The sequence below is a fragment of the Pantoea phytobeneficialis genome (assembly GCF_009728735.1).
GTDB lineage: Bacteria > Pseudomonadota > Gammaproteobacteria > Enterobacterales > Enterobacteriaceae > Pantoea > Pantoea phytobeneficialis.
This window is the reverse complement of record NZ_CP024636.1, coordinates 844,948-902,618: the sequence shown is the minus strand read 5'-3', so window position 1 is coordinate 902,618 and position 57,671 is coordinate 844,948. Positions and strand designations below refer to the sequence as shown.

Annotated in this window: 49 protein-coding genes (1 of these 49 running past the window's edge); 17 read left to right on the top strand and 32 right to left on the bottom strand. The window is 55.0% G+C overall.

What is annotated here, in order from left to right; translation table 11 throughout:
* The 21 genes from CTZ24_RS03970 to rpsB form a co-directional block, all read right to left on the bottom strand.
* Nucleotides 1-66: the 5' end (the start) of a c-type cytochrome gene (locus tag CTZ24_RS03970; protein WP_036626609.1), read on the bottom strand. The gene continues 243 nt to the left of window position 1, outside the view; the window shows 66 of its 309 coding nt (coding positions 1-66); the start codon lies at nt 64-66; its stop codon lies off the left edge, out of view.
* A gap of 14 nt (nt 67-80) precedes the next feature.
* Nucleotides 81-1,382: a tRNA lysidine(34) synthetase TilS gene (gene tilS / locus CTZ24_RS03965; protein WP_208724851.1), complete on the bottom strand. Its 1,302-nt coding sequence runs from the start codon at nt 1,380-1,382 to the stop codon at nt 81-83.
* Between the two features lie 53 nt (nt 1,383-1,435).
* Nucleotides 1,436-1,825: a VOC family protein gene (locus CTZ24_RS03960; protein WP_208724849.1), complete on the bottom strand. Its 390-nt coding sequence runs from the start codon at nt 1,823-1,825 to the stop codon at nt 1,436-1,438.
* Nucleotides 1,826-1,900: 75 nt separating this feature from the next.
* Complete coding sequence (locus CTZ24_RS03955) at nt 1,901-4,051, bottom strand: lysine decarboxylase LdcC (protein WP_208724847.1); 2,151 nt, start codon at nt 4,049-4,051, stop codon at nt 1,901-1,903.
* Nucleotides 4,052-4,186: 135 nt separating this feature from the next.
* Nucleotides 4,187-5,146, bottom strand: a complete 960-nt coding sequence (gene accA, locus CTZ24_RS03950; protein WP_021184656.1) for an acetyl-CoA carboxylase carboxyl transferase subunit alpha — start codon at nt 5,144-5,146, stop codon at nt 4,187-4,189.
* Nucleotides 5,147-5,158: 12 nt separating this feature from the next.
* On the bottom strand, nt 5,159-8,641 hold the full coding sequence (dnaE, locus tag CTZ24_RS03945; RefSeq protein ID WP_208724845.1) for a DNA polymerase III subunit alpha: 3,483 nt from the start codon (nt 8,639-8,641) through the stop codon (nt 5,159-5,161).
* Nucleotides 8,642-8,672: 31 nt separating this feature from the next.
* The gene (rnhB, locus tag CTZ24_RS03940) at nt 8,673-9,299 is read right to left on the bottom strand and encodes a ribonuclease HII (protein ID WP_021184658.1); all 627 of its coding nucleotides are present in this window, start codon (nt 9,297-9,299) and stop codon (nt 8,673-8,675) included.
* The gene (gene lpxB / locus CTZ24_RS03935; protein ID WP_208724842.1) at nt 9,292-10,440 is read right to left on the bottom strand and encodes a lipid-A-disaccharide synthase; all 1,149 of its coding nucleotides are present in this window, start codon (nt 10,438-10,440) and stop codon (nt 9,292-9,294) included. The genes rnhB and lpxB overlap by 8 nt, the downstream gene beginning before the upstream one ends.
* A 3-nt stretch (nt 10,441-10,443) precedes the next feature.
* Complete coding sequence (gene lpxA / locus CTZ24_RS03930) at nt 10,444-11,232, bottom strand: acyl-ACP--UDP-N-acetylglucosamine O-acyltransferase (protein ID WP_021184660.1); 789 nt, start codon at nt 11,230-11,232, stop codon at nt 10,444-10,446.
* Between the two features lie 3 nt (nt 11,233-11,235).
* Nucleotides 11,236-11,691 (bottom strand): 3-hydroxyacyl-ACP dehydratase FabZ, encoded by a 456-nt coding sequence (gene fabZ / locus CTZ24_RS03925; protein WP_013507953.1) that lies wholly within the window; start codon nt 11,689-11,691, stop codon nt 11,236-11,238.
* A 195-nt stretch (nt 11,692-11,886) separates the two neighbouring features.
* The gene (lpxD, locus tag CTZ24_RS03920) at nt 11,887-12,912 is read right to left on the bottom strand and encodes a UDP-3-O-(3-hydroxymyristoyl)glucosamine N-acyltransferase (protein ID WP_208724840.1); all 1,026 of its coding nucleotides are present in this window, start codon (nt 12,910-12,912) and stop codon (nt 11,887-11,889) included.
* Between the two features lie 3 nt (nt 12,913-12,915).
* Complete coding sequence (locus CTZ24_RS03915) at nt 12,916-13,416, bottom strand: OmpH family outer membrane protein (protein ID WP_013507951.1); 501 nt, start codon at nt 13,414-13,416, stop codon at nt 12,916-12,918.
* 105 nt (nt 13,417-13,521) lie between these two features.
* Nucleotides 13,522-15,933 carry an outer membrane protein assembly factor BamA gene (gene bamA / locus CTZ24_RS03910; RefSeq protein ID WP_036626612.1) on the bottom strand — a complete coding sequence of 804 codons (2,412 nt, stop codon included), beginning with the start codon at nt 15,931-15,933 and terminating at the stop codon, nt 13,522-13,524.
* A gap of 51 nt (nt 15,934-15,984) precedes the next feature.
* Nucleotides 15,985-17,334, bottom strand: a complete 1,350-nt coding sequence (rseP, locus tag CTZ24_RS03905; protein WP_021184663.1) for a sigma E protease regulator RseP — start codon at nt 17,332-17,334, stop codon at nt 15,985-15,987.
* Nucleotides 17,335-17,346: 12 nt separating this feature from the next.
* Nucleotides 17,347-18,204, bottom strand: coding sequence for a phosphatidate cytidylyltransferase (gene cdsA / locus CTZ24_RS03900; protein ID WP_021184664.1), 858 nt, complete (start codon nt 18,202-18,204; stop codon nt 17,347-17,349).
* A gap of 18 nt (nt 18,205-18,222) precedes the next feature.
* The gene (gene ispU, locus CTZ24_RS03895) at nt 18,223-18,975 is read right to left on the bottom strand and encodes a (2E,6E)-farnesyl-diphosphate-specific ditrans,polycis-undecaprenyl-diphosphate synthase (protein WP_021184665.1); all 753 of its coding nucleotides are present in this window, start codon (nt 18,973-18,975) and stop codon (nt 18,223-18,225) included.
* Nucleotides 18,976-19,141: 166 nt separating this feature from the next.
* Nucleotides 19,142-20,344 carry a 1-deoxy-D-xylulose-5-phosphate reductoisomerase gene (gene ispC / locus CTZ24_RS03890; RefSeq protein WP_021184666.1) on the bottom strand — a complete coding sequence of 401 codons (1,203 nt, stop codon included), beginning with the start codon at nt 20,342-20,344 and terminating at the stop codon, nt 19,142-19,144.
* Between the two features lie 258 nt (nt 20,345-20,602).
* Nucleotides 20,603-21,160 carry a ribosome recycling factor gene (frr, locus tag CTZ24_RS03885; protein WP_021184667.1) on the bottom strand — a complete coding sequence of 186 codons (558 nt, stop codon included), beginning with the start codon at nt 21,158-21,160 and terminating at the stop codon, nt 20,603-20,605.
* Between the two features lie 188 nt (nt 21,161-21,348).
* Nucleotides 21,349-22,074, bottom strand: coding sequence for a UMP kinase (pyrH, locus tag CTZ24_RS03880; RefSeq protein WP_013507944.1), 726 nt, complete (start codon nt 22,072-22,074; stop codon nt 21,349-21,351).
* 158 nt (nt 22,075-22,232) lie between these two features.
* A complete protein-coding gene (gene tsf / locus CTZ24_RS03875; protein WP_021184668.1) occupies nt 22,233-23,084 on the bottom strand; it encodes a translation elongation factor Ts in 852 nt (283 codons plus the stop codon).
* Between the two features lie 181 nt (nt 23,085-23,265).
* On the bottom strand, nt 23,266-23,991 hold the full coding sequence (gene rpsB, locus CTZ24_RS03870) for a 30S ribosomal protein S2 (protein ID WP_013507942.1): 726 nt from the start codon (nt 23,989-23,991) through the stop codon (nt 23,266-23,268).
* 317 nt (nt 23,992-24,308) lie between these two features.
* On the opposite strand from rpsB, the gene map reads away from it, so the two are divergent.
* The 4 genes from map (at nt 24,309) to CTZ24_RS03850 (ending at nt 29,402) form a co-directional block, all read left to right on the top strand.
* A complete protein-coding gene (map, locus tag CTZ24_RS03865) occupies nt 24,309-25,103 on the top strand; it encodes a type I methionyl aminopeptidase (RefSeq protein WP_021184669.1) in 795 nt (264 codons plus the stop codon).
* Between the two features lie 75 nt (nt 25,104-25,178).
* Entirely contained in the window at nt 25,179-27,833 is a 2,655-nt protein-coding gene (gene glnD / locus CTZ24_RS03860) for a bifunctional uridylyltransferase/uridylyl-removing protein GlnD (protein ID WP_036626670.1), read from the top strand.
* Nucleotides 27,834-27,909: 76 nt separating this feature from the next.
* The gene (gene dapD, locus CTZ24_RS03855) at nt 27,910-28,734 is read left to right on the top strand and encodes a 2,3,4,5-tetrahydropyridine-2,6-dicarboxylate N-succinyltransferase (RefSeq protein ID WP_013507939.1); all 825 of its coding nucleotides are present in this window, start codon (nt 27,910-27,912) and stop codon (nt 28,732-28,734) included.
* A gap of 275 nt (nt 28,735-29,009) precedes the next feature.
* On the top strand, nt 29,010-29,402 hold the full coding sequence (locus tag CTZ24_RS03850; protein ID WP_021184671.1) for a DUF3461 family protein: 393 nt from the start codon (nt 29,010-29,012) through the stop codon (nt 29,400-29,402).
* A 27-nt stretch (nt 29,403-29,429) separates the two neighbouring features.
* Here CTZ24_RS03850 and CTZ24_RS03845 read toward each other — a convergent pair whose 3' ends face one another.
* The 4 genes from CTZ24_RS03845 to dgt all read right to left on the bottom strand — a co-directional run bounded on the left by CTZ24_RS03845 (nt 29,430) and on the right by dgt (nt 35,162).
* On the bottom strand, nt 29,430-30,686 hold the full coding sequence (locus CTZ24_RS03845; RefSeq protein WP_208724838.1) for an alginate lyase family protein: 1,257 nt from the start codon (nt 30,684-30,686) through the stop codon (nt 29,430-29,432).
* Nucleotides 30,683-31,843, bottom strand: coding sequence for a CdaR family transcriptional regulator (locus CTZ24_RS03840; RefSeq protein WP_208724836.1), 1,161 nt, complete (start codon nt 31,841-31,843; stop codon nt 30,683-30,685). The genes CTZ24_RS03845 and CTZ24_RS03840 overlap by 4 nt, the downstream gene beginning before the upstream one ends.
* Nucleotides 31,844-32,091: 248 nt before the next feature.
* Nucleotides 32,092-33,531 (bottom strand): serine endoprotease DegP, encoded by a 1,440-nt coding sequence (degP, locus tag CTZ24_RS03835; protein ID WP_036626616.1) that lies wholly within the window; start codon nt 33,529-33,531, stop codon nt 32,092-32,094.
* Nucleotides 33,532-33,668: 137 nt separating this feature from the next.
* Complete coding sequence (gene dgt / locus CTZ24_RS03830; protein WP_021184674.1) at nt 33,669-35,162, bottom strand: dGTPase; 1,494 nt, start codon at nt 35,160-35,162, stop codon at nt 33,669-33,671.
* A gap of 99 nt (nt 35,163-35,261) precedes the next feature.
* Between dgt and mtnN the strand changes: the two genes are divergently transcribed.
* From mtnN to CTZ24_RS03815, 3 genes are all read left to right on the top strand, one after another.
* Entirely contained in the window at nt 35,262-35,960 is a 699-nt protein-coding gene (mtnN, locus tag CTZ24_RS03825; protein ID WP_208724835.1) for a 5'-methylthioadenosine/S-adenosylhomocysteine nucleosidase, read from the top strand.
* Nucleotides 35,953-36,765: a vitamin B12 ABC transporter substrate-binding protein BtuF gene (gene btuF, locus CTZ24_RS03820; protein ID WP_208724833.1), complete on the top strand. Its 813-nt coding sequence runs from the start codon at nt 35,953-35,955 to the stop codon at nt 36,763-36,765. The genes mtnN and btuF overlap by 8 nt, the downstream gene beginning before the upstream one ends.
* Nucleotides 36,766-36,871: 106 nt before the next feature.
* Nucleotides 36,872-37,111, top strand: coding sequence for a hypothetical protein (locus CTZ24_RS03815; RefSeq protein ID WP_208724832.1), 240 nt, complete (start codon nt 36,872-36,874; stop codon nt 37,109-37,111).
* A gap of 28 nt (nt 37,112-37,139) precedes the next feature.
* Here CTZ24_RS03815 and erpA read toward each other — a convergent pair whose 3' ends face one another.
* A complete protein-coding gene (gene erpA / locus CTZ24_RS03810) occupies nt 37,140-37,487 on the bottom strand; it encodes an iron-sulfur cluster insertion protein ErpA (protein WP_013507930.1) in 348 nt (115 codons plus the stop codon).
* Between the two features lie 221 nt (nt 37,488-37,708).
* Between erpA and hemL the strand changes: the two genes are divergently transcribed.
* The gene (gene hemL, locus CTZ24_RS03805) at nt 37,709-38,989 is read left to right on the top strand and encodes a glutamate-1-semialdehyde 2,1-aminomutase (protein WP_021184678.1); all 1,281 of its coding nucleotides are present in this window, start codon (nt 37,709-37,711) and stop codon (nt 38,987-38,989) included.
* Nucleotides 38,990-39,054: 65 nt separating this feature from the next.
* Here the strand turns inward: hemL and fhuB are convergent, their stop codons facing one another.
* The 6 genes from fhuB to hrpB all read right to left on the bottom strand — a co-directional run bounded on the left by fhuB (nt 39,055) and on the right by hrpB (nt 50,220).
* Nucleotides 39,055-41,031 carry a Fe(3+)-hydroxamate ABC transporter permease FhuB gene (gene fhuB, locus CTZ24_RS03800; RefSeq protein WP_208724830.1) on the bottom strand — a complete coding sequence of 659 codons (1,977 nt, stop codon included), beginning with the start codon at nt 41,029-41,031 and terminating at the stop codon, nt 39,055-39,057.
* Nucleotides 41,031-41,909 carry a Fe(3+)-hydroxamate ABC transporter substrate-binding protein FhuD gene (gene fhuD / locus CTZ24_RS03795; protein ID WP_208724828.1) on the bottom strand — a complete coding sequence of 293 codons (879 nt, stop codon included), beginning with the start codon at nt 41,907-41,909 and terminating at the stop codon, nt 41,031-41,033. Before fhuD ends, fhuB begins: the two co-directional genes overlap by 1 nt.
* 8 nt (nt 41,910-41,917) lie before the next feature.
* Nucleotides 41,918-42,712 (bottom strand): Fe3+-hydroxamate ABC transporter ATP-binding protein FhuC, encoded by a 795-nt coding sequence (gene fhuC / locus CTZ24_RS03790; RefSeq protein ID WP_208724826.1) that lies wholly within the window; start codon nt 42,710-42,712, stop codon nt 41,918-41,920.
* A gap of 42 nt (nt 42,713-42,754) precedes the next feature.
* Nucleotides 42,755-44,950: a ferrichrome porin FhuA gene (gene fhuA / locus CTZ24_RS03785; protein WP_208724825.1), complete on the bottom strand. Its 2,196-nt coding sequence runs from the start codon at nt 44,948-44,950 to the stop codon at nt 42,755-42,757.
* A 196-nt stretch (nt 44,951-45,146) separates the two neighbouring features.
* On the bottom strand, nt 45,147-47,648 hold the full coding sequence (mrcB, locus tag CTZ24_RS03780) for a bifunctional glycosyl transferase/transpeptidase (protein ID WP_208724823.1): 2,502 nt from the start codon (nt 47,646-47,648) through the stop codon (nt 45,147-45,149).
* Between the two features lie 94 nt (nt 47,649-47,742).
* The gene (hrpB, locus tag CTZ24_RS03775; RefSeq protein ID WP_208724822.1) at nt 47,743-50,220 is read right to left on the bottom strand and encodes an ATP-dependent helicase HrpB; all 2,478 of its coding nucleotides are present in this window, start codon (nt 50,218-50,220) and stop codon (nt 47,743-47,745) included.
* Between the two features lie 33 nt (nt 50,221-50,253).
* Between hrpB and thpR the strand changes: the two genes are divergently transcribed.
* From thpR to panD, 9 genes are all read left to right on the top strand, one after another.
* Nucleotides 50,254-50,793 carry an RNA 2',3'-cyclic phosphodiesterase gene (gene thpR / locus CTZ24_RS03770; RefSeq protein WP_208724816.1) on the top strand — a complete coding sequence of 180 codons (540 nt, stop codon included), beginning with the start codon at nt 50,254-50,256 and terminating at the stop codon, nt 50,791-50,793.
* The gene (sfsA, locus tag CTZ24_RS03765) at nt 50,794-51,498 is read left to right on the top strand and encodes a DNA/RNA nuclease SfsA (protein WP_021184686.1); all 705 of its coding nucleotides are present in this window, start codon (nt 50,794-50,796) and stop codon (nt 51,496-51,498) included. It abuts the gene before it with no gap.
* 260 nt (nt 51,499-51,758) lie between these two features.
* Nucleotides 51,759-52,214 (top strand): RNA polymerase-binding protein DksA, encoded by a 456-nt coding sequence (gene dksA / locus CTZ24_RS03760; RefSeq protein ID WP_013507920.1) that lies wholly within the window; start codon nt 51,759-51,761, stop codon nt 52,212-52,214.
* Between the two features lie 72 nt (nt 52,215-52,286).
* Nucleotides 52,287-53,216: a tRNA glutamyl-Q(34) synthetase GluQRS gene (gene gluQRS / locus CTZ24_RS03755; RefSeq protein ID WP_021184687.1), complete on the top strand. Its 930-nt coding sequence runs from the start codon at nt 52,287-52,289 to the stop codon at nt 53,214-53,216.
* 38 nt (nt 53,217-53,254) lie between these two features.
* The gene (gene pcnB / locus CTZ24_RS03750; RefSeq protein WP_209012101.1) at nt 53,255-54,664 is read left to right on the top strand and encodes a polynucleotide adenylyltransferase PcnB; all 1,410 of its coding nucleotides are present in this window, start codon (nt 53,255-53,257) and stop codon (nt 54,662-54,664) included.
* On the top strand, nt 54,661-55,155 hold the full coding sequence (gene folK / locus CTZ24_RS03745) for a 2-amino-4-hydroxy-6-hydroxymethyldihydropteridine diphosphokinase (protein ID WP_208724812.1): 495 nt from the start codon (nt 54,661-54,663) through the stop codon (nt 55,153-55,155). Before pcnB ends, folK begins: the two co-directional genes overlap by 4 nt.
* Before the next feature lie 87 nt (nt 55,156-55,242).
* Nucleotides 55,243-56,037 (top strand): 3-methyl-2-oxobutanoate hydroxymethyltransferase, encoded by a 795-nt coding sequence (gene panB / locus CTZ24_RS03740; RefSeq protein WP_021184690.1) that lies wholly within the window; start codon nt 55,243-55,245, stop codon nt 56,035-56,037.
* Between the two features lie 15 nt (nt 56,038-56,052).
* Nucleotides 56,053-56,907, top strand: coding sequence for a pantoate--beta-alanine ligase (gene panC, locus CTZ24_RS03735; RefSeq protein WP_208724810.1), 855 nt, complete (start codon nt 56,053-56,055; stop codon nt 56,905-56,907).
* 28 nt (nt 56,908-56,935) lie between these two features.
* Nucleotides 56,936-57,316 carry an aspartate 1-decarboxylase gene (panD, locus tag CTZ24_RS03730; RefSeq protein ID WP_013507914.1) on the top strand — a complete coding sequence of 127 codons (381 nt, stop codon included), beginning with the start codon at nt 56,936-56,938 and terminating at the stop codon, nt 57,314-57,316.
* Nucleotides 57,317-57,671: the final 355 nt, after the last annotated feature.

Here is a 57,671-nt window from a genome sequence, read left to right as displayed (position 1 = left end):
AATATCACCGTCGGCCAGCGCCGGCAGTGCCACGGCGAAAAGTGCCGCCGCGATCCAGTGTTTCATCATTGCTCTCCGTTTTATTGTTGTTGTAACCAGACCGCCGTCCAGCCTTGCTCATTGCTGGCCGCACCTTCACGGGTGATAAAAAATCCTGGCGCGCAAATTAACGTCTGGTTGTAGTAAATCAGTGGGATCCGTTCACGCTGCCAGGGCGGAACACCCAGCTCCTGCCACAGCTTTTTCACTTCACGTCCCCCCGCCCGCTCGATCAGGTGGAAATAGCCCTGGGCCTTAAAACGCACGCTCACCTGCTCATCATCGGTCGGGTAACGTAGCCGCGGGCTATCATGGCTTGCCTGTAACTCCCCGAGCGGTTCGGGCAAACGCAAGGGTTGCGAGAGGTCATGCCAGGTAAGTGAGTGCTGACTGAGGGAAGGTTGAGGCACTAGCCAGTACAGGTGCTGGCGATAACGGCGCAGTTCAAAAGCACCAAAATGCAGGCAGGGTTGGGCATCTTCCCGACTCTGCATCACTTCACGGGTGATGCGCAGCAATGCATCGCGTGAGGGCATGGTTCCGCCCTGCTGCGCAATCCAGCGCCGCAGCAGCGCATGACGACGCGCTTCCTGCATGCTCAACAACGGCGTGAAGTTAAGTCGCCCCAGCTCATCCGTGAGTTGTGCCAATTGTTCCGCCAGCAACGCGTCCAGCAGTTGTTCCTGTTCACCACATAACGCGGCGCTGCGTGCAGCCGCAGCGCTGAAATGCGGCCAGCGAGCATGCAATAACGGGAGTACCTGCTGGCGCAGAAAATTTCTGTCGTAGCGGCAATCCGCGTTGCTCTCGTCTTCGATCCAACGCAACTGATGCTCTGTCGCCCAACTTTCAAGTTGCTGACGACTGAAGGTCAACAATGGCCGCAGATGGGTGTTTTCCCCCACGATACGTTGTGATGGCATCGCGGCCAGGCCCGCCGGGCCACTGCCACGCTTTAGGGCCAGCAGCAGGGTTTCACACTGATCATCAAGATGCTGGGCGGTAAGTAAGTACTCACCGGGTTGCAGGTGTTGAAACAACGCCTGATAACGTGCATCGCGCGCTGCCGCTTCTATCCCCTGCTCATGCCCATCCACCTGCACTCGCAACACCTCACAGGGGACTTGCCACTGCTGGCAAAGGTGCTGGCAATGTGCTGCCCAACTATCAGCATTGGGGCTTAAACCATGATGGACATGCAATGCGCGCAGTTGAAACTGTGGATGTTGTCGTTGCCAGCAAACCAGTTGATGCAACAACACGGTGGAATCCAGCCCACCGCTGAACGCCAGCACGCAGCGGGCATCGGGTGTCAGCAGTGCAGCAAGATGGGACAAAGACATGGCGCAATCCGTAAGGGCGAACCGCCCGATTGCGGCTCGCGATGGGCGCTATTTTACGCCTGATATAGCTCCAGCGGCAAACCATCGGGGTCAGAGAAGAAGGTACAGGTTTTATCGGTCAACGCATCAATACGAATCGGTTCGCAAACCACCCCTTTCTCAGCCAGCGCCGCGACCGATTGTTCCACATCCTCAACACAAAATGCCAGATGACGTAAGCCACAGGCTTCCGGCTGACTGACGCGTGCTGGCGGTGACGGGAAGGAGAACAGTTCGATAGTGTAGACACCATTCAGCCCGAGATCCCCTTTCCACGAATCACGCTCTGCACGATAAAACTCCCCCAGCAATTCAAAGCCCAGCACATCACAATAGAATGCCTTACTGCGCGCATAATCGGTGGCGATAATGGCAATGTGGTGGATCTGTTTAATCTGTAACATAGTGGCTCCGGTTATCGGCTTAGCCGCTTACCTTACGTGGCAGGCGGCCTGCTGAAAAGAGGCTTTTGTCCGAACTTAATGGTCGTTCTCGCCTTTAAGCACCCGTACCAGATAACGCCCATCCTCGGTCAACGTCGCGCCGTGAATGTCCGTTTCGAAACCGGGGTAGTGCCGCCCGATAGTGCAGAGCATCAACAGAAAATCGAGCACCGCGCGACTCTGCTCAGTGATCATTTCTCCCGGCATCACCAAAGGGACACCTGGCGGATAGGGCAAAATCATATTGGCGGAGATGCGTCCCACCAGCTCGCGGATATCGACCGTTTCCACCAGGCCTTTTACCTGCTGTTGAAATGCCTGATGCGGGGTCATCTTCATCTCTGGCAACACGTCAAAAGCTTTGAGCATCAGGCGCGGCAGATCGTGTTGTAGGATCAACTGATGGATGCCCTGGGCCAGCGTCTGAATACGCATGTTGCGATAGAAATCAGGATCTTCGGCGTAGAGATCCGGCAACATGTTTTTTACCCGCAGATTGAGATCATAAGCGCGCTTAAATTCGGTCAGGCCACGCAGCACGCTCATCGCTTTGGTCTTATCGATACCAATACTGAACAGGAACAGCAGGTTATACGGACCGGTTTTTTCCACCACCACGCCACGCTGGTCGAGGAATTTTGCCACCAGCGCCGCCGGAATCCCCTCTTCCGCCATCACCCCCAGCTCGCTCATTCCTGGCGTCAGGATGGTTACCTTAATCGGATCAAGGTACATATGATCGCGGTCGGCCTGGGTAAAACCGTGCCAGTCTTCCTCACCCGGCTGGATCGGCCAGCATTCCGCTTCATCCACTTTTTCCGGCTGCCAGATATCAAAGAACCACCCCTCTGACTCTTCACGCAAACGCTGGATCTCACGCCGGAAATGCAACGCCCGTTCTACCGAACGATTGATCAGGCGCTTACCCGGATTGCCGCGCAACATCGCCGCCGCCGTCTCAATCGACGAGACAATGGCGTAATTTGGCGAGGTGGTGGTATGCATCATGTAGGCTTCGTTAAAGGTCTGCTCATCGTAATCACCTTTGATGTGAATAAGCGACGCCTGGGAAAATGCCGCCAGCAGTTTATGCGTTGATTGCGTTTCGTAGAACACTTTACCCGGCACCCGATCGCCACTCATGCCACTTTTTCCGTCATAGATCGGATGGAAATTGGTATAGGGCACCCACGCGGAATCGAAGTGGATCGACGGCACATCCAGCGTCTGTTTGATGTATTGCGTGTTGTACAGTAAGCCATCGTAGGTTGAGTTAGTGATCACCGCATGCACCGGCCAACTGGCGCGCGGCGTGCTTTCCACTTTCTGCTGGATGCTGTCGCGGGTGAACTCCCGCTTGGGAATACCGCCAAGAATGCCAAGCGCGTTGCGCGTTGGCTTCAGCCAGAGCGGGATAATGTCGCTCATCATCAACAGATGGGTCAGGGATTTATGGCAGTTGCGGTCAATCAAGACCGTGCTACCCGCTGGAGCCGCATACATGCCCACGATCTTATTCGAGGTCGAGGTGCCATTGGTCACCATATAGCTTTGCTCAGCACCAAAAGTCCGCGCGACGTACTCCTCAGCTTCCAGATGCGGGCCGGTGTGATCAAGCAGGGAACCCAGTTCCGTCACTGAAATGGAGATATCCGCTTTTAACGTATTCGCGCCAAAAAAGTCGTAGAACAAACTTCCCACCGGGCTTTTCTGAAACGCAGTTCCCCCCATATGCCCTGGAGTACAGAAGGTGTACTTGCCCTCATTGACATAGGTGAACAGCGCTTTGGTCAGTGGCGGTGTGATTTTGTCGATGTATTCGTCGGTGTACTGGCGGATATGCAACGCGATATCGTCAGCCATGCTGAGCGCGTATTCGAAGAAATGCAACGCCATGCGCATCTCGTTAATGCTGACATCCATTTGTGAATGGGTGTTGATAAACGCGTACAGCGGCAGATATTCATTGAGCTGATTGATTTCACTGCACAGCGCCAGACTGTAATCGTCCCAGTCAAAAACCACGCCACAGATGCGCGGGTTATGTTCAATCAGCTTCAGCAGGTCGCTGGCATTGGTGGGATAGACGGTCTGGAAACCTTGCAGCTTCAGTGCAGCATCCAGTTCACGAATGGGTTCATCTTTGTAGAAAACCCCGTGCGGTCCCATGATCGCAAGAATATTCAATGCTCACCTCCTGTGGTGTTGTGGCACTGAATAAGGATAGCGAAAAGCGGGGGCGGATTACCGTCAGAATGCTCTGCTGTTGCGCAGGCATAAAAAAAGCGGACCGAAGTCCGCTTTTTTTTGATCATCAGCTTATCAGGCGTAGCCGTAGCTCATCAGACGCTGATAACGACGGTTCAGCAGCTCTTCGGTGCTGAGAACATCGAGATCGGCCAGATCAGCCAGCAGCTGCTTTTTCAGTGCTTCGGCCATATCCACCGGCTGACGGTGCGCACCACCCAGCGGTTCCGGGATGATGGAGTCGATCAGTTTCAACTCTTTCAGACGATCAGCGGTGATGCCCATTGCTTCTGCCGCCAGCGGTGCTTTGTCAGCGCTTTTCCACAGAATGGAGGCACAGCCTTCCGGTGAGATCACCGAATAGGTGCTGTACTGCAACATGTTGACCTTATCGCCCACACCAATCGCCAGTGCACCACCTGAGCCGCCTTCGCCGATCACGGTACAAATTACCGGGATTTTCAGGCCAGACATCTCGCGCAGGTTACGGGCAATCGCTTCCGACTGACCACGTTCCTCTGCACCAACGCCCGGATATGCACCCGGGGTGTCGATGAAGGTGATCAACGGCATCTTAAAGCGTTCAGCCATCTCCATCAGGCGCAGCGCTTTACGGTAGCCCTCTGGTGCTGGCATACCGAAGTTGCGACGAATTTTCTCTTTGGTTTCACGGCCTTTCTGATGACCAATGATCATCACCGGACGGCCATCAAGACGGGCGATACCACCGACAATCGCTTTATCATCGGCATAGGCACGATCGCCAGCCAGCTCGTCAAAATCATCAAAGGCATTGCGGACATAGTCCAGCGTATAAGGACGCAGCGGGTGACGCGCCAGTTGCGCGACCTGCCATGCACCCAAATCGGAGAAGATTTTACGTGTCAGCTCTACGCTTTTTTCGCGCAGACGCTGCACTTCTTCGTCCAGATTAATATCGTGTTTCTCATCCTGACGGCCAATCGATTTCAGCGAGTCGATTTTCGCTTCCAGTTCTGCGATTGGCTGTTCAAAATCCAGGTAATTAAGACTCATAATGTTCCTGTTTTAGTCAAACTCCAGTTCCACCTGCTCCGACCCAACTAACGACCGCAAATCGTTGAGTAAACGATCGCTGGGCGAAATACGCCACGCTGCACCAAAGCGCAGCTTCGCCCGCGCATCTGCTCTCTGATAATAGAGATGCACCGGAATAGTCCCGGAGCGATGAGGCTCCAGAGACTGGCGGAGACGGTTTAAAAGCTGGTCATCAATTTGCCTGTCCGTCAGCGAGATAGCAAGACCACGCGCGTATTTTTCCCGCGCTTCGTCAATGTCCATCACTTCGCGGGCGGTCATTTTAAGGCCGCCACTGAAGTCATCAAAGCTGACCTGTCCGCTAACGATCAGGATTCGGTCCTTCTCCAGCAATTGCTGGTATTTATCCAATGCATCGGTAAATAACATCACCTCCAGACGCCCAGAGCGGTCATCCAGAGTACAGATACCAATTCGGTTGCCACGCTTGGTGACCATCGTACGGGCAGCAATCACCAGCCCCGCCGCGACGGTCACTTTACCACGATCGGTTGGATGCATGTCTTTGAGACGCATCCCGCCAACGTAACGTTCAATTTCTTTCAGATACTGATTGATCGGATGGCCGGTGAGATACAGGCCCAGCGTTTCACGTTCGCCATCCAGCTGAATCTGTTCCGGCCACGGTGTCACGCTGGCGTACGATTTCTCTACCTGCTCCGGTTCTTCTGCCAGCACGCCAAACATATCCGCCTGCCCGATGGCCTCGGCTTTCGCATGTTGATCGGCGGCTTTCAGCGCATCGCTGAGGGAGCTCATCAGCGCAGCACGATGCGGGCCGAGACGATCGAACGCACCGGACATGATCAGTTTTTCCATCACGCGACGGTTGATCTTTTTGGTGTCGGTACGGGCGCAGAGATCAAACAGTTCTTTGAAGTAACCATCCCGGTTACGCGCCTCGAGGATCGCTTCAATCGGGCCTTCACCCACGCCTTTGATCGCACCGATACCGTAAACGATCTCACCCTCATCGTTCACATGGAACGGATAAAGCCCGGAGTTGATATCTGGCGGCAACACCTTGAGGCCCATACGCCAGCACTCATCCACCAGCCCCACCACTTTCTCGGTGTTATCCATATCCGCGGTCATTACCGCCGCCATAAACTCTGCCGGATAGTGGGCTTTCAACCATAACGTTTGATAAGAAACCAGCGCATAGGCAGCGGAGTGCGATTTGTTGAAGCCATAACCGGCGAATTTCTCCACCAGGTCGAAGATCTTCATCGCCAGCTCGCCGTTGACGCCCATCTTCTCCGCTCCATCCTGGAACACAGAGCGCTGCTTCGCCATCTCTTCCGGTTTCTTTTTACCCATCGCACGACGCAGCATATCCGCGCCGCCCAGAGTATAACCCGACAGCACCTGAGCGATCTGCATCACCTGTTCCTGGTAAAGGATGATGCCGTAGGTTGGTTCCAGCACCGGTTGCAGCGACTCATGCTGCCACTCGATATCCGGGTAAGAGATCGCCTCGCGGCCATGCTTACGGTCGATAAAGTTATCTACCATGCCGGACTGCAACGGGCCCGGACGGAACAACGCCACCAATGCGATCATATCTTCGAAGCAGTCAGGCTTCAGACGTTTGATCAGATCCTTCATGCCGCGCGATTCAAGTTGGAACACGGCGGTGGTTTCCGCGCGTTGCAGCATGTCGAAACTCTTTTTATCGTCGAGCGGAATGGCTGCGATATCAATCGGTTCCAGGCCCTGCTTCTCACGGCGCGGGTTAATCATCTTCAGCGCCCAGTCGATAATGGTGAGCGTGCGCAAGCCGAGGAAGTCGAACTTCACCAGACCAGCATATTCCACGTCATTTTTATCGAATTGCGTGACCGGGTGGTTGCCGTTTTCATCGCAGTATAACGGTGCAAAATCGGTAATTTTGGTCGGCGCGATCACCACGCCACCGGCGTGTTTACCGGCGTTACGCGTGACACCTTCCAGCTTACGCGCCATGTCGATCAGCGCTTTAACCTCTTCATCTGCCTCGTAGATTTCCGGCAACTGCGGTTCGGCAGCAAAGGCTTTTTCCAGCGTCATGCCCGGATCGGGCGGCACCAGCTTGGATATACGATCAACAAAGCCGTAAGGATGTCCCAGCACACGGCCTACGTCGCGGATCACCGCTTTTGCTGCCATCGTACCAAAGGTAATGATCTGCGATACCGCATCGCGGCCATACATCTCAGCAACGTGGTCGATCACCTGGTCACGTTTTTCCATACAGAAGTCGACGTCGAAGTCAGGCATCGACACACGTTCCGGGTTCAGGAAACGTTCGAACAGCAGGTCAAACTCCAGCGGATCAAGATCGGTAATCTTCAGCGCATAAGCGACCAGCGAACCGGCACCGGAACCACGTCCCGGTCCTACCGGTACGCCGTTATCCTTCGACCACTGGATAAACTCCATCACGATCAGGAAGTAGCCGGGGAAGCCCATCTGGTTAATAACGTTAAGTTCAATCTCCAGACGTTCATCATATTCCGGGCGTTTCTCGGCACGCACTGCCGGATCGGGGAACAGGAATTCCAGACGTTCTTCCAAACCTTCCCTTGATTTCACCACGAGAAAATCTTCGGTGGTCATATCACCGGTCGGGAACTGCGGCAGGAAGTACTCACCCAGGCGCACGGTGACATTACAACGCTTAGCAATTTCTACGCTATTTTCCAGCGCTTCCGGGATGTCCGAGAACAACTCGCACATCTCCGCTTCGCTGCGCATATATTGCTGAGGGCTGTAGTTACGCGGACGTTTAGGATCGTCCAGCGTGTAACCATCATGAATTGCCACGCGAATTTCATGCGCGTCAAAATCATCTTCGTTGAGGAAGCACACTTCATTGGTTGCCACCACCGGCACGCCTTCGGCAATCGCCAGCTCAACCGCCGCGTGCAGGTAGCTCTCCTCATCCGGGCGGCCCGTGCGCGTCAATTCAAGATAGTAACGATCGGGGAAGTGCTGCTGATAAAACGCCAGGCACTGCGCCACCAGCGCATTGTTGCCGCGCAATAAGCTGCGCCCCACATCGCCACGACGGCCACCGGAAAGCAGAATCAAGCCTTCCTGATACTCAGCCAGCCAGTCACGATCAATGACCGGCCCGGCAATACCGTAACCCCGTTGGTAAGCGCGTGAAATCAGTAATGTCAGGTTCTGATAACCGGTGTTGTTCGCCGCCAGCACGGTGAGCTGTGTCAGCTCATCGCTCATCAGCTCGCTGGCAACGTTAAAATCGGCGCCAATAATCGGCTTCACCCCAGCACCGTGCGCGGTGCCATAGAATTTCACCAGCCCGCACAGGTTGGTGAAATCAGTAATGCCAATAGCAGGCATCCCTAATGAGGCAGCCTTTTTTACCAGCGGCCCGGTCTTCGCCAGGCCATCAACCATTGAGTAGTCGCTGTGAACGCGCAGATGTATATAACGGGGTTCAGCCATATCAGTTTCCGGTTAAAACAGCGTCAGGCTATTAAAGCGTAGTCGGCTGGCGTGCGGCCAGCACGTCGGCATCAATCAGAGCGTTACGCACCGGCGCAAAGCTGCGGCGATGATGAGGCGTAGCACCATACTGGGTCAATTTTTCCATATGCAGTGCCGTCGGATAACCCTTGTGCTGAGCGAAGCCATACTGCGGGAAGAGAAGATCCAGTTCGGCCATTTCACGATCGCGCGTCACCTTCGCCAGGATCGACGCGGCGCTGATCTCTGCAACCAGGCTATCCCCCTTAACTACCGCCTGTGATGGCATCGGCAAAGCCGGACAACGGTTGCCATCGATCAAAACAAAATCAGGCACCACAGGTAAACCTGCCACCGCACGCTGCATCGCCAGCATGGTCGCATGCAGAATGTTGATCTGATCGATCTCTTCCGGTTCCGCACGGCCCAGACTCCAGGCCAGTGCTTTTTCTTTGATCTCGTCATACAACGCCAGACGACGTTTTTCCGACAATTTTTTGGAATCGGCCAGACCGACAATCGGCTTTGCAGGGTCAAGGATCACCGCTGCCGTCACCACCGCGCCGACCAGCGGGCCACGCCCGACCTCATCAACACCGGCAATCAGCCGCGCATTGGGATAAATAAACTCAGCCATGAGCAATCTCCAGTACGGCATCCGCGGCCTGCTCATCAGCATTCCAGCGAATTTGTGCATGTAGTTCGTTAAACGTCGCAAGCAACGCATCACGCTCGGCACCCGCATGTAACAGCGGCTCCAGCGCAGCGGCTAAGGCTGCCGGCTGACATTCATCCTGCAACAACTCCTTCACCAACTCGCGCCCGGCAAGCAGATTCGGTAAGGAGACGTAAGGAGTTTTGACCAGCCGCTTCGCCAGCCAGAAGGTGAAAGGTTTCATGCGATAACCCACCACCATCGGACATTTCGCCAACATACACTCCAGTGCCGCGGTTCCCGATGCCAGAATCGCTGCATCGCTGGCAATCATCGCTTCACGTCCTTTACCATCCAGCAGGTGCATCGGTAATTCCGGTGCCACTTCTGCTTTGATGTGCTCGAACTGTTCACGACGCTTCGCATTCACCAGAGGCACCACGATTTCAAGACGAGGATAGCGCTGGCGCAGCAGTTGCGCGGCACGCAGAAAATCGGCGCTCAGCATTTCCACTTCGGCACCACGGCTACCCGGCAACAGGCCCAGGCAGATGGCATCATCAGCAATCCCTAAACCACGACGCGCTGCCAGTTTATCCGGCTGCATCGGCATCGCATCGGCCATAGTGTGGCCGATAAAACGGCACGGCACATTGAAACGATCATAGAACGCTTTTTCAAACGGCAGAAATGCCAATACGAGGTTAGTATTGCGGCCGATTTTGAATACGCGTTTTTGACGCCAGGCCCAGACTGAGGGACTGACATAATGAATGGTGCGAATTCCGGCGCGTTTCAGACGACCTTCGAGCGTGATATTGAAATCAGGCGCATCAATGCCGACAAACACATCCGGTTGCAGCGCAGTGAAGCGCTGCGTCAGGTCACGGCGGATTTTCAGCAGCCGCGGCAGACGTTCCAGCACTTCAACAATGCCCATCACCGCCAACTCTTCCATCTCATACCAGGCTTCACAGCCTTCAGCCTGCATACGCGGACCGGCAACGCCGACAAAGCGAGCATCAGGATGGCGCGCTTTTAACGCACGAATGAGACCGGCACCAAGAATATCGCCGGAGGTTTCTCCGGCGACCAGGGCAATCGTTAAGGGACGCACTGACATGGATTAACGAATCAATCCACGGGTTGAGCGGGCAAAGAAGTCATAGAAAGGCTGAACTTCGCTATGCTGTTTTGCCAGCGCTTCAATCTCAGGCTTCACTTCATCCAGCGTTTTACTGCTGCGATACAGCAACTTGTACGCATTGCGAATCGCATGCAGGGCTTCTTTGCTGAACCCACGACGCTTCAAACCTTCGATGTTGATACCAAAAGGTGTCGCATGGTTACCCTGCGCAATGACGTACGGTGGTACGTCCTGCGCGACACCGGAACAACCGCCGACCATCACATGAGCGCCAATGGTGCACCACTGGTGTACTGCCGTCATCCCACCGATGATAGCGAAATCATCAACCGTGACGTGGCCACCCAGCGTAGCGTTATTGGCGAAAATGCAGCGATTGCCAATCACGCAATCATGCGCAATATGCGCGTTCACCATCAGCAGGTTGTCACTGCCGATTTTGGTCAGGCTACCACCCTGTATCGTACCGCGATGAATCGTGACACTTTCGCGGATACGGTTGCGATCGCCAATTTCCACACGCGTCGGCTCACCCGCATACTTCAGGTCCTGATTCACTTCGCCAATCGAAGCAAACTGGTAGATCTGGTTATCCTTACCAATACGCGTATGGCCATTCACCACCACATGCGATTTAAGCACCGTACCTTCACCAATTTCCACGTTGGCACCAATAAAGCAAAATGGGCCGATGTGAACATTGGCGCCGATCACGGCACCTTCTTCAATAACGGAACTGGGATGGATGCTGGCGGTTGAATCAATCACTAATTATGCCTCCCGGCTACGGGCACACATCATGGTCGCTTCACAGACAATCTTACCGTCTACGGTTGCTACGCCTTTGAAGCGCGTCAGGCCACGACGGGTTTTCTCGAATGTCACTTCCATGATCATCTGATCGCCCGGTACCACCGGACGCTTGAAACGGGCTTCATCGATGCCGGCGAAGTAGTAAAGCTCGCCCGGCTCCAGTTTGCCGACACTTTTGAATGCCAGAATACCGGTGGCCTGCGCCATCGCTTCCAGGATCAGAACGCCTGGGAAAATCGGTTTACCAGGGAAGTGCCCCTGGAAAAACGGTTCGTTTACAGAAACGTTCTTCACCGCACGCAGATATTTATGCTCTTCAAATTCCAATACACGGTCAACCAGCAGGAATGGATAGCGGTGCGGCAGCAGTTCTAAAATCTCTTCAATTTTCAGAGTATGCGTTTCAGTAGTCAAAATACTCTTCCTGTCCTAAAAATTCTGATGGCAACAATAACACGGCCTGCAACGATCAAAATGATCATCCGCAGGCCGCAAATCAGTTCGGTGGCGTCTCGCTTCCCTGCGATACCTGCTGCACATGCTCAGACAAAGTCTGAGCGGGTAAAGAAGGTACGCTGCTTATTATGAAGCCGGTGTCGTGGGATGGCGTTACTCGTCTTTACCGACTTTACGCTCGATGGCTTTGAGGCGTTTGCTCATGTCATCGATATTCATCACCAACGCTGCCGTTTTACGCCAGGTTTTGTTGGGTTGCAGCGGAATACCCGAAGAGTATACCCCAGGCTCTGTGATTGGGCGCATAACCATGCCCATTCCCGTCACGGTGACTTTGTCACAGATTTCCATATGTCCGTTAATGACGCTGGCGCCGCCAATCATACAGTAACGGCCAATCTTCAGACTACCCGCCATGATCACACCACCGGCAACCGCGGTGTTATCACCGATCACAACATTGTGTGCAATCTGACATTGGTTATCTATGATAACACCATTGCCGATCAGAGTGTTATCCAACGCACCGCGATCGATGGTTGTACAGGCGCCAATTTCCACCCGATCACCAATCACCACCGTGCCCAACTGCGGGATTTTCACCCAATTGCCACGATCGTTAGCATACCCGAATCCATCCGCACCGATGACGGTGCCTGACTGAATCAGACAATCCTGACCAATCTGGATTTCGTGATAAATCGTCACGTTAGCCCACAGGCGTGAACCGCGACCAATACGCGTGTGCTTACCAACAAAACACCCGGCGCCGATGACGACGTCGTCGCCCAGCTCAACACCGGACTCGATCACCGCATTCGCCCCCACCGAGACATTGCTTCCCAGCTTGGCCGTTGGGTCGATCACGGCGCTGGGCGCGATATTCTGCGCGGGCTGAGGCGTGGTGTCCAGCAGTTGTGCCATGCGGGCATAGGTCAGGTAAGGATTTTTCACCACCAGCGCGGCCGTATTACACCACTCCAGATCCGCTTCCGTCAGCACCACGGCCGAAGCCTGCACCTGGGCGAGTTGCTCGCGGTAACGGCTGTTTGCAAGAAAAGTGATTTGGCCAGTTGTGGCGGATTGCATAGAAGCAATGCCGGAGATGGCGATATCGCCATCTCCGTGCAATTCTGCATCCAACTGCTGGGCTAAATCAGCCAGTCGAATAGATGACATCGATTATTTAACCTGTTTTACAACGTCAGCAGTGATGTCTTTAGCATCAGAAGAAGTGTACAGCACAGCCTGAGAGTCCAGGACCAGATCGTACCCTCCGCTTTTCGCTACAGACTGAACAGCAGTCTGGATTTTAGCCAGCAGCTTGTTACGTTCCTGCATCTGACGGGTCTGGTTGTCTTTCTCAAAAGCCTGAGCTTTTGATTCGAAAGCCGCACGTTCAGAAGCGATCTGCTTCTCTTTCTTGGTACGGTCGCTGGCTTTCATGGTTGAAGCATTGCGTTGCAGATCCTGAATCTCCTGCTGGATTTTCTGCTGCTGAGACTGGAGGTCAGAGGCACGGCCCTGGAACTCACTCTCAAGTTGCTTAGCAACGACAGCACGCTGCGGAGACTGCTGGAAAACCTGGCTCAGGTTAACAACGGCGATTTTGTCTGCCGCCTGGGCGCCAGCAGAAGCAGCTAATGCAACACCCAGAGCAGCGGCACAGAACAACTTTTTCACTATAAACTCCTTACCCTCAACATGTGTGTTTGCAGCGTGTAGCCAGGCTACACGCATGCAGACTCTCTTTATACCCTTTGGGTATACACTTCCCTGCTCAGAGCTTTACCAGGTTTTACCGATGTTAAACTGGAACTGCTCTGACTTGTCTCCCTCGACTTTCTTGATCGGTTGGGCATACGAGAAGACCAACGGTCCCAACGGTGACATCCACTGTAGTGCGATACCGCTGGATACGCGAATATTGTTTGGATCGCTGTAATCCGGGATCCCTGCCGCACGCGTTTCTGCGGTGTTCTGCCATTTGGTATCCCAGACAGTACCCGCATCGAAAAATACCGACGTACGTACTGAGTTAGCATACTTCTCGCTCAGGAACGGTGTTGGGGTGATCAGCTCAAGGCTTGCCACCGCCATCGCGTTACCACCGACCGCATCATCTGACTTACAGATGCCATTCGGATCGGACAGCGTACAGGTCGACGAGCCATCATTCAGATACGCCGCTTTCGGACCAATGGTGTTGGACTGGAAGCCACGAACCGTGCTGGAGCCACCCGCATAGAAGTTCTCATAGAACGGCATCTCTTTACCGCCGAGTCCGTCACCATAACCAACACGGCCACGACCTAACAGCACCCAGGTACGATCACGGTTGATCGGAACGTATTGTTGGGTATCCAGCGTCGCTTTGTAGAAGCTGTTATCTGAACCCGGGATGGTCACTTTACCGTTCAGGTTGGTACGGTTACCGGATGTCGGGAAGAAACCGCGGTCCAGGGTGTTGTACGTCCAACCATAGTTGAAGGTGAAGTCATTCGCGGAGAAATCACCATCATCATTCAGCTCCTGATGACGTCCTACCGAATCAAGATAACGCCACATCGCCACCTGCGGCTGCATATTGGAAAGGTCGTTATGAACATAACCTAAACCAACACGTAAGGTGTTGTTTTCATTGATCGGGAAGCCCAGCGTGCCATCAACACCATAACTTTTATTGGTGTAGTCAGACAGGTCAGCATCATCCGCTTTAAAGTCGTTATAGAAAATACGACCGCCCAGGCTGACACCGTCCACCGTGAAATACGGATCGGTCAGTGAGAATTCGGCATAGGTCTGATAATCGTTTTTGGTCCCACTGATACCCACGGTGTTACCCGTGCCGAGCCAGTTGTCCTGGGTCACGCCAACCTGGAAGCTCACGCCACTTTCTGTGCCGTAGCCCACACCGAAGTTGAATGTACCGGTGTTACGTTCCTTAACCTTGTAGACCACGTCAACCTGGTCAGGTGAGCCCGGCACGCGCTGCGTATCCACGTCTACCGTTTCGAAGTAACCGGTACGGTTCAGACGTTCTTTACCCTGCTCAACCAGATCGCTGCCCAACCATGCGCCTTCCATCTGACGCATTTCACGACGCAGTACCGAGTCCTTCGAGGTATCGTTACCTTCGAAACGGACTTTACGCACGTAGTAACGGTTCCCGGCATCAACGTTGATATGCAGTTTTACCGTCTTGTCGGCATCATTAATTTCCGGCTGAGTGACCACGCGCGGATAAGCATAACCGTAGCGACCCAACAGTTTTTTGATGTCGTCTTCCATCTGAGTGACTTTGGTGCCGTTATACAGCTCACCCGATGGGATCTTCGTCAGATGTTCAATTTCCGCCGAGTGACCCGCCATGCTGCCGTTAACAATCACACCCGCGATCTTGTACTGATCGCCTTCGGTAATGTTGACGGTGATGTAGATCCCTTTCTTGTCCGGCGTCAGGCTCACCTGCGTTGAATCAATATTAAAACGCGCATAACCGCGATCCAGATAGAAGCTGCGCAGGGTTTCGAGGTCCCCGGCAAGTTTCTGTTTCTGGTATTTACGATCGCCCACCACGTTCCACCACGGCACTTCGTCACGCAGCTGGAAACGGGAGATCAGTTCATCAGAACTAAAGGCTTTGTTGCCCACGATGTTGATCTGCTGAATCTGAGCAGAAACACCTTCCTGGAAAACAAATTTCAGGTCAACACGGTTACGTGGCAGCGGAGTAGCAATCGCTTTAACGCTGGCGGTGTATTTACCGACGCTGTAGTAGAAATCCTCCAGGCCCTTCTCAATTGAAGAAAGCGTGGTGCGGTCAAGTGCTTCACCGACACGGATACCAGAAGCCTCAAGATTCTGTTTCAGCTGATCTTCTTTCACCGCTTTGTTGCCGGAGAAAGTGATGCTGGCAATGGTCGGACGTTCTTTCACCTGGACAATCAGCGTAGTACCGTCGCGCAGAACCTGAACATCTTCGAAGTTACCAGTGGCGAACAGTGAGCGAATGGTATTTCTGATGTCATCATCATTCACTGTATCGCCGACTCGTACCGGCATACTCAGCAGAGCCGCGCCGACGGCGACTCGCTGTAGCCCTTCGAAATGAATATCCTTCACCACGAAATCGTCTGCACCGTAAACGGTGGCGCTGCTAAACAGCAGCGACGCTATGAGCAACTTTTTCATCGCCATCGTTGTTATGCGTTTTCCTAACACATCCCACGCCTGTCTGCATTCCAGCTATTACAGGCGTGAGAAATCATTGAAAAGTGCAAGCCCCATTAACAGCACCAGCAGAATTGAGCCAATGCGGTAACTGAAGTCCTGAACTCGCTCGGACACCGGTCCACCTTTGATCTTTTCGATCGCCAGAAAGAGCAGATGTCCACCATCTAAAACCGGCAGTGGGAACAGGTTAATGATGCCCAGGTTAACGCTGATCAGCGCCAGAAACATCAGGTAGTAAATCACCCCATATTCTGCTGATAACCCGGCACCTTGCGCGATCGAAATCGGCCCGCTCAGATTATTCAGCTTCACGTCCCCGGTTATCAATTTGCCCAGCATGGAAACCGTCAGCTTCATCAGTTGCCAGGTTTTAACACTGGCTTCGCCGATGGCGGCAAAAGGCCCATACTGCCTTACCGTTTTGTACTCGTCAGGCAACGGAATCACGCGGGGTATAACCCCTGCAAAGCCTTCCGCCTTGTTACCCGGTTTTGCTTCCGGTGTCAGCGTCAACGCCAGTGATTCGCCGTTTCGCTCCACCTCAAGTGCCATATTTTTGCCGGGGTTATCCCGCACCTGCACCACAAAAGCCTGCCATTGTGTTAACGGCTGACCATCGACTTTAACGATCCTGTCGCCTGCTTGCAAACCGGCTTCACTCGCCGGAGAGTTAGCCTGAACTTCGGCCAGGGTTGTTTCGATTTGTGGTCCGCGAGGGCGGATGCCCAACGCAACAACCGGGTCCTGCTTATCGGGTTCGAACTGCCAGTCATGCAAATCCAACTGCTTCTGCTGCGTGGCATCCTCACCAAATTGCGAGACGGTTAGCGTGGCACTCTGATCACCGATTTTGCCGATCAGCGCCATGCGCACAGCATCCCAATCAGGCGTTTCGATACCATCTACCGCTTTAAGTTCCATCCCGGAGGTAATTTGCGCTTCTGCTGCAACGGAACCGTTCAGAATTTCACCAACCACCGGGCGCACGCCAGGGACGCCGTGAATAAACACCGCCCAATACGCGATAATGGCAAAAATGAAGTTAGCTATTGGACCTGCGGCAATGATCGATGCCCGCTGCCAGACCGCTTTGTTGTTGAAGGCTTGATGACGCAGTTCAGCCGGAACGCTTTCAACGCGTTCATCAAGCATTTTGACGTAGCCGCCAAGAGGGATCAGGGCAATGACGTATTCAGTCCCCTGACGATCGCGGCGACTGAACAGCGCTTTGCCGAAACCAATCGAAAATCGTTCGACTTTCACACCGCAGCGACGCGCAACCCAAAAATGACCAAACTCGTGCACGGTAATCAGCACGCCGAGCGCCACAATAAAGGCTGCAAAACTCCAGAGTATGCTCAACATGGTCGCCAATCCTCAGAGGGTGCGGAACACCAGCAGCAACAGGCAGGCAAAAACCGGCACCGCTGCTGTCAGGCTATCAATGCGATCGAGGATACCACCGTGGCCCGGAATTAAGTTACCACTGTCTTTGATGCCGGCTTCACGTTTGAACATACTTTCCGTCAAATCACCCAGTACCGAAGCCAGTGCGGCAATGACGGCACAGATAACCAGCGTGGACGCGGCAATCGTCAGCGGTGCAAACAGGGCGAACAACCAGGCAATCAGCGCTGAAGAGAGCAACCCTCCCAAAAAGCCTTCCCAGGTTTTACCGGGAGACACTTTTGGCGCCAGTTTGTGTTTGCCAAACAACCGCCCAAACATGTAGGCACCGGAGTCGGCACCCCATACCAGAAACATCACGAACAGTAGCCACCAGGCACCCGCGAAATGGTCGGTATCATAATGATACTGGCGCAGCGCCATCATGCCCCAGAAGAAGGGGATAACAGTGAGTACGCCAAACAGGAGACGAAGCGGGCGAGAATGACGCCAGACCGCAGCGGATGCGGGATAGAAAAGCACTAAAACCAACGCCACAATCCACCAAGCCAGCGATGCCCACAAGGAGCTTTCCATCTGAAATTGATGCAAATCGCGTTGATAAGGTTGCAGGGTGAACAGCATCACGGCCAATAATAAACCGCAAAGCACAGCCAGCCAGATGCGTTGCTGGCGAGACGCCATGCCCGCCAGTTGCCCCCATTCCCAGGCGGCAAGCATGCAGATGATGATAGTTGTTATCGCAAAACCGGACAGTGGTAACCAGAACAGCGCAGCAATCACCAGCGGAATTAAAATCAACGCGGTAATTAAACGAGACTTCAGCAAAGGTTACCCCCAGGTTGCTCAGGCGCCGCCTGGTGCAGCGCCGCCATAGCGACGCTCCCGCAGAGAGAAAGCATTCAGTGCACCTTCAAAAACGTGTTCATCAAAATCAGGCCAGAGAACATCGGTAAACCAGAACTCAGCATAGGCAATCTGCCACAGCAGGAAGTTGCTAATCCGATGCTCTCCCCCGGTCCTTATCACTAAATCCACCGGCGCCAGCTCGTTCATACAAAGATACGGAGCCAGGCTCTCTTCGGTTATCTGGTCAGGACGTAACAGACCTTCCTGAACCTGTTCGGCCAGTTTTCTGGCACCCTGGATAATATCCCAACGGCCACCGTAGTTAGCAGCAATGTTGAGAGTCAGTCCATTATTTTGCTGAGTCAGTTCCTCGGCGCGACGAATGCGTTCCTGGATACGGGAATTGAAACGACTGATATCGCCAATAACACGCAAACGTACATTGTGTTTGTGCAGGCTTTTGACCTCACTGTCGAGCGCCCAGACAAACAGTTCCATTAAGGCCGTCACTTCCTGAACCGGTCGGCTCCAGTTTTCACTGCTGAACGCATAAAGCGTGAGCGCTTCCAACTTATGGCTGACCGCAAAGCTGACGGCCCGGCGTACTGATTTTACCCCGGCTTTGTGGCCTGAAATACGCAGTTTGCCCTGATTTTTTGCCCAGCGACCATTACCATCCATAATGATGGCTACGTGACGCGGCGTACAATCAGCCCGGTCATCGAATGTGTTGTGATTGTTGGACGACATAACGCGTAATAATTCCTTTAATCAGAAATGCTGTGGTTTCTGAATACATTGCGCCTGCGGCAAGTACCAACCTCAAGGTCAGCTGGCATCAAAATAACACCAGGCCGAAAAACGCGAGCGAGCGACTATACCATTTTCACCCTGAGCTAACAAATAGCGCGGACAATCAACCTGCTATACGCAAGCGTGGCAACATTTCATTGGCACACACCCGCGCTAACCGATCGATCTCCATCACTGCTTCAACGCTGTCGGGCTCACCGCAGCTCAGCGACGCCAACACTTCGCTGTTTAACGCAGCGATATCGGTAAAGCGGATCTGATGCTGCAGGAATGCGGCCACCGCCACTTCGTTCGCTGCATTTAGCGTTGTCGTAGCGGCCTGGCCAGTGGCACAGGCGTCAATTGCCAGCTTCAGGCAGGGATAGCGCGCGTAATCCGGCTCAGAAAAGGTCAGCGCTTTCATTCGGGTGAAATCGAGCGGCGTGACGCCGGCAGGAATACGTGCTGGCCATGCCATGCTGTGGGCAATCGGGGTTCGCATATCCGGCGATCCCAGTTGCGCCAGCACGCTACCATCGCAATAACGCACCATCGAATGGATTACCGACTGCGGATGCAGGATAACCTCCATCTGCGCATCAGTGGCGTTAAATAGCCAGCGGGCTTCAATGTATTCAAGACCTTTATTCATCATGGTGGCCGAATCAACGGAGATTTTACGCCCCATTGACCAGTTCGGATGCGCACAAGCCTGATCGGGTGACATACCGGCCAAATCGGTTAATGGCGTGTCACGAAAAGGACCACCTGATCCCGTGAGAATAATCGACTCGATGCCGTTATCCCGCAGATCAGCGTACCCCAACTGATGCTGTATGGAAGCCGGTAAACTCTGAAAAATGGCGTTGTGCTCGCTATCGACCGGCAGCAACTGGGCCTGATGGCGCTGAACCGCCTCCATAAACAGACGGCCGCATGTGACAAGCGATTCTTTATTGGCCAGCAGGACAGTTTTTCCGGCACGGATGGCCGCCAGCGTCGGAAGCAAACCTGATGCGCCGACAATCGCCGCCATCACCTGATCAACTTCATCAAGCGCAGCCAGTTCACAGGCCGCCTGAACGCCGGAGAGCACTTCGGTGTTGATGTTGAGTGCTCTCAGTCGCTCACGCAGCGCCTGTGCCGAGGCTTCATCCGCCATCGCCGCATAACGAGGCTGAAACTGCTGACATTGCTCGGCCATCATGGCCACATTCTGACCGGCTACCAAGGCTGTTACCTGATATTGCTCAGGATTTTCCCGTACTACCGCCAGTGTACTGGTGCCAATCGAGCCAGTGGAACCCAGCAGAGTTAATCGCTTCATGACGCTTTCCGTGTGTACTCAGAGGAAGGGGACAGATAATTTCCCACTTCTTCAGGACCAAAATAAAACGCCGCAAGACAGCGCATTCACGAAGAATACCTCTCTTGACGGCGTTTATACCCGTCATACTTCAAATTGCAGATGCGTTGGCTGCGCTCGTTCACCCCAGTCAATTACTGATGTAAGCTCCTGGGGATTCACTCCCTTGCCGCCAACCTGCAATCCGAATTATTTCGGATATATAAGATAATGATGGAATCAGAATTCCATCAGTTCCTTTTCTTTCTCGGCCAGTGCCGCATCAACGTTTTTGATACGCACATCGGTCATTTTCTGCACATCGTCCTGCGCGCGACGCTCGTCGTCTTCGCTGATTTCTTTGTCTTTCAGCAGCGCTTTGATCTTGTCGTTCGCGTCACGACGTACGTTACGGACGGACACACGGCCCTGCTCCGCTTCACCGCGAACAATTTTGATCAGGTCTTTACGACGCTCTTCGGTCAGCGGTGGCAGCGGAACACGAATGTCGCTACCGGCAGAGCTTGGGTTCAGACCCAAATCAGATGCCATGATCGCTTTCTCAACTGCCGGACCCATAGAACGATCGAAGACGTTGATTTTCAGCGTGCGCGAATCTTCTACTGTAACACTGGCCAGCTGACGCAGGGGCGTCGGCGTGCCGTAATATTCAACAACAATGCCGTCGAGCAGAGAGGGCGAAGCGCGACCAGTGCGCACTTTGCTGATAGTGTTTTTGAATGCTTCCACGCATTTGTCCATGCGCGTTTCAGCATCTTTTTTAATTTCGTTAATCACGTTGAAACCCTTGGATTCGGTTTGACCTGGCCATTTCCGGGCTAACCGGAAGCGGTATCGATAATCATCGATCATCCTGATACCCTAAATAATTCGAGTTCCCTATCAGGCACGGATTATTCAGGGCATAGCGCAGCGCCCAAGCGCCGCGCCAACAGAATATACCCTATTTTATCTTGCGTCGGGTATTAATGCGTAATCAGGGTGCCTTCTTTTTCACCCATCACGACACGACGCAGAGCGCCAGGTTTGTTCATATTGAAGACGCGGATCGGCAGTTGATGGTCGCGTGCCAGCGTAAAGGCCGCCAGATCCATCACTTTCAGCTCTTTATCCAACACTTCGGCATACGTCAGCTGTTCATAGAGCGTGGCATCCGGGTTCTTCACCGGATCGGCGGAGTAAACGCCATCCACTTTAGTGGCTTTCAGTACCACATCAGCTTCGATTTCAATACCACGCAGACAGGCGGCAGAGTCGGTTGTAAAGAACGGGTTGCCAGTGCCGGCAGAGAAGATAACTACGCGGTTATTACGCAGCAGGCTGATTGCTTCTGCCCAGCTGTAGTTATCACAAACGCCGTTCAGCGGGATCGCTGACATCAGGCGCGCATTGACATAAGCACGGTGCAACGCATCACGCATCGCCAGGCCGTTCATCACGGTAGCCAGCATCCCCATATGGTCACCGACCACACGGTTCATACCTGCCTGCGCCAGGCCTGCGCCACGGAACAGGTTACCGCCACCAATAACCACACCCACCTGGATACCCAGCTCAACCAGCTCTTTCACCTCTTGCGCCATGCGGTCAAGCACACTCGCGTCAATACCAAAACCTTCAGCACCTTGCAGTGCTTCGCCACTCAGTTTTAGCAGGATACGTTGATATACAGGTTTTGCGTTGGTCGCCATGGTCAATTCTTCCTGGAAGATATGATGAAAAGGAGAAGTTAAATCTGATCAATCATCCGCTTAGCGAGAGAGAAAAGCTATTGGGAAGTGACTGAAAATAGGCCCGCAGCAAAATGCAGGCAAAAAAGAACCGCCTTTTGGCGGTTCTTTCGGACCAGTTAAGACTGTTTGGACATCGCAGCAACTTCTGCTGCAAAGTCAGTCTCAACTTTCTCGATGCCTTCGCCCACTTCGAAGCGGATGAAGTTAATGACATCAGCGCCTTTCTCTTTCAGCGCCTGACCAACGGTTTTGCTCGGGTCAATAACGAAAGCCTGACCAGTCAGAGAAACTTCGCCGGTGAATTTCTTCATACGGCCTTCAACCATTTTCTCTGCGATTTCTTTCGGCTTACCAGACTGCATCGCGATGTCCAGCTGAACCTGGTACTCTTTCGCTACCACGTCTTCAGACACATCTTCCGGCTTCACGAATTCCGGCTTGCTTGCTGCAATGTGCATTGCAACCTGCTTGATCAGCTCTTCGTCAGCGCCTTTGGTAGAAACCAGAACGCCGATACGTGCGCCGTGCAGGTAGTTACCCAGCTCAGCACCTTCCAGAATAGCAACACGACGGATGTTGATGTTCTCACCGATTTTCGCAACCAGTGCCACACGCTCTTCTTCGAACTGTGCTTTCAGAACTTCAACGTCGGTCACTTTGCCAGCGGCAGCAGCGTCGATCACTTTGTCAGCAAATGCCTGGAAACCAGCATCTTTTGCGACGAAGTCGGTCTGGCAGTTAACTTCCAGGATCACACCGAAACCGTCAACGATCTTGGTTTTGATCACGCCGTCAGCAGCCACGTTACCCGCTTTTTTCGCTGCTTTGATTGCGCCAGACTTACGCATGTTTTCGATGGCCAGTTCGATATCGCCATTCGCTTCAGTCAGCGCTTTTTTGCAGTCCATCATGCCAGCGGCAGTACGCTCGCGCAGTTCTTTTACCAGTGCAGCGGTAATTTCAGCCATTCCAGAATCCTCGATTCGTTTCTCAGTGCTTGCACACTGCCAGAAACTTGTTGCGGAAAATTTACTCTGCCCCGCTCGCCTTAATGGAAGCGTGACAGACTTGGATATAATAAAGGGGCCGTGCGGCCCCCTTAACAGATTACATCTGATGTCTAAGGGCTCTGTGAAAGAGCAGACCTTATCAGGCGTTCTCTAAAGACGCGTCTTCAGCTTGCTCAGCCAGATCCTGAGAACGGCCTTCGCGCACGGTAGTGGCAACGGCAGTCAGGTACAGGCTTACAGCACGGATTGCATCGTCGTTACCCGGGATAACGAAATCAACGCCGTCCGGATCAGAGTTGGTATCAACGATAGCAAATACCGGAATACCCAGGTTGTTTGCTTCTTTGATTGCAATGTGCTCGTGGTCAGCATCAACAACGAACAGTGCGTCCGGCAGACCGCCCATATCTTTGATACCGCCCAGGCTGTTTTCCAGCTTGGCCAGTTCACGAGCGCGCATCAGCGCTTCTTTTTTGGTCAGTTTGTCGAAAGTACCGTCCTGAGACTGAGTTTCCAGATCTTTCAGGCGTTTGATGGACTGACGAACGGTTTTCCAGTTGGTCAGCATGCCACCCAACCAGCGGTGGTTTACGAAGAACTGGTCGCAGCTCAGTGCAGACTCTTTTACCGCTTCGGCAGCAGCGCGCTTAGTACCGACGAACAGGATCTTACCTTTACGGGAAGAAATTTTGTTCAGCTCAGCCAGGGCTTCGTTGAACATCGGTACAGTTTTCTCAAGGTTGATGATGTGAACTTTGTTACGCGCACCGAAGATGAACGGCTTCATTTTCGGGTTCCAGTAACGGGTCTGGTGACCGAAGTGAACACCAGCCTTGAGCATGTCGCGCATGGAAACAGTTGCCATGATTACCTCTAAAGTTTGATTGGGGTTGGGCCTCCATGTATCCCATACAACCGACCTCTTACGAGGCACCCCGGCGTACGTGTCGATACATGTGTGTTTTAGTACACATAATGAGATTTATGCGTTTCCTGTTCGCCCAGGGGGGCTGACAGAGAATCGTCGGCGCGCTTTATACCACAATGCGCAGGAATACGCCAATAGTCGTTAACAGAAATTGGCTTGAGACTTCCCGATTTGGCAGCCCAAATGCCTGCTGCTAACATGACTGCACAGAACTCAATTATTGTCGAAATTTTCGACAGCCGCGGATTAATTTAATGGCTATTTCAATAAAAACTCCTGAAGAAATCGAAAAAATGCGTGTTGCCGGTCGCCTGGCAGCTGAAGTGTTGGAAATGATTGCACCGCATGTGGTGCCCGGTATCTCCACCGGCGAACTGGATCGTCTTTGCCACGAACATATCACCAACAAACAGCAGGCAATCTCCGCGTGCCTCGGCTACCACGGATTCCCGAAATCGGTGTGTATCTCCATCAATGAAGTGGTCTGCCACGGTATCCCGAGCGACGATCGTCTGCTGAAAGATGGCGATGTCGTCAACATTGATGTCACGGTGATCAAAGATGACTATCACGGCGACACCTCAAAAATGTTCATCGTCGGCAAGCCGACCATTCAGGGCGAGCGCCTGTGTCGCGTCACCCAGGAAAGCCTGTATCTGGCCCTGCGTCTGGTGAAACCCGGCATCCGCCTGCGTGAACTGGGACGTGCGATTCAGAAGTATGTTGAAGCACAGGATTTCTCTGTGGTGCGCGAATATTGCGGCCACGGCATTGGTAAAGGTTTCCACGAAGAGCCGCAGGTGCTGCATTACGATGCTGATGACGGCGGCGTGGTGCTTCAGGCCGGCATGACCTTTACCGTCGAGCCGATGGTCAACGCCGGTGATTACCGCATCCGCACCATGAAGGATGGCTGGACCGTGAAAACCAAAGATCGCAGCTTGTCCGCGCAGTACGAGCATACTATTGTGGTGACGGAGAACGGCTGTGAGATTCTGACGCTACGTGAAGACGACACCATCCCTGCGGTGCTGGAAAACGTCGCGTAAATCTCTTCCCAACAGTACCAGGCCGACCTTAAGTCGGCTTTTTTATGTCAATGGCGCGAAGAAGAGACGATGTCGATGAGTGGTAGCGTGACCGAAGCAGTACACAAAGGCCTGACCGATTCCCCAGCCGACTGGCCTGATGAAGCCCTAACCCGCGAGAAACTCAAACTCTATCTCGAACAATTTCAGCAGCATATGGGGACGGCGTTTGATGCCGGTACCGATGTCGAATCCCTGATTGATGCGCGTACCCTGTTTATTGATCGGCTGCTGCGCCGCTTATGGCGCTTCTTTGGCTTTGATCAGATGAAAGAGATCGCCCTGCTGGCGGTGGGCGGGTATGGCCGTGGCGAGCTGCATCCGCTGTCGGACATTGATGTGCTGATCCTGAGCCGCCGCCCGCTGGACGAGCATGCCGCACAACGCACCAGTGAGTTGCTCACGCTGATGTGGGATCTCAAGCTCGAAGTCGGCCACAGCGTGCGTACACTCGAGGAGTGTCTGCTGGAGGGGCTGTCGGATTTGACCGTCGCCACCAACCTGATTGAATCGCGCATGCTGACCGGCGACGTCGCATTATTTCTTGAGCTGCAAAAAAACATCTTTAGCGATGGTTTCTGGCCTTCGTCACGCTTCTTCGCCGCCAAAATTGAAGAGCAGCAAGAGCGCCATAAACGCTACCACGGCACCAGCTATAACCTCGAGCCGGATATCAAAAGCAGCCCCGGCGGTCTGCGGGATATTCATACGCTGCAATGGGTGGCACGCCGCCACTTTGGTGCCACCACCCTTGATGAGATGGTTGGCTTCGGCTTTCTCACTGAAGCCGAGCGTAATGAACTTAATGAATGTCAGGAGTTTCTCTGGCGCATCCGCTTCGCGTTGCATCTGACGCTAACGCGTTACGATAACCGCCTGCTGTTTGATCGCCAGCTGAATGTGGCGCAGCGTCTCAACTATCTAGGCGAAGGTAACGAACCGGTTGAGCGCATGATGAAAGATTTTTACCGGGTCACGCGCCGCATTGGCGAGTTAAATCAGATGCTGCTGCAACTGTTTGATGAGGCGATCCTCGGCCTTTCCGCCACCGAAAAGCCGCGTAACATCGATGACGACTTCCAGCTGCGTGGCGAGTTGATCGACCTGCGTGATCCCACGTTATTTGAACGTGAGCCTCAGGCAATTATGCGTATGTTTTACGTGATGGTACGCAACGAAAACATCAAAGGCATTTACTCCACCACCTTACGTCAGTTACGTTTCGCCCGCCGCCATCTCAAACAACCATTGTGCCAGATCGCCGAGGCGCGTCAGACCTTCATGGCGATTCTGCGCCATCCCGGCGCGGTGAGCCGTGCGTTAGTGCCGATGCATCGTCACAGCGTGCTTTGGGCTTATACGCCGCTGTGGGGCAATATCGTCGGTCAGATGCAGTTTGACCTGTTCCATGCCTACACGGTGGATGAACATACCATCCGCGTGTTGCAGAAACTGGAGAGCTTTGCTGACGAAGCGACACGCCCGATGCACCCGCTGTGCGTAGAACTCTGGCCGCGTCTGCCGCAGCCGGAACTGCTGCTGATGGCGGCGCTGTTGCATGACATCGCCAAAGGGCGTGGCGGCGATCACTCGATTTTGGGTGCGCAGGATGCCCTCGATTTCGCTGAATTACATGGCCTGAACTCAAGGGAAACGCAGTTGGTTGCCTGGTTAGTGCGTCATCACCTGCTGATGTCGGTCACCGCCCAGCGCCGCGATATTCAGGATCCTACCGTCATTCAGCAATTCGCTGAAGTGATGCAAAATGAGAACCGCCTGCGCTACCTGGCGTGCTTAACGGTATCAGACATCTGCGCCACCAACGAAAGCTTGTGGAACAGCTGGAAGCAGAGCCTGCTGCGCGAACTGTTCTTCGCCACGGAAAAACAGCTGCGTCGCGGCATGGAAAACAGCCCGGACCTGCGCGAGCGTGTCCGTCATCATCGCTTGCAGGCGCTGGCGCTGCTGCGAATGGAGAACCTCGACGAAGAGCGACTGCAACATATCTGGAGCCGCTGCCGTTCCGACTATTTCCTGCGCCACACCCCCAATCAGCTGGCATGGCATGCGCGACATCTGATCAACCACGATTTGAGCAAACCGCTGGTGCTGGTCAGCCCGCAGGCAACACGCGGCGGGACTGAGATTTTTATCTGGAGTCCCGATCGTCCATATCTGTTTGCTGCTGTGGCGGGTGAACTCGATCGCCGCAATCTCAGCGTGCATGACGCGCAGATCTTTACCAGCCGTGACGGTATGGCAATGGATACCTTTATTGTGCTGGAGCCGGATGGCAGCCCGTTGGCATCCGATCGTCACCCGATGATCATTCAGGCGCTGGAGCAGGCGATCACCCAAACACAATGGGTGCCGCCGCGCGTGCGCCGTCAGTCATCGCGCCTGAAGCACTTCAGCGTGGAAACCGAAGTCAACTTCCTGCCGACGCATACCGATCGCCGCAGCTATCTGGAATTGATCGCCCTCGATCAGCCAGGTCTGCTGGCGCGCGTTGGCGAAGTTTTTGCAGATTTAGGTGTCTCGCTTCATGGCGCACGTATCAGTACAATTGGCGAACGGGTTGAGGATCTTTTCATCCTCGCGAACAGCGAGCGCCGCGCACTTGATGCCGAAATGCGCAATGTATTGCAACAACGGTTGACAGAGGCCCTTAATCCAAACGATAAAGTGTGACCGCAATCGATTTATCATCCTTTTTTTCTGTGCCAGCGTGACGCTGGCACCCGTATGACAGACTCAGGAAATCATCATGCAACAGTTACAGAGCGTTATTGAATCTGCCTTTGAGCGCCGCGCCGATATCACGCCAACCAGCGTGGACAGCGTCACTCGTGAAGCCATCAACCAGGTCATCGGTCTGCTGGACAGCGGTGAACTGCGCGTATCGGAAAAGATCAACGGTGAGTGGGTAACGCATCAGTGGCTGAAGAAAGCAGTTCTGCTGTCGTTCCGCATCAATGACAACCAAGTGATGGAAGGCGCAGAAACCCGTTTCTACGACAAAGTCCCGATGAAATTCGCCAACTGGGACGAAGCGCGCTTCAAGAAAGAAGGTTTCCGCGTTGTTCCTCCGGCAGCGGTGCGTCAGGGCGCATTTATCGCCCGTAATACCGTGCTGATGCCTTCTTACGTGAACATCGGTGCTTACGTTGACGAAGGTTCAATGGTTGATACCTGGGCAACCGTAGGTTCCTGCGCGCAGATCGGTAAAAACGTTCACCTGTCTGGCGGCGTCGGCATCGGCGGTGTTCTGGAGCCGCTCCAGGCTAACCCGACCATCATCGAAGACAACTGCTTTATCGGTGCGCGTTCAGAAATCGTTGAAGGCGTAATCGTGGAAGAAGGTTCCGTGATTTCAATGGGCGTCTACATCGGCCAGAGCACCAAAATCTATGACCGCGAAACTGGCGAAGTGCATTACGGTCGCGTTCCGGCTGGCTCAGTGGTGGTTTCAGGCAACTTGCCTTCTAAAGATGGCAGCTACAGCCTGTACTGCGCGGTCATCGTGAAGAAAGTTGATGCGAAAACCCGTGGCAAAGTCGGTATCAATGAACTGCTGCGCACCATCGACTAAGGCGAATTTGCCTTAAATTAACTAATCCGACGGGTCTGTAATCAGGCCCGTAATTTTTTCTTTACACTGCCTGGCAAACAACCTGTTTCTCACCGCGAATTAACAAGTGCGTTTATTTTTCAAACAGGTCATAATCCGCGCCAGTTAACTCAGGCCGCGCGATATTCATCCCGATTTTTGTCTACAGTTGATTAAGCTGGTTGCTGCGTTTTAGCCGCATCCCGAATGATGATAGTCCTGCGCGCTCTCCCCCACTTTTGATGGAATATAAAGCTATGTACGACAACCTGAAAAGCTTAGGTATCAGCACCCCTGAAGACATTGACCGTTACAGCCTGCGTCAGGAAGCCAATAACGACATCCTGAAAATCTATTTCCGCAAAGATAAAGGCGAGTTCTTCGCGAAAAGCGTGAAGTTCAAATACCCACGTCAGCGCAAAACCGTAGTGGCTGACCACAGCAGCCAAGGTTACAAAGAAGTTCAGGAAATCAGCCCTAACCTGCGTTATGTGATTGATGAGCTGGATCAGATTTGCCAGCGTGATCAGGTTGAAGTCGATCTGAAACGCAAAATCCTGGCCGATCTGCGTCATCTGGAAAACGTGGTGTCTAATAAGATCGCTGAGATTGAATCCGACCTCGATAAACTGACTCGCAACGGTCGTTAATTTCGCCTCGCGCTTTTCTCAGGCCAGCTATTGCTGGCCTTTTTTCTGCCCATAAGGCAACGAAATCAACCAGGTATCACGCTGCGCCTGCTCCACAGCCCCGCGCGCTGAACCGCTAAAGGCGGTCCAGTCAGTGCGGGCGATGGCGGATTCCCAGCGCGTTTGGTGCAGACTGTTATCCGCCAACGACAACAAAGGAATGATCCTCTGGCTGACACGATCACGGTTTTTCCACGGCCAGGGTTTAACCGGATCGCTATAAGGGGCAAGCGCCGCCAACGCGGCGAGTAACGATCCGCCCTGTGCGTTCTGATAATGCCAGAGATCACCGTTGCCACTTTTTTGTGCCAGCTGCGCGAGGGCGGTCAGCGCCTGCAAATTAAAATAGCTATAATGAAAAGATCGGGTGCGCGCCAGTTCATAGGGTTGGCTGCCATCGGCCCGGATCTGTTGATCAATTTTACCACGCGCCAGAGTCACCATCGCCCGCACCGCAGCATCATCCCCAAGATACCAGGCGATGCCCGCCAGCTGGGTACAGTACCAGCTACCGTGATTATTGGGCGCTGCCGCTTCCTGTTGTGCGAGCGGGCTATGCTGTAACCAATGCAGATAGTCGCGAAACCAGCGTTCTACCCCCTGCTGATCGGCCGCTTGCCAACCTGGAGAGGTTCTCAGTAACTGCAAGGCATCCACTACTCGGGTCGCAAAATAGCGCCCGTCGAGCACCCCGGTATGACGTCCATCCGCTATCCCAGGGACACCCTGCGCAAAGTTAAGGTTGGGATTCATTCGACTGGCAGGATCGATAAACCAGTGGCGCACCAGCGACTGTGCTTTATCGGCATAACGCTGCTCACCGGAGAAATACCAGGCAAGCGTCAGTGCCTGCACATCAGCGCTAAAGCGTGCCAACCGGACACCATCGCTCTGATCATTTTTGCTGGCTGGATTCACCACACCGTCGCGTCGCAGCCACGGCAGGCCAGCGGGTTGCGACGCGTCTGGCCACCAATAGGCGCTCAGACTGAGATAGTCATGCTTCGAACCACCTGGCGGTAACAGCCCTTTATCGATGACGCTGGGATCAGGATGCTTCAACGCCTGTTGCGCTTCCCGCTGTAATTGTTGCCACGCCGCCAGCGTTGGCGACGCAGCCCGGTGCTGCGCCAGTTGTTGCTTAACCTGCTGTAAATCACTCAGCGAGAGAAAAGCCAGCTCAGTCGCCTGGCTAAAACCGCTACATACCCATAGCGCGAACGCCAGTATCCCAGCCCGTTTCATCCGCCCTGCTCATCAAGTTGCAATGCCACGTACAATAACAGGCGATCGTCAAAGTTGCCGAGATTCAACCCGGTGAGTTCCGAGATACGATTCAGACGATATTCCAGCGTATTACGATGGATAAACAGCGCACGCGCCGTAGCGCTGGGTTGTACGTTATGGCTGAACCAGGCGATTAAGGTACGCCGCAGCAAACCATTGCTATCCATATTTTTCAGTTTCGCCAGCGGTCGGGCCAGCTCATTGGCCTGCCAGCCACCGCGTAAGCTATCGAGCAGTACCGGCAACACCAAATCCTGATAGAAATAGCTGCGTTGTTCCGGCATACGCTGTTTGCCGACCATCATGGTGGTACGGGCGGTACGATAGGAACGTGCGATGCTGCCGGGACCGGTAAAATAGTTCCCCAGCGCAATACGCATGCGCAGATGCCCGCTCTCTTTCATACGTTGTAATAACTGCTCAACCCGACGCCGATGATCGTCCTGATCATAGCGACCGTGCGCATTCAGTGCCGGTTTCAATACCACCATTTCGGTGAGCGAGACAATGGCAATCAGGTTATCGCGCTCGGGCGTGGTCAGCAGCGTTTGCAGTTGCTGCAATTCCGACATGGCGCTATCGACACCAAGTTGCCCGCTGTCCACCTCGACCACCGCAACCACACGCGGTTGATTAAGATCGATACCCAGCCGTTGCGCCCATTCGCTCAACGCCGGTGACAGGGTTTCGCTGCGTACCAGGTTGAGAACCAACTCCTCGCGCAGGCGGCTATCCTGGGCCAGCATATGCAGCAGCCGTGCCTGTTCCAGCATCATCTCTGCCGTCATGCAAACCAGTTCACCGTAATGCCGTAACGCTACGGGTTGCCCGGTCAGACCGATCACACCTACGATTTCACCATCAATACGCAGCGGCAAGTTAATCCCCGGGCGTACACCATGCAGATGCTTAGCCACCGCTTCATCGATGTCTACAACCCTACCCTGCGACAGTACCAGCAGCGCACCTTCGTGCAATTCGCCAATACGCTCGCGGTCGCCACTGCCAATGATGCGGCCACGGGCATCCATCACGTTGACATTGCTGTCAATAATTTTCATGGTGCGGGCAACAATGTCCTGAGCCAGTCGCGCATCAAGATGATAGGTGGCCATTAATCACTCCAGATAAAAGGAACTGCCGACAGAATACGCGCCCGCTTAACGGCTGGCATTGTGCAACTGCACATAGCCGGATAGAGATTGCGGGAATTGCGGGGGAGGTCACATCTGTGATACTTGTGGCGGCACGATTTATCGTGCGAATTTTGGCACCAGGTGCAAAACCGCGCGTTAAATCGCGTCGTTACGTTTTCTGCATAAAAAAGGCGGACCGAAGTCCGCCTTTGCTTAGCTACAAGAGATTACTGCATCAGCAGGTACAGGCTGTTGTCGCCGCGCTGGACATTCAACGCCAGTACCGAAGGTTTGGTGTCGAGGATCTTGCGCAGTTCGCCCAGATTCGCCACCGACTGCTGGTTCACACCGAGAATCACATCGCCTTTTTTCAGGCCGATGCGCGCCGCGGCACTGCCCGGTTTCACGCTATCAACTCGCACGCCTTTCTGGCCGTTGCTGTCGACATTACTCAGATCTGCACCTTCAATGCCGGTATAGATCGTAGCGGACTGTACTTTATCCTGAGTGCTCTGCTGCAACTCCACAGTGACGCTTACTGGTTTGCCGTCACGCAGCAGACCGAGTTGCAGCTTGGTGCCAACCGGCAGTGAACCGACTTCAGCACGCAGTGCTGAGAAGCTGGTCAGCGGTTTGCCATTCATCGACACCACCACATCACCAGCTTTAATGCCCGCTTTCGCGGCAGCGGAATTCGGCAGAACCTGGCTTACAAAGGCACCACGCTGCGCATCGACTTTCATCGCTTTCGCCAGCTCGGAGTTCAGCTCGGTACCCATGATCCCCAGCTCACCGCGTTTCACCTGGCCATACTCGACCATCTGCGCACTGAGGTTTTTCACCATATTACTCGGGATGGCAAAACCAATACCGATGTTACCGCCGTCCGGAGCCAGGATCGCGGTGTTGATACCAATCAGTTCACCGTTAAGGTTCACCAACGCACCACCCGAGTTACCACGGTTGATCGCAGCATCGGTCTGGATAAAGTTTTCATAGTTCTCAACGTTCAGGCCGCTGCGACCCAGTGCTGAAACGATACCCGAAGTAACGGTTTCGCCCAGACCATAGGGGTTACCGATCGCTACGGTGTAATCGCCCACGCGCAGGTTATCTGAATCGGCAATCTTAATCGCCGTCAGGTTTTTCGCATCTTTCAGCTGGATCAGCGCAATATCCGACTGCGGATCTTTACCAATGACTTTCGCATCATAACGGCGGCCATCACTCAACTGCACCTGGATTTTTGTCGCATTTTCAACCACATGGTTGTTAGTCACCACGTAGCCTTTATCAGCATTGATCACCACGCCTGAACCCAACGCGCGGAATTTCTCCTGCTGAGTGTTATCACCGCCGCCGCTGTTATCTCCGCCTCCCCCCTGGCACATCGGTGAGCTTTGGAACGGTGAACCGTCCTGGCAGAACGGTGAGTTATCACCAAAGAACTGCTGGAATTGCTGTGACATACGTGGGGTCTTCACCGTGGTGCTCCCTTCCACGCTGATACTCACCACGGAAGGCATCACTTTTTCCAGCATCGGTGCCAGGCTGGGCAGCTGTTGGCTGGAGGAAGAAGCTGTCTCCGCCGCGAAAACACTGACAGGGCTTAACGCCATGCCAAGACTAAGTGCCAGTGCACTTAACATTAATGTGCTTTTTTTCATTCATCTGTGTCTCATATAAGATTTACGTCCGGACCATTGCTGTGGTCGTGATGATGAGATTAAATTGTAAGCGCGAAGTTCCTGATAAAGTTTTGGGTAAAAGTAAAAAATTATTCTTCGTCTTTACAAAACTTCTCTTATTCTACCGCCATCAAACGGCGGTACTCATCCCAGGCATAAAGATCCGTCATTCCGCTGATATAGTCCTGAATCAGGCGTGAGCGATAATAGCGTTCCCACAGCAGGCGTTCATATTTATGCGCCACAATTAAGGTTCGCATTTTTTGCTGATAAGCTTTGCGATGTTTCCCGGATAGTTTATGAAACAGACGGGTCTCAATCGGATGTTTGGCTAAGAAATCATCATTCATCAGGGTGGTAAACTGCTCATAATCGAGCAACATTAATGACTGATAAATTTCCAGTAACCCTTTAATGACACGATAGCCTTGCAATTCCAGTTGTTCGACTTCGGGATGATTAAACACCTGCTGGCGCGCAACCGTTTTAAATAACATCAACAGACGCCCTTCCTCACCATCATCCTCCAGCAGAGCATGATTAAAATTCCCTGTAAAAATAGCCGGTAAGTTATCGATAAAGCGCCGTACGGCATGACTGACTAACACGTTTTGCACGTTAACACGTAGCGCCATAAAAAACTGGTCGCCTTTGGTTCGCCATTTCTTCTGGCAGGCTTCTTTCCACGCTTCACCAATGGTGCGGCTGAATGCATCACCAGGTTTTACCGGCCCCCAGGCTTTGAGCAAATAATCGTACAGCGTGTCGACATTAAAGATGTCTTTTTCTACCGCATCATCGAGATCGGCAATGCAATAAGAAATATCGTCAGCGGCTTCCATTATCCAGGTAAGCGGATAGCGATGATGTTCAGGAATATCGGTAGCCGCACGAAGATCGGCGACATATTCTCTTTCGGATAAATAAAAACCCGGCTTTTTCATTAATACGCTGAACTCAGCCGGTTTATCGCCTTGCCACCAGGCGGGGGCGGTATATTTTAAAATACAGGCCACCTGAGCATAACTGAGGTTCAGTTGTAGCAAGGTATGGACCATGCGAATCGCCTGCGCATTGCCTTCGAAGTGGCACAAATCCTGACGAATCATTGCATTTAACCGGTCAAAATCGGCCCGCTGCACCTCGTTTTCTACCCCAGCCACCAGCGGATCCACCAATTCAGCCGGTAAATTATCATCAAACCAGTCATTGATAGCGGCCTCACCAAAGTGACCAAAGGGCGGATTGCCAACATCATGCAGCAGACAGGCCATCTCAATCAGGCTTTCAAAGGCACCCTCCAGCTCATCAAGGCCATATTTCGCCAGCCCACCCCCCTGGGTTTTCAGGGTTTGCAGCACTTCTTTCGCGATATAACGTCCGGTTTGTTGCACTTCGAGAGAATGGGTCAGACGCGAACGCACCGCGGCATTCCGCTCCAGCGGAAAGACCTGGGTTTTTTGTTGCAGACGACGAATCGCGGCCGAATTAATGATACGCCCACGATCGCTTTCAAAATGGCGGGTAATAAAGTATTCCCCTTCGGGATCTTTACGGCTGGTATAGGGGCGGGTGAAGCTGATCTTCTTCCTGAAATTGATCGTCGCCATAATTACCCCTTATTTTTTCGTGAATTCTTCCTCTGACAGCCATGATAGACTATGCCTCACTTTTGCGGTTTACATCCACAACATTAGCGAGACTCTTTTATGAAAGCAGGCATTATTGGCGCGATGGAGCAGGAAGTTACCCTGCTGCGTGACAAAATTGAAAACCGTCAGACGCTGACGCTGGCCGGGTGCGAAATTTACACTGGCACGCTGAATGGCGTTGAGGTTGCCCTGCTGAAATCGGGCATTGGTAAAACCGCAGCAGCACTGGGTACAACGTTACTGCTGGAACTGTGCAAGCCGGATGTCGTCATCAACACCGGTTCTGCTGGCGGTCTGGCACCAACGCTGAAAGTCGGCGATATCGTAGTATCCGACGAAGTGCGTTACCACGATGCAGACGTTACCGCTTTCGGTTACGAACCGGGCCAGATGGCCGGTTGCCCGGCGGTGTTCATTGCCGATGATAAACTGATTGCCGCCGCTGAGCAGGTGATCAAGCAGCTGGATCTCAACGCAGTGCGTGGCCTGGTGGTGAGCGGTGATGCCTTTATTAATGGTGCCGAGCCGCTGGCACGCATTCGCCACACCTTCCCACAGGCGATTGCCGTCGAAATGGAAGCCACTGCGATTGGTCATGTATGCCATCAATTCAAGGTGCCCTTTGTGGTGGTGCGCGCCATCTCTGATGTCGCCGACCAGGAATCGCATCTCAGCTTCGATGAGTTCCTCAGCGTTGCAGCGAAGCAATCCTCTCTGATGGTGGAAAACCTGCTGGCACAACTGGCTCGTGGTTAAATCGACCTGGCTTGTCGGGCTGCTGCTATTTTGCAGCAGCCTGCTTGCCGCAACCCCACGCGTTATCACCTTAGCGCCACACCTGACCGAGCTGGCGTTCGCCGCCGGTATCACGCCAGTGGCGGTCAGCGCCTGGTCAGATTTTCCCGCCAGTGCCGCATCGCTGGAGCAAGTGGCAAACTGGCAAGGCATCAGGATCGAGCGGATTGTCCAGCTTAAACCGGATGTGGTGCTGGCGTGGCGCGGTGGCAATCCTCAGCGCCAGGTCGAACAACTGCAACGGCTGGGCATTAAGGTGGAGTGGATCGATCCGCAGACCCTTGATCAGATGATCGATGCATTGGCGGATCTGCGACGCTGGAGCCCGCATCCACAACAGGCAGAAGATGCGGCTCAGGCGTTACGCGCGCAGGAAATGCAGCTGCGCCAGCAATACCAGCAGCAACAGCCGGTCCGCATTTTTTTGCAGTTTGGACAACAACCGTTGTTTACCGCCTCACGCAATACACTGCAAAATGCAGTGATTGAACTGTGTGGCGGCCGCAATATCTTTGCCGATAGCACGGTGAGCTGGCCGCAGGTCAGCCGCGAACAGGTGCTGGCACGGCACCCACAGGCGATAGTGATCGGCGGCAAAACCGCACAGGCCGCCAGTATCGCGCAGTTCTGGCAACCGCAGTTGGCGGTTCCGGTGATTGCCATTAATGATGACTGGCTGAGTCGACCTGGACCACGCCTGTTGCTGGCAGCTCAGCAGCTCTGTGCGGCGCTTCATCCGGCGAAAAACAGCACCAAAATTGATTAAAGAATCCGCAAAAATTGTCGTTAATCAAGTAACAAGGCACGGCAGCCACGTATGCTCTGTGCCCTTTTTGCGCAAAGCGCAATTTTGACTACACCAGGAATTCAACATGACCAGAGCTTTGCTACTGGCAATAGGGCTTGTGATTGCTGCACCGATTGGTGCGGCCTCCACCACCGGCTCTATTGCCGTTTCGCTGACGATTTTCTCTCGCTGTGATATCTCACGTCCCAATACGCAATCCCTACCCGCGATTGATTGCGGTCGCCAGGTTAGCGCCCAACCACGGGTGATGCACAGCGCATTGGAGCACAACGAAGGGTCACAGTTAGTAACGGTAGAGTGGTAACCGGCCGCCAGAACGGCGGCCAGTGCAATCAGATACTGAAAGAAGAACCACAGCCGCAGGTGGTTTTGGCGTTCGGGTTGGTCACGATGAAACGTGAGCCTTCCAGCCCTTCGGTGTAATCAACCGACCCACCCACCAGATATTGCAGGCTCATCGGATCCACCACCAGCGCCACGCCCTGTTTTTCAATGGTCATGTCGCCGTCGTTCATTTGATCGTCAAAAGTAAAACCGTACTGGAAGCCGCTACAGCCACCACCGGTGATGTAAACACGCAATTTCAGCTCCGGATTTTCTTCATCCGCGATCAGATTCTTCACTTTTTTCGCTGCTGCATCGGTGAATTGCAAAGGCAGTGCTGCTACATCGTCACTCATCTTTTACTCCGGGTAAACGTCCAGGTCAGAAAACGACCTCAATCACGCTATTATCTGCCAGCCGCACAGTGCAATCAAGTGTTGCCCTTCGCACTGCGTGCCGCCTGTTATGCCCTAAAGTATAGCGATGATACGCCTTTAGCGCGCGGCTGCCTTTCACCTCATGCCTATCTTCCCGTAGAATGGCGCGAGTTTTTTTAAGACACAGCAGGAGCCGTAGAATGAGTAAGTCAGAAAACCTGTTTGCCGAAGCGCAACGCCTGATCCCTGGCGGTGTGAACTCCCCGGTACGCGCATTTACCGGTGTAGGCGGTGTGCCGCTGTTCATTGAACACGCTGATGGCGCTTATCTGTACGATGCCGACGGCAAAGCCTATATCGACTATGTCGGATCCTGGGGTCCGATGGTACTCGGCCATAACAACGCCACCATCCGCAACGCGGTGATTGAAGCCGCCTCTCGTGGCCTGAGCTTCGGTGCACCGACCGAGATGGAAGTCAAAATGGCGCAGCTGGTCTGCGAACTGGTGCCGAGCATGGACATGGTGCGCATGGTCAACTCCGGCACTGAAGCCACCATGAGCGCCATTCGTCTGGCGCGTGGTTTTACCCATCGCGACAAAATCATCAAATTTGAAGGCTGCTACCACGGCCACGCTGACTGCCTGCTGGTGAAAGCCGGTTCCGGTGCATTGACCCTCGGTCAGCCGAACTCGCCGGGTGTTCCGGCAGATTTCGCCAAACATACCCTGACCTGTAACTATAACGATCTGGCCTCGGTGCGCAGCGCGTTTGAACAGTATCCGACAGATATCGCCTGCATCATCGTCGAGCCGGTAGCGGGTAATATGAACTGCATCCCACCGCAACCGGACTTCCTGCCGGGCCTGCGCGCATTGTGTGATGAGTTTGGCGCGCTGCTGATTATCGATGAGGTGATGACCGGTTTCCGTGTGGCCCTGGGTGGCGCGCAAGCGTACTACGAGGTGACGCCGGATCTGACCTGCCTGGGTAAAATCATCGGTGGCGGTATGCCAGTGGGCGCATTTGGTGGGCGTCGTGATGTCATGGAAGCGCTGGCACCGACTGGTCCGGTCTACCAGGCAGGAACCTTGTCCGGTAACCCAATTGCGATGGCTGCCGGTTTTGCCTGCCTGACGCAGATTGCCCAGCCCGGCACCCATCAAACCCTGACTGACCTGACCACGCAACTGGCGGAAGGCTTGCTGGCAGCAGCGCAAGCAGAAAACATCCCGCTGGTAATCAACCACGTTGGTGGCATGTTTGGCCTGTTCTTCACCGATGCCGACAGCGTGACCTGCTATCAGGACGTGACCAGGTGCGATGTCGAACGCTTCAAGCGTTTCTTCCATCTGATGTTGCAGGAAGGCGTCTATCTGGCCCCTTCCGCCTTCGAGGCGGGCTTTATGTCACTGGCGCACAGCCAGGAAGATATTCAGCGCACCATCGATGCCGCACGCCGCTGCTTCGCGCAGCTGTAATGCATCAGGGCACCGCAAGGTGCCCTGATTTGCTCTGTCGAAAACCCGCGCGATAAATCGTGCCGCTACGCCCGCCTCAGCAGCCAGATAAAGTATGGCGCGCCAAAGAAAGTGGCCATCAGTCCCGCCGGGATTTGATCCGGGAACGCCAGCATACGGCCACACCAGTCAGCAAACACCATCAACACCGCGCCGAGCAAACCGGCCATCAACACCTGTGGTAAGGCACGACGGAAGCCCAGCATGCGCACGATATGCGGTGCCATCAACCCGACAAAACTTAACGGTCCAATGGTTAAGGTCGCGGTAGCGGTCAATGCGGCCGCCAGCAGCAACAGGGCGAGCCGCGAAGTGGTCAGCGCCATCCCTGCCGAACGCGCCGTCGCACTCCCCAGCGGCAGCAGCGTTAACCAGCGGCTCGCCAACGGGGCTAATGCCACCAGTACCACGGCACACACCGCGCTTTGTAATGCCTGATGCAGGGTGATGTTGTAGGTCGAACCAGAGATCCAACTGAGCAACCCACCCATACGCAGATCACCGCTCGCCATCAGCAGCATCAGCAAGGTCACAAAGGCACTATTGAGGGCCATGCCCGCCAGTAGCATGCGTTCCGGCGAAAAGCCGCCACGGCTGGCGACCAGCATAATGGTCAACAGCGTCAATGCTGCGCCCAACGCACCTGCCGGTAACAGCCAGGCCACCGCATTGCCGGGCACGAAAAACAGCATCACCACCACGCCACAGGCAGCACCAGAACTGATGCCTAACACTTCCGGGCTGGCCATCGGGTTACCGGTTAAACGCTGAATCAACGCCCCGGCCACGCCAAGCATCAGTCCGACCATTATGGCGGCCAACACGCGCGGTGCACGCCACGGCAGCAATTGATGCAGCATATCGCCGCTGACCCACGCCCAGCCGTGCGCATCTCGGCCAAAGGCCACACCCACCAGGCCCAACAGCGCTAACACCACGACGCCGCACAGGCACCAACGCAATACGGCCTGACGTTCGGCAGGCACTTTATCGCCCTGATTAAGGGGTGGCGGCACCGAACCGGTACGCAGACGCGGCAACAGCCACAGTAGAATCGGCACGCCGATCAGTGCCGTTGCCGTACCGGTAGAGACTTCGCGCCAATGGTTGGTCAGCCACAACACGCATTGGTCCGCCAGCCACAGCAGCAACGCACCGATCAGCGGGGACAGCAGCATCCGGCTGATTAAACGACGGCCACCGAGCATCTTCGCCAGCAGAGGGGCAAACAAACCAATGAAGCCGATGATACCGGCGACATTAACCAGTTGCGCGCTCAGCAAAATCGCCACTGCCAGCGCCGCTACGCGCGCCAGCGAGAGTGCCAGCCCGAGGTTTTTCGCGACACCATCATCCAGGCCCATCAGGGTCAGTGGACGCAGCAACGCCAGCGCCAACACAAAGGCCAGCAGCAGACGCGGCCACAGTAACGCAACGTTGTGTCCATCCAGTTGGTTGAGCGCGCCCGTGCTCCACAGGAACATGTTCTGCAACTGGTCATGATTAAAGATGGCAAAGATTTGATTCACCGCACCAACGTACAGGCTGAGCACCAACCCGGCGAGAATCAAGGTCACTGGCGAAAGCCGTTTACCCCAGGCAACCCCGAAGACCAGAATGCCAACCACTACTGCACCGCCCATCGCAGCGAACTGCTGCGTCACGGCACCGCCAGGCAGTTGCCACAAGGTTGCGACCGTCAGGCCCAGTTGGGCGCCAGACGAAACCCCCAGCGTGGTAGGTTCTGCCAGGGGATTGCGCAGCACCTGCTGAAACAGCAAACCCGCTAGCCCCAATCCGGCCCCGACCAACAACGCCAGCGCCAGACGCGACAACAGGCTGTGATGAAACACCACCTGTTGGATATTGTTGACGTCCGGCGCAACAAACGCCTGCGCCCACTGCGCCATCGGCAAGGCCTGGCGAAAATTGATCAGGGTTAAGGTCAACGCCAGCAGGAACAACGCACTCAATAGCGCGACGGAAAACAGACGATTGCGCATCAGTGCGACTCCAGCGCGTGTTCCAGCACGCGGATAAATTTCAGTGCCGAGTAAGTGGCACCGTAATACCAGACGGCAGGCACCCGCTGAAAATGCCCGGCACGGATAAACGGCAGCGCCTGCCACAATGCCGTGCGCATCACTTCCTGCATCTGCAACTCATTATCGTGGTCGAAGCAGATCACCGGCACATCCCCTACCGCCGCCAGACGCTCCAGCCCGATAACGGCGCTGCCCCAAAAATTGGTTTCTCCCTGCCAGGCGCTTTGCAAACCAAGATTGTCCATCACTTCCAGGAACAGGCTGCCTTTGCCGAAGGTAATGGCATGACGGCTGTCCAGCAATGACATCAGCAGAATTGGCCGTCCCGCCCAGGGTTTTAGCCGCTCACGCGCTGCCGCCAGCACGCTATCGACATACTGCAAATGTTGCACCGCCTGCGCTTCACGACCAATGCGCGCGCCCAATTCATGCAAAGATTTTCTGGCGGTACTTAACGGTTTGCCATCACCGCTGTTCAGATCAAACCCCATAGTGGGCGCGATGCGTGACAAGGTTTCGGCAGAGGGACCATAGCCATTGGAATGCAGGATCAAAGAGGGATTAAGCTGGGTCATCAACTCCAGATTGGGTTCGGTGCGCAGACCAAGATCGATGGTGGAGGCAGGCAGTTCCGGCTCCCCCACCCACACCCGATAGTTAACCATGTCTGCCACGCCAAGCGGTGCTACGCCCAGCGCCATCAACAACTCCGTGGGTAACCACTCCAGCGCCAGAATGCGTTGGGTATCCGGCAACGCCGCGTGCAGCGGCGCGAGCTTCATCAGCGGCGACAACGCCAGCGCCGCCAGCAAACGACGGCGAGAAATATCCAGCATCACGGGCCTCAGTAAACGAAACTGACGGGCGCACCGCCCTGCGGATGCGGCAGAATCCCCATCGGGATGCCATAAATGCTGCCCAGCACATCGGCCTGCATGATCACCTCTGGTCCCCCTTCGGCAATCATTTCACCACCGCGCAACGCCACCAGCCGGTCGCAATAACGCGCCGCCATATTGATATCATGCAGCACCGCAATCACCGTTAAGCCCCGCTCCTGGCTGAGACGCTGGATCAAAGCCAGCACTTCAACCTGATGGGCAATATCCAGCGCTGAGGTGGGTTCATCCAACAGCAGGCAGCGGCTGTTTTGCGCTACCAGCATCGCCAGCCAGGCGCGCTGACGTTCACCGCCAGACAGGCTATCCACCAGTCGTCCGGCGAACGGCTTCAGCCCGACCAGCGCTATCGCTTCTTCTACACGGTCACGATCTTCCTGACCATAACGCCCCAGCGCCCCGTGCCACGGATAACGCCCAATCGCCACCAGCTCGCGCACCGTCATGCCTTCTGCCGCCGGTAACTGCTGCGGCAGATACGCCACCTGACGGGCAAAATCCTTGCTGCCCCACTGATCTACCGCTTCGCCGTTCAATAACACGCGACCAACACTTGCCGCCTGATGGCGTCCCAGCATTTTCAGCAGCGTGGATTTTCCCGAACCGTTATGTCCAATCAAAGCCGTGACTTTGCCCGGCGTGAAGGTCAATGAGAGCGGATGAAGCAGCGTGCGTCCCGGCACGCGAAAACTGACGTTATCCAGCGTAAAGGTGGTTTCTTCGTGGTGCGGATGCTGCATGGTAATCCCTGGCGTTACGGGCGCACAATGCGCCCTTTTCTATCAGAAACGGAAGGTTGCAGTACCAACAATCTGGCGATCGCTGCCCCAGTAGCAGGCATATTCGCGATAGCAGCTGGCAACATATTCGCGATCAAACAGGTTGTTGACGTTGATACCCAGTGATGAACCCGGCAGGCCAAAGCGCGCGAGATCATATTTCACCACGGCATCAACCACGGTATAGCCCTTCACATCGAAGTTTTGGTTTTCGTTAGCACCGCTGCTGTATAGCCCTTTGCTGGCACCGGTATAGCGCACGCCGGCCCCCAGTGTCAGACCAGAAAGTGCGGTTTCGTGGAAAGTGTAATCACTCCACAATGACGCGGTCTGTTTCGGCACCTGTACCGGGGTTTTGCCCTGCAAATCGGTATCATGGGTGTATTCCGCATCGGTATAGCTATAGCCCGCCGTCAGGTTGATATTGGCGGTCAGAGCCGCCTTGGCTTCCAGCTCCACCCCACGCGAACGGATCTCACCGCTCTGCACGCTGAAATTGAGGTTATTCGGATCGGCGGTCAGGTTCTTGCTTTTGGTCAGCTGATACACTGCGGCGGTGATAACAATCGGACGATCTTTCGGTACGTATTTCACCCCGGCTTCATACTGTTTGGCGCGCGAAGGATCAAACGGCTGCCCGTCTGCGGTGGTGCCCGGTGTCGGGATAAAGGATTCGCTATAGCTGAAGTACGGGGCGATACCGTTATCAAATACGTAGTTCAGCCCCCCACGCCAGGTAAACGCCTGATCGTGGTTTTTCTCTTCACTGTTGCCATTACGGTTCAGCGCTGAGGTCATGGCGTAATCGTAGCGGCCACCCAATGTCAGCACCCAGCGGTTCCACTCCATCTGATCCTGGGTGTAGAGGCCGGTCTGCTCCTGGCGGTTCAGGTACTGATAAGGGAACGGCGTCCCCACCATCGCATCATTGCCGTATTGTGGATTGAACGGGCTAATCGGCTCGGCACCAGCATATACCGCATCAATATCGTTACGGGTACGCTGATAATCCACACCCATCAACAGGGTATGATCCACAACACCAGTCAGGAATTTCGCCTGCGCCTGTGTGTCGACCGCGAACTGATTGAGCTTCTCATTAGAACGCGCATACCCACGGTTAATCATCTTAGTCGAGGGATCGTAACCGCTACCGTAGATGCTGCGATAATCGGTACGCAGATCGGCATAGCGCAGATTCTGGCGCATCGTCCAGGTATCGTTGAAGCTGTGCTCAAAGCTGTAACCCACCATTTTGGTGTTGCGCGCAATCTTGTTGCTCGGTTCGCCTTCATCAAAATTGGTCGGCAGTTTGAACTGGCTGCCGTCGGCACGGGTTATCGGTATCACCGTACCTTCACGCGGCAGCCAGCCGTAGTAGCCGGTTTCCGGTTCGTTCTGGAAATAGGTCAACAGGTCAAAACGGGTATTGGCATCAGGGCGCCAGCTAAAGGAAGGCGCGATAGTGTAGCGCTTCTCTTTGTTCATCTCCTGCTGCGCATCCTGGCTGCGCGCCAGGCCGGTCAGTCGATAGCTGTAGACGCCACTGTCATCCAGCGCGCCACCGAAATCAAAACCGGTTGAGAAACGGTTATCGGTGCCCATCTGGAACTGCACTTCACGCAGCGTCTCCTGGGTCGGGCGCTTACTCACCAATGACACCACACCACCGGGGTTGCTTTTGCCATACAGCACCGACGCCGGGCCACGTAGCAATTCAGCGCGCTCAAGAAAGTAAGGATCAATAGCGAACTCAGAGTAGTTATCAGCCTGCAATTTCAGGCCATCGAGATACTGGTTGGTATTGACTTCACTAAAGCCACGAATCGAGAAAGCATCGATCACATCCGAGCTGCCACGGTTATCGCTGATCCCTGGGGTGTAACTGAAAGCACGTTTGACCGACTGGACATTGTGCATCGCCATCTCTTCCTGCGTGACCACCGAAACCGACTGCGGGGTCTTCTCGATAGGCGTGTCGGTTTTGGTGGCCGTGGCACTGCGTTTTGCAGCGATGGTCGGGGCCGGTCCCCACGCACTCTCCTGAGGTGCCGCAGAACCACCATCAGCGGTGACGACTACGGTATCTTCAGCCAGCGCTTGCGCGCTCAGGGTGCCAAGGGCTATTGAAATCAGTAACGCGATCGGACGTTTGGTAGACGCTCCGCGCGGATCAACAGAGGGAAAATGCGCATTCATATCAGGAATCTCTCGAAAAGTAATCGACGCAGGCGAATGTAAACGAGAATTATTATTAGAAAGGTTGGATTTTAGGCGATATCGCGCAAGATCCGCAAGATTTAAAGCCTGATAGCGGTGCGTTTGCCGCACGTTCGCTCATTTTCACATCTATAAAAAAGGGTGCCGAAGCACCCTTTTTTTAAGATTCAGCAACTTAGTTGTTGCCAAACATCTCTTTGATCCAGCCAGCCACGCCGTTGCTGTCTTTCTGCTCTTCCTGTTGCTGCTGTTGCAACTGTTGCTGCTGCTGAACCTGCTGCTGCTGTTGCTGGCACAGCGAGTTAGGATCAAGCGTCCAGACCGGCAGTGAGCGCCAGGTACTGCTGCCCGAACCACAGACAAAGTTACCGGCCGAATCGATGTTCATCTGAGTGATATCTTCCGGTGGCGTCAACACCAGCGGCATCGGTGCCTGGTTATCCAGATAGCGGCGATACAGCTGCATTGCGCCACTGGCACCGTACAGTTTCGTCGTCTGGTTGTTATCGCGTCCAACCCAGGTGATCGCCACTTCTTTGCCGTCAATACCGGCGAACCAGCTATCGATCAGGTCGTTCGTGGTACCGGTTTTACCCGCCAGATGCGCATTCGGGAAACGCGCACCCAGCGCACGCGCCGTACCGTGATCCGCCACCTGCTGCATGCTGTACAACGTCAGATATGCCGCCTGCGCCGGTTCCACACGCTGCGCCTGTGGGAAGCTCTGGTACAGCACGGTGCCATCTTCGGCAATCACCGAACGCACCGCCGACAGCTCAGCACGATTACCGCCACTGGCGATGGACTGGAACGCCTGCGCCACTTCAATCGGCGTCAGGTTAAGCGCACCCAGCAGCATCGCCGGAACCGGATGGAGCTGGTCTTTCGGCACGCCAAGCTTGGTCCAGGTATCGACCACCGAGTTCAGCCCCAGCGTCATACCCAGGTTTACTGTCGGCACGTTCATCGAGTTGGTCAGTGCGTCCACCAGCATCACTTTGCCACTGAAGCGACGATCATCGTTGAGCGGCTTCCACACCGTGCCATTCGGTTGTTTCAGGGCGATCGGTTCATCAGCAATCCAGCTATTCAGACGGTAGCTGTTCGGCTGGCTTAACGCGGTCAGGTAAGTGGCCGGTTTAGCCAACGAACCGATGGAGCGGCGTGCCTGCAACGCACGGTTGTAACCGGCGAACTGCGGATCGGAACCGCCCACCATCGCCCGCACTTCACCGCTGAAGCGGTCAACCACCACCATCGCGGTTTCCAGATCTTTCAGGCCACGCTGTTTTTTCAGCGTCGGAATGCCATCTTCAACCGCTTTTTCTGCCGCATCCTGCGAAATCGGATCGAGCGTGGTGAAGATCTTCACGCCGGAGAGATCTTTCACTTTATCACCGAGTTTCGCCTGCAACTCGTTACGCACCATCTGCATAAAGGCGGGCTGCGGGGTAATCACCCCACCCTTCGGCTGTACGCCTAATGGGCGCGCCGACAGCATGTTGTACAGATCTTCATCGATGATCTTCTGCTGTTGCAGCAAACGCAGCACCAGATTACGACGTTCCAATGCCAGCTGCGGATTACGCCACGGGTTGTACAGCGATGCGCCTTTCACCATCCCCACCAGCATCGCCTGTTGATCGAGGCTCAGCTCATCAACCGGGCGGCCAAAGTAGTACAAACTCGCCAGCGGGAAGCCACGGATCTGATCGTTACCCGCCTGACCGAGGTACACCTCGTTGAGGTACAGCTCCAGAATGCGATCTTTGCTGTAGCGCGCATCCATGATCACCGCCATATAGGCTTCACGCGCTTTACGCCACAGCGAACGCTCGTTGGTGAGGAACAGGTTTTTGACCAACTGCTGCGTCAGGGTACTGCCGCCCTGCACCGCTTTACCGGCCGTAATGTTGGCAAGGAAGGCACGACCAATCGAGTAAGGGCTGATGCCATCATGCTCGTAGAAATGGCGGTCTTCGGTGGCGATCAACGTATCGACCAGCAGATCCGGGAAACCGGCACGCGGCACGAACAAGCGTTGCTCGCCGTTCGGCGATTGCAACATGGTGATCAGGCGCGGATCGAGGCGGAAGAAGCCAAAATCGCGTCCGGTTTCGAGGTTTTTAATCTCGCTCAGTTCGTCACCGTTGAACGTCATACGCGCACGGATCTGGCCTTCTTTGCTGTCCGGGAAATCAAACGGGCGGCGCAGCAGGTCGATGGTGTTGCCTTTGACGCTGAACTCACCAGGGCGGGTAATGCGCGACACTTCGCGATACTGCGTGCCTTCCAGCAGCGCAATCATCTCTTTTTTGTCATACGCCATGCCCGGCTCAAGACTGACCATGCGACCATAAACGGCAGCAGGCAGTTGCCACACTTTACCGTCAATACGGCTGCGGATTTCCGAGTCGAGATAGACGCCCCAGGCGACCATCACCACGACAAAAACCAAAAATAGCTTGATGAACCAGCCTAACCAGCGACGTTTCGCGCGCGGCGGGCGCTTTCCTTTACCTTTGCGTGGCACTGGCTCACTCTCCTCGTCATCATCAAAATCGTCCTGATCGATATCATCATCAAGTTCCCTGCGGCGACCCCGACGCGCGGTGTTGCGCGGCGGTTTGGGCTGTTTTCCTTTGCGCCCAATCGGTTCGCGATCATTCCCAGACATGCTGTTATTCTCCAGGTATAGCTACGGCTGCGCCGTTACTCTAACTGCTTTCTCGTGCCGCGCATGGCAGAACCCTCTGAATTGTCACCAGAGGTCACGATGAAAATTTCTTGGTACGCCTCGTGGGTAAGGCGTTGGCCGGATCGTCCGGCCAGGGATGTTTGGGATAACGCCCTTTCATCTCTTTCTGCACTTCAGGATATGCCCCACGCCAGAACGCCGCCAGGTCACGGGTGATCTGCAACGGCCGGTGCGCCGGTGACAACAACTCCAGTACCAACGGTATCCGGCCTTCAGCCACCGCAGGATTGCTGGCTTCACCAAACATCTCCTGAATACGCACCGCAAGCGCCGGGGGCTTCTCCGCATCATAGCGAATCGGCAGGCGGCTTCCGGTCGGCACAGTGTAATGAGTTGGCAGCACAGTATCCAGCCGCTGACGTTGTGACCATGTCAGCAAATGTAATAATGCACTGACAAGATTGACGTTCTGCAACCCCTTCAGGTCGCGCACCCCATCCATCTCCGGCAACAGCCATGCTTCCAGCGACTCCAACAGCGTCTCGTCATCAAAAGCGGGCCACGCCTCGTCCGGCAGCCACTGTGCGGCGCAGTGCAGACGCAGGCGCAGCTGTTCGGCTTCCGGCGTCCAGCCCAGCACCGACAGACCTTTCTCACGGATCCAACGCAGCATCGCCGCGTGCAATACCTCCGGTTCCGGACGTGACATCGGTTGTGCTTTCAGGACCAGCGCACCCGAGACTTCACGCCGCCAGGCACGCAACGTGCCTTTCTCTTCATCCCACTCCACATCGGTACGTTGCTCGACCAGTTGTGGGCACTGCTGACGCAACGCCTCAATATCCACCGGCAGTGCCAGCAAGATACGCGCATCGGCAGCGCTGGCCCCTTGTAACAGCGACGGGGCGATCAGCCATTCGCTGCGGCTCAGGCCATCCTGCTCATCCAGCATCGCCCCGATACCGTTCGCCAGTTGATAACGCGCGCTGTTGCCACGGCGCTGGGCCAGGCGGTCGGCAAACCCGGCGGCCAGCAGTGCCGGGAAAAGATCGGCATCAACGTTGCCACCGCTGACATTGAGACGCTGTTGCCACTGACGGGCGCGCCGTTGCCAGCTGGATTGAGGACGATGCAGCGCGTCACGCAGGTCGGCGCTGCCGCTGCGCGGCGGCTCCTCGAGAATAGCCACCAATAAGGCCGCGCTGGCGATGGCATCCTTATTCTGCCCGGCTGCGCACAGCATGGCGCACAGACGCGGATCGCTACCCAGCTCAGCCATTTTGCGCCCAACGGCGGTCAGGCGTCCGGCGTCATCCAGCGCCGCCAGGCGGGTCAGCAACGTTCGCGCCGCACGCAGATGACGTGGCGGTGGCATATCCAGCCAACGAAGTTGCGCCACATCCGGGCAGCCCCATTGCAGCAAATCCATTTGCAGGGCCGCCAGATCGCTATGCAGGATTTCCGGCTCACTTTGTGCCGCCGCCCGGAGCGCCTGCTCCTGCGCTAGCAAATGCAGACAGATCCCCGGTTCCAGCCTGCCCGCACGCCCGGCACGTTGCGTCATTGAGGCCTGGCTGATGCGTTGGGTTTGCAGCCGCGTGACACCGCTGCGCACCTCAAACTGCGCGGTGCGTTCCAGCGCGCTGTCCACCACCAGGCGGATGCCCTCAATGGTCAGACTGGTTTCCGCGATATTGGTCGCCAACACCACTTTGCGACGCCCAGGCGGGGACGGCAGGATCGCTCGCCGCTGCGCGTCGAGTGACAACGCACCATATAAAGGAGAAAGATCGACATCCTCACTGACACGCGCTTCCAGTTCACGCTTCACCCGTTCAATCTCCGCCACGCCAGGCAGGAACAGCAACAATGAACCTGTTTCTTCGCGTAACAACTGCGCCACTTCACGCGCCACCGCCTCTTCAAAGCGCAGCTGATTATTCAGGGAAGCAAAACGGCGCGTCACTGGAAAGCTACGACCTTCCGAAGCAATAAAGGGGGCGTCCGGTAGCAGCGCACGCAGGCGATCATTATCCAGCGTCGCCGACATCAGCAGAATCTTCAGATCCTCGCGCAGCCCCTGTTGCACATCCAGCAACAGCGCTAACGCCAGATCGGCCTGCAAACTGCGTTCGTGGAATTCATCGAGGATCACCAGCGAAACACCGTCCAGCATCGGATCGCGCTGCAACATGCGCGTCAGGATACCTTCGGTGACCACCTCCAGCCGGGTGTTCGCCCCGCAGCAGTTTTCACCCCGCATCCGGTACCCCACCGTGCCGCCCGGTTGTTCACCGAGCAGCTCCGCCAGCCGCTGCGCCACGTTGCGCGCGGCAAGCCGCCGTGGCTCCAGCATAATGATGCGACCGGGCAGTTGCGCCTGTTGCAGCAACTGCAACGGTAACCAGGTGGATTTGCCTGCGCCGGTCGGTGCTGCCAGTAATACCTGCGGCGCTTGCGCCAGCGCGGCCAGCAGCTCAGGAAGTACCTCGCTTACCGGTAATTCACTCAAACTCAACTCCCTTTCTGCCTGTGCTAAGATGGCGCGCATTGTACCACCCAGCGCGGATTATCGGAGGCTACGATGACCACCCAACGTCTGTTTTTTGCTCTCGAACTGCCTGCGCCTTTGCAGCAGGAGCTGGTACGCTGGCGAGCCGAAAACTTTGCCGAAGACGCCGGGCGCCCGATAGCGGCAGCCAATCTGCATCTGACGCTGGCGTTCCTCGGTGAAGTCAGCGATGAAACCTCGCTGCGCCTGCAACAACTCGCCGGACGGATTAGCCAGCCGGGTTTTGCTATCGATCTGGATGATGCCGGACACTGGCCCCGTCCTGGCGTAGTGTGGTTGGGTTGCCAGCGTCCGCCACGCGGTTTGCTGCAACTGGCCAATCTGCTGCGCGCCCAGGCGGCACGACACGGCTGTGCGCAAAGCGCGCCATCGTTTCACCCGCATGTCACCTTGCTGCGCAACGCGGCCCATAAAGTTGCCCTTCCGCCGCGCGGTTTTCACTGGCGTCTGGATGTGAGCCATTTCGTCTTATGCTCCTCGCGCTTCGAAAAGGGCCAAACCCGCTATCAGGTGCTGGCCCGCTGGCCGTTATCCACCCCGAAAGGAGACTGAATGCATTTCTCCCCGCCACTCAAACCGGCCCGTTTAATCGCCCGATATAAGCGTTTCTTAGCGGATGTCATCACCCCGGAAGGTGAGACGCTGACCATCCACTGTGCCAATACTGGCGCGATGACCGGTTGCGCCACGCCTGGCGATACCGTGTGGTATTCCACGTCCGACAGCCCCACACGTAAATATCCTCACAGTTGGGAACTGACCGAAACCCAGCAGGGGCACTGGATCTGCGTCAATACGCTGCGCGCCAATCAACTGGTGAAAGAAGCGATAAATCTCGGTGTAATTCCAGAATTTTCCTCTTATGACCACTGCCAGTCTGAAGTGAAATATGGCACGGAAAAAAGCCGAATTGACTTCCTGCTACAAGCGAAGGGCAGATCGAACTGCTATATTGAAGTCAAGTCCGTCACCCTTTTACAGCATGGTAAAGGCTATTTTCCGGATGCGGTGACGGCCCGCGGGCAAAAGCATCTGCGCGAACTGCGACATATCGTGGCAGAGGGTCATCGGGCCGTTTTGTTGTTTGCCGTTTTGCACACGGGGATTGAGGACGTTTCCCCGGCGCGCCATATCGACGCGCAATATGCAGAACTACTGGTACAGGCGCAACGGTGTGGCGTGGAAGTATTGGCGTATCAGGCTCACATATCACCGCTAAAAATGTTACTGACGCAGCCGATAAGGGTAGAGTTGTAATATTCTTAGCAATTTGTTGTGATAGGAATGTTCTGAGCGGTGCGCTGAATACGCTGTTCCTCACAGGCTTGTCAAGGTGTGATCATGAATAATTGCCAACCTTGATTGCTTCTGCTATTTATAGCGGCCTGTTTTTTTCCCTGTTGGGAATCGATATACCCTTAGTAATGCAAGTTGCAGACCGGCCGCCAGCATCAGCGCAGCCAACATGCTGGAACTTGACATATGACGGGTGGTGCGTGTTATCCAGGAGAAACAACATGCAAGAAGGGCAAAACCGTAAAACATCGTCCCTGAGTATCCTCGCCATCGCTGGGGTGGAGCCGTATCAGGAGAAACCGGGCGAAGAGTATATGAACGAAGCCCAGCTGAGCCATTTCCGCAAGATTCTGGAAGCCTGGCGCAATCAACTCAGGGATGAAGTCGACCGTACTGTGTCGCATATGCAGGACGAAGCTGCCAACTTCCCGGATCCGGTTGACCGTGCCGCGCAGGAAGAGGAATTCAGTCTGGAACTGCGTAACCGCGATCGCGAGCGTAAGCTGATCAAAAAGATCGAGAAGACGCTGAAGAAAGTGGAAGATGACGATTTCGGCTACTGCGAATCCTGCGGTGTTGAAATTGGTATTCGTCGTCTGGAAGCGCGTCCGACCGCCGATCTCTGCATTGACTGCAAGACGCTGGCAGAAATCCGCGAGAAGCAGATGGCTGGCTAATGGCCGTGAACAGACTGTCGCCGCACAGCAGGGAAAACCACTGTTTTCCCGCCGTGCGGTGCACATTAAAAAATGTCTAATCTTCCCTGCATTGGGCGTTTCGCCCCCTCTCCCTCTGGTGAACTTCATTTTGGCTCGCTGATTGCTGCAACAGGCAGCTACCTGAGTGCGCGTGCACAACAAGGGCGTTGGCTGGTGCGTATCGAAGATATCGATCCACCGCGTGAAGTGCCCGGTGCCGCCAGCCGCATTTTGCAGCAGCTGGAGCAATATGGATTGCATTGGGATGGCGAAGTGTTGTGGCAGTCGCAGCGCCATGAGGCATACCGTGAAGCCTTAAACTGGCTACGCGAGCAGCGCCAGAGCTATTTTTGCACCTGTACGCGCAGCCGTATTCAGCAGTTGGGCGGTTTTTATGATGGTCATTGCCGCGATTTGCAGCTCGGATCACACCATGCCGCGCTACGCCTGCGCCAGCATACGCCGGTGTATGGCTTTGACGATCGTCTGCGCGGTCATCTGGTTGCTGATACCCGGCTGGCAGAGGAAGATTTTATTATTCACCGCCGTGATGGCCTGTTTGCCTATAACCTGGCGGTGGTGGTAGATGACCATTTTCAGGGTGTCAGCGAGATTGTTCGCGGCGCGGATTTGATTGAACCAACGGTGCGCCAGGTGGCCCTGTATCAACAGTTTGGCTGGCCAGTCCCTGCGTATCTGCATTTGCCGCTGGCGGTGAATACCGATGGCAACAAACTGTCCAAGCAGAACCATGCCCCCGCGCTACCCGCGGGCGATGCGCGACCGTTGCTGGTTCAGGCGTTAAACTTTTTGGGTCAACCGGTATCTGAAGGATGGCAGGATGAATCGCTGGAAACCCTGTTAAAACAGGCGGTCGCCCGGTGGAATATCCGTCTGATCCCACAGGAAAACGCCCTGAAGCCGGATGAAACGACAACGCCATTCTCAAATGGTTCGCAACAAGCTATGATTAGCCGCTGATTTTACCAACACCATTAATGTCACTGTCGAGGTGTCCCATTTTTACCCGAGTCGCTAATTTTTGCCGGAGAGTCCTCAAGCGTGACGAGGAGGTGCCTGAAGAGGTGGAAACCGAAAGTCTGATGACCGTCATTCCCCGTGAAAGCCACAACATCTCACGCAAAGATATCAGCGAAAATGCCCTCAAAGTGCTCTATCGCCTGAACAAAGCCGGTTACGAAGCCTACCTGGTAGGCGGCGGTGTGCGCGATTTACTGTTGGGTAAGAAACCAAAAGATTTCGATGTCACCACTAACGCGACCCCGGAGCAGATGCGCAAATTGTTCCGCAACTGCCGTCTGGTGGGACGCCGTTTCCGCCTGGCCCATGTCATGTTCGGGCCGGAAGTGATCGAAGTTGCCACTTTCCGTGGCCATCATCAGATGGATGAAGGCGAAGAAGATCGCAACAGCTCACAGCGCGGGCAAAACGGTATGCTGCTGCGCGATAACATCTTCGGCAGCATCGAAGATGATGCCCAGCGTCGTGACCTCACCATCAACAGCCTGTACTACAGCGTGGCCGATTTTACGGTGCGCGATTATGTCGGCGGTTTGCAGGATTTGCAGCAAGGCATCATTCGCCTGATTGGCGATCCGGAAACGCGCTATCGCGAAGACCCGGTGCGTATGCTGCGCGTGGTGCGTTTTGCCGCCAAGCTGGATATGCGTATTGCGCCGGAGACTGCCGAGCCGATTCCGCGTCTTGCCACCCTGCTGCATGACATTCCGCCCGCACGCCTGTTCGAAGAGTCGCTCAAGCTGCTGCAAGCCGGTTATGGCTACCGCACCTATCAGATGATGCGTGAGTATCAACTGTTCCAGCCGCTGTTCCCGACGTTGACGCGTGGCTTCACCGAACACAGCGACAGCCCGATGGAGCGCATGCTGGCACAGGTGCTGAAAAACACCGATACCCGCCTACAGAATGATATGCGCGTCAATCCGGCGTTCCTGTTTGCCGCGATGTTCTGGTATCCGCAGCTGGAATCTGCCGAACAAATCGCCCAGGAAAGCGGCCTGACCTATTACGATGCCTTTGCTCTGGCGATGAACGAAACGCTGGATGAAGCCTGCCGCGCGCTGGCGATTCCGAAGCGCATCACCACGCTGATTCGTGATATCTGGCAGTTACAACTGCGTATGTCGCGTCGCCACGGCAAACGTGCGTGGAAGCTGATGGAACATCCTAAGTTCCGCGCGGCCTATGACCTGCTGGCGCTGCGTGCCGAAGTGGAAAACAACCCGGAGCTGCAACGTCTGACGCAGTGGTGGGGGGAATTCCAGGCCGCCGCCCCGACGACGCAGAAAAACATGCTGAATACGCTGGGCGACGATCCGGCACCACGCCGTAAACCACGTCGTCCTCGTCGCCGTCCTGCTGCCCCACGCAGCAACAGCGCGCCATGACCCGCGTCTATCTCGCTTTAGGCAGTAACCTCGCCGACCCGCTGCATCAGGTTGATGCAGCGCTGGCGGCGCTGGATGCACTGCCGCATACCACCCGCGTTGCTACGTCGTCGCTGTACCGCACCCCGCCCTACGGCCCACCGGATCAACCGGATTACCTCAACGCGGTGGTGGCGCTGGAGACAGATTTGCCCGCAGAAACCTTGCTCGACCATACCCAGCGCATTGAGCTGGAACATGGCCGGGTGCGCAAAGCCGAGCGTTGGGGACCCCGCACCCTCGATCTGGATATCCTGCTGTTTGGCGATGCGGTGATTAACACGCCACGCCTGACGGTACCGCATTATGACATGCACAACCGCGCGTTTATGCTGCTGCCGCTGCTGGAGATCTCCCCTCAGCAGACCTTACCCGATGGCACCCCGTTAGCCCCGGTGCTGGCGGCGCTCGACCAAAGCGCTGCTATTCGTTTCTGGTCTGATATCCCCTGAATAACCCGGTAAAATCGCACGCCAGTCATATCACCGGCACCGTCAATCCATTACACTGCGCCCATCAGAAAATACTGAGAGAGTGCGATGAAACCCACAACCATCTCCCATTTACGCCAGTGGAAAGCCAGTGGCCGCAAATTTGCCACGCTGACGGCCTATGACTTCAGTTTTGCCCGCCTGTTTGCCGACGAAGGTATTCAGGTGCTGCTGATTGGTGATTCGCTCGGCATGACGGTACAGGGCCATGAATCGACCCTGCCGGTGACGGTCGCCGATATCGCTTATCATACCGCCGCAGTGCGTCGTGGTGCGCCACAGGCGCTGGTGATGGCTGACCTGCCGTTTATGAGTTATGCCACGCCCGCACAGACCTTCGACAACGCGGCACAGTTGATGCGTGCCGGGGCCAACATGGTCAAACTGGAAGGCGGTGCCTGGCTGGCAGAAACCGTGCAGATGCTGACCGAGCGTGCGGTGCCGGTATGTGGTCATCTTGGCTTAACGCCGCAGTCGGTGAACATCTTCGGCGGTTATAAAGTTCAGGGCCGCGACGAAGCGGGTGCAGAACGTCTGCTGGCAGATGCGCTGGCGCTGGAAGCGGCAGGTGCGCAGTTACTGGTGCTGGAGTGCGTGCCGGTGGCGCTGGCAGAACGCGTCACCAAAGCGCTGGCGATTCCGGTTATCGGTATCGGCGCAGGCAATGTCACCGATGGACAAATTCTGGTGATGCACGATGCCTTTGGCATTACCGGCGGCCATATCCCGAAGTTTGCCAAAAATTTCCTCGCAGAAACCGGCGACATTCGCGCGGCGATTCGCCACTATATTGCCGAAGTTGAGGCGGGCAGCTATCCGGCCGCCGAACACAGTTTCCAGTAAATCAGGAGATGTGCAGTGCTGATCATTGAAACACTGCCGATGCTGCGTCGCGAGATTCGTCGCTGGCGGCAGGAAGGCAAACGTATCGCGCTGGTGCCTACCATGGGCAACCTGCACGATGGACACTTAACACTGGTCGATGCTGCGCGTGAGCGCGCCGATATCGTGGTGGTGTCGATTTTTGTGAACCCGATGCAATTCGATCGTCCCGACGATTTAGCGCGCTATCCGCGTACTTTGCAGGACGACTGCGAAAAACTGAATCGCCACAGCGTGGACCTGGTATTCGCTCCTGCACCGGCTGATGTCTATCCCAAAGGCCTGGACACCCAAACCTTTGTTGAAGTGCCGGGACTGTCATCGCTGCTGGAAGGCGCCAGCCGTCCGGGCCACTTCCGTGGCGTCTCCACCATCGTCAGCAAGCTGTTCAACCTGGTGCAACCCAATATCGCCTGTTTCGGTGAAAAGGATTTTCAGCAATTGGCTATCATCCGCAAAATGGTGGCGGATATGGGCTTCGACATCGAGATTGTCGGTGTGCCAACGATACGTGCCAAAGATGGCCTGGCGCTCAGTTCTCGCAATGGTTATCTCACCGCCGATGAGCGTAAACTGGCACCCGGTTTAAGTCAGGTGATGAATAGCATGGCTGAGCGTCTCAGCAACGGCGAGCGCCATGTCGAAGAGATTATCGAGACTGCCGAACAGACGCTGCGTGAGAAAGGTTTCCGCCCGGATGGTCTGGCGATTTGCGATGCCGAAACGCTCCAGCCGCTGACCGTCGATAGCCAACGAGCCGTGATTCTGATGGCTGCCTGGCTGGGCAACGCCCGTCTGATTGATAATCAGCAAGTGGATCTGACCCAGTAAGGGATCATTTTTATAAGGTTATACCGCTATGATTCGTACCGTATTACAGGGCAAGCTGCATCGCGTCAAAGTGACCCAGGCAGACTTGAATTACGAAGGTTCCTGCGCCATTGACCAGGACTTTCTGGATGCCTCTGGCATTCTGCAATATGAAGCCATCGACATCTACAACGTCACCAACGGCCAGCGTTTCTCCACCTACGCCATTGCCGCTGAACGTGGTTCAAAGATTATCTCCGTCAACGGTGCTGCCGCACGCTGCGCCTGTGAAGGCGACATCATGATCATCTGTTCTTATGTGCAGGTGGAGGATGAAGTTGCCCGTAGCTGGCAGCCCAAAGTGGCCTATTTTGAGGGCGATAACGAGATGAAGCGCATCGCAAAAGCGCTGCCGGTGCAGGTCGCCTGATAGCATTGTAGCGGCGCGATTTATCGCGCGATTCCGCGCGGGCTGCCGGAAAAAATCGCGCGATAAATCGCGCCGCTTGTATCTTGAAGTTGTAACTGGTTAGCTACCCGTTACACGAAACGGAGGCAGCTTGTCGCGCCGCTTAAGACCCGATCTTGTGCCGTAGCTTAAAGCCCTCCGTTTCTCCTTTCACGCCAGCATCTACTCTGAACGGTAACCAGAAGCTCTGACTTCGTATGTACAAGGCAAGATGGCGTGATGGTTCATGTGAAAGGGAGCTGTCTTATGATTTATCTCGGTATTGATGTCAGTAAAAACAAACTCGACCTCTGCCTGTTGCCCGGCAACGGGAAAA

Excerpts from the sequence above, each read along its gene's own strand:
- tilS (WP_208724851.1), bottom strand. The coding sequence starts at position 1,382 with ATGTCTTTGTCCCATCTTGCTGCACTGCTGACACCCGATGCCCGCTGC.
- CTZ24_RS03960 (WP_208724849.1), bottom strand. The coding sequence starts at position 1,825 with ATGTTACAGATTAAACAGATCCACCACATTGCCATTATCGCCACCGAT.
- accA (WP_021184656.1), bottom strand. The coding sequence starts at position 5,146 with ATGAGTCTTAATTACCTGGATTTTGAACAGCCAATCGCAGAACTGGAA.
- dnaE (WP_208724845.1), bottom strand. The coding sequence starts at position 8,641 with ATGGCTGAACCCCGTTATATACATCTGCGCGTTCACAGCGACTACTCA.
- rnhB (WP_021184658.1), bottom strand. The coding sequence starts at position 9,299 with ATGGCTGAGTTTATTTATCCCAATGCGCGGCTGATTGCCGGTGTTGAT.
- lpxB (WP_208724842.1), bottom strand. The coding sequence starts at position 10,440 with ATGTCAGTGCGTCCCTTAACGATTGCCCTGGTCGCCGGAGAAACCTCC.
- lpxD (WP_208724840.1), bottom strand. The coding sequence starts at position 12,912 with ATGTCATCTATTCGACTGGCTGATTTAGCCCAGCAGTTGGATGCAGAA.
- bamA (WP_036626612.1), bottom strand. The coding sequence starts at position 15,933 with ATGGCGATGAAAAAGTTGCTCATAGCGTCGCTGCTGTTTAGCAGCGCC.
- rseP (WP_021184663.1), bottom strand. The coding sequence starts at position 17,334 with ATGTTGAGCATACTCTGGAGTTTTGCAGCCTTTATTGTGGCGCTCGGC.
- ispU (WP_021184665.1), bottom strand. The coding sequence starts at position 18,975 with ATGTCGTCCAACAATCACAACACATTCGATGACCGGGCTGATTGTACG.
- ispC (WP_021184666.1), bottom strand. The coding sequence starts at position 20,344 with ATGAAGCGATTAACTCTGCTGGGTTCCACTGGCTCGATTGGCACCAGT.
- pyrH (WP_013507944.1), bottom strand. The coding sequence starts at position 22,074 with ATGGCGACCAACGCAAAACCTGTATATCAACGTATCCTGCTAAAACTG.
- tsf (WP_021184668.1), bottom strand. The coding sequence starts at position 23,084 with ATGGCTGAAATTACCGCTGCACTGGTAAAAGAACTGCGCGAGCGTACT.
- rpsB (WP_013507942.1), bottom strand. The coding sequence starts at position 23,991 with ATGGCAACTGTTTCCATGCGCGACATGCTCAAGGCTGGTGTTCACTTC.
- map (WP_021184669.1), top strand. The coding sequence starts at position 24,309 with ATGGCTATTTCAATAAAAACTCCTGAAGAAATCGAAAAAATGCGTGTT.
- glnD (WP_036626670.1), top strand. The coding sequence starts at position 25,179 with ATGAGTGGTAGCGTGACCGAAGCAGTACACAAAGGCCTGACCGATTCC.
- dapD (WP_013507939.1), top strand. The coding sequence starts at position 27,910 with ATGCAACAGTTACAGAGCGTTATTGAATCTGCCTTTGAGCGCCGCGCC.
- CTZ24_RS03850 (WP_021184671.1), top strand. The coding sequence starts at position 29,010 with ATGTACGACAACCTGAAAAGCTTAGGTATCAGCACCCCTGAAGACATT.
- CTZ24_RS03845 (WP_208724838.1), bottom strand. The coding sequence starts at position 30,686 with ATGAAACGGGCTGGGATACTGGCGTTCGCGCTATGGGTATGTAGCGGT.
- CTZ24_RS03840 (WP_208724836.1), bottom strand. The coding sequence starts at position 31,843 with ATGGCCACCTATCATCTTGATGCGCGACTGGCTCAGGACATTGTTGCC.
- degP (WP_036626616.1), bottom strand. The coding sequence starts at position 33,531 with ATGAAAAAAAGCACATTAATGTTAAGTGCACTGGCACTTAGTCTTGGC.
- dgt (WP_021184674.1), bottom strand. The coding sequence starts at position 35,162 with ATGGCGACGATCAATTTCAGGAAGAAGATCAGCTTCACCCGCCCCTAT.
- mtnN (WP_208724835.1), top strand. The coding sequence starts at position 35,262 with ATGAAAGCAGGCATTATTGGCGCGATGGAGCAGGAAGTTACCCTGCTG.
- CTZ24_RS03815 (WP_208724832.1), top strand. The coding sequence starts at position 36,872 with ATGACCAGAGCTTTGCTACTGGCAATAGGGCTTGTGATTGCTGCACCG.
- erpA (WP_013507930.1), bottom strand. The coding sequence starts at position 37,487 with ATGAGTGACGATGTAGCAGCACTGCCTTTGCAATTCACCGATGCAGCA.
- hemL (WP_021184678.1), top strand. The coding sequence starts at position 37,709 with ATGAGTAAGTCAGAAAACCTGTTTGCCGAAGCGCAACGCCTGATCCCT.
- fhuB (WP_208724830.1), bottom strand. The coding sequence starts at position 41,031 with ATGCGCAATCGTCTGTTTTCCGTCGCGCTATTGAGTGCGTTGTTCCTG.
- fhuD (WP_208724828.1), bottom strand. The coding sequence starts at position 41,909 with ATGCTGGATATTTCTCGCCGTCGTTTGCTGGCGGCGCTGGCGTTGTCG.
- fhuC (WP_208724826.1), bottom strand. The coding sequence starts at position 42,712 with ATGCAGCATCCGCACCACGAAGAAACCACCTTTACGCTGGATAACGTC.
- fhuA (WP_208724825.1), bottom strand. The coding sequence starts at position 44,950 with ATGAATGCGCATTTTCCCTCTGTTGATCCGCGCGGAGCGTCTACCAAA.
- mrcB (WP_208724823.1), bottom strand. The coding sequence starts at position 47,648 with ATGTCTGGGAATGATCGCGAACCGATTGGGCGCAAAGGAAAACAGCCC.
- hrpB (WP_208724822.1), bottom strand. The coding sequence starts at position 50,220 with ATGCGCGCCATCTTAGCACAGGCAGAAAGGGAGTTGAGTTTGAGTGAA.
- thpR (WP_208724816.1), top strand. The coding sequence starts at position 50,254 with ATGACCACCCAACGTCTGTTTTTTGCTCTCGAACTGCCTGCGCCTTTG.
- sfsA (WP_021184686.1), top strand. The coding sequence starts at position 50,794 with ATGCATTTCTCCCCGCCACTCAAACCGGCCCGTTTAATCGCCCGATAT.
- dksA (WP_013507920.1), top strand. The coding sequence starts at position 51,759 with ATGCAAGAAGGGCAAAACCGTAAAACATCGTCCCTGAGTATCCTCGCC.
- gluQRS (WP_021184687.1), top strand. The coding sequence starts at position 52,287 with ATGTCTAATCTTCCCTGCATTGGGCGTTTCGCCCCCTCTCCCTCTGGT.
- folK (WP_208724812.1), top strand. The coding sequence starts at position 54,661 with ATGACCCGCGTCTATCTCGCTTTAGGCAGTAACCTCGCCGACCCGCTG.
- panB (WP_021184690.1), top strand. The coding sequence starts at position 55,243 with ATGAAACCCACAACCATCTCCCATTTACGCCAGTGGAAAGCCAGTGGC.
- panD (WP_013507914.1), top strand. The coding sequence starts at position 56,936 with ATGATTCGTACCGTATTACAGGGCAAGCTGCATCGCGTCAAAGTGACC.